Raw genomic sequence first — 56497 nt, 5'->3', positions numbered from 1 at the left:
ATCACCGAGGCGTGCCGCAAGGCGGTGGCCTCGATGGTGCGTTCCGTCACCGGCAGCGATGGCCGCGTCAACCTGCGCGGCAACTTCGGCTGGTTCTTCGATCTGCTGGAGCGTTTCGGAGTGCGGCTGCCCAGCCCCTGGCTGAGCGCCTGCCGGGCGGCGGGTTTTCCCGGGGTGGATGCCGCCGAGCTCGACAACCTGTTCGGCTATCTGCGCTTCTGCCTCGAGCAGATCTGCGCCGACATGGAAATGGAGAGCCTGCTGCGGGCTCTTGATGGCGAATATGTGATCCCAGGCCCCGGCGGTGATCCGATCCGCAATCCCGGCGTGCTGCCCAGTGGCAAGAACATCCACGCCCTTGATCCCCAGGCGATTCCCACCCGCGCCGCGATCGCGGCAGCCAAGGTGGTGGTCGACCGGCTGATCGAACGCCAGCGAGCCGAACAGGGAACCTGGCCGGAGACGATCGCCTGCGTGCTCTGGGGCACCGACAACATCAAGACCTACGGCGAATCGCTGGCGCAGATCCTCTGGTTCATCGGTGTGCGCCCCGTGCCCGATTCCCTCGGCCGCGTGAACAAGCTGGAGCTGATCTCGCTGGAGGAGCTGGGGCGCCCCCGCATCGATGTGGTGGTGAACTGCTCCGGGGTGTTTCGCGATCTCTTCATCAATCAGATGGGGCTGATCGATCAGGGCGTGAAGATGGCCGCCGAGGCCGATGAGCCCATGGAGATGAACTTTGTGCGCAAGCACAGCCAGGAGCAGGCTGCGGCCCAGGGCATCAGCCTGCGCGAGGCGGCCACCCGGGTGTTTTCCAATGCCAGCGGCAGCTACAGCTCCAACGTGAACCTGGCGGTGGAGAACAGCACCTGGGAGGAGGAGGGCGAGCTGCAGGAGATGTACCTCTCGCGCAAAACCTTCGCCTTCAATGCCGACAACCCCGGAGAGATGAACCAGAACCGGGAGGTGTTCGAGTCGGCGATGAAAACCGCCGACGTAACCTTCCAGAACCTGGATTCGGCGGAGATCTCGCTCACCGACGTGAGCCACTACTTCGACTCCGACCCCACCAAGCTGATCGCCGGCCTGCGCGACGACGGCAAGGCCCCCACCAGCTACATCGCCGATACCACCACCGCCAACGCCCAGGTGCGCTCCCTGAGCGAAACCATCCGCCTCGATTCACGCACCAAGCTGCTCAACCCCAAGTGGTATGAGGGCATGCTCAACTCCGGCTACGAGGGTGTGCGTGAGGTGGCCAAGCGGCTCAACTTCACCCTGGGCTGGAGTGCCACCAGCGGCGCTGTCGACAACTTCGTGTACGAGGAGGCCAATGACACCTTCATCAACGATGAGGAGATGCGCAAGCGGCTGATGGAGCTCAACCCCCACAGCTTCCGCCGCATCGTGGGCACGCTGCTGGAAGTCAACGGCCGCGGCTACTGGGAGACCAGCGATGAAAACATCGCCCAACTGCAGGAGATCTACCAGGAAATCGAAGATCGCATTGAAGGGGTCACCACCGCTTAAGGTCAACCCATCGCGGTCCTCTTTTATGTCTCCAGCCCTCAAAGGTGTGGCGTACGTGAGCGTCTGGGTGCTGCTCTGGGGCACGGCGTCTTCCCTGGCCGATTTCGTGCTGCTGGAGCGCGGCGCGTATGACGCCGGCACGGTTGCTCAGGCGATCACGTTCACCTCGTACGGGATCGCGGCGGTGGTGTTGGCTGTGCGCCTCTCCGGCCGCTTCCTCACCCCTCAAGACTGAGTCCCTGCGACCTCATGACGGCGTCCACCATGCGGGCCGTCTGGGCGATCGGGCCCACATCATGCACACGCAGCACATCGGCTCCCTGGCTGATGGCCAAGGCGCTCACCGCCGCTGTTCCCCACAGGCGTGCCCGCGGCCGTGGCTCCTCCAGGACAGCGCCGATGAAGCGTTTGCGTGAAGGGCCCACCAGCAGGGGGAAGCCTGCGGCACGCAACTGGCTCAACTCACGCACCAGGGTGAGGTTGTGTTCGGTGGTCTTGGCGAAGCCCAGGCCCGGATCCCAGATCACCTGCGCGGTGTTCACTCCGGCGGCCACGGCCCGCTCCGTGGCCCGCAGCAGCTCTTCGCCCACCTCTGCCGTCACAGCCTTGTAGGTGGCGAGCTGGTCCATGGTGCGGCTGTCGCCGCGGCTGTGCATCAGCACGTAGGGGCAGCCGGCCGCCGCCACCACCTGTAACAGCTCCGGCTCGCGCCGCCCACCGCTGACGTCGTTGATCCAGTGGGCACCGGCGGCCAGGGCCGCCTCGGCCACCGCAGCGCGAAAGGTGTCGACCGACAGCAACGGCCCTCTGCCGTCCGGAAAGGCGGCACGGATCAGCGCGAGCACCGGCAGCACCCGGGCCATTTCTTCGCTGGCGCTGATCTCGGCGGCGCCGGGGCGTGTGCTCTGACCGCCCAGGTCGAGCAGATCGGCGCCCGCCGCCACCATGCGCTGGGCCTGGCGCAGCGCCGCCTCCGGCGTGGGATAGCGCCCTCCGTCGCTGAAGGAATCGGGGGTGAGGTTGAGCACCCCCATCACATAGGTGCGCGTTCCCCAGGCCAGGGCCGGAGCCGAGGACGTTGCCATTGCCGTGTTCACCGCCGCCACAAGCCCAGCCACTCATGATCGCGTGGTTGCCCGTTGCGGCCACTGGCGGAGCCCACAGCCGCTTCCCAGCAGGCCTTGGTGAAGCCTGCCTGCTCAACCTGCCGAGCCAGGGCGCCGGCCTCGGCGCCGTAGGGCGGCCCGCCCGGGCGCGGGTGACACCAGAACAGACCCAGCAGCCAGCCGCCGGGAGCCAGCAACTCCCGCACCGTGGTGAGGTAGGCGCTCCGCTGTGAAGGATCAATGGCGCAGAAGCAGGTGTGCTCCAGCACCCCTTCAAGGCTGCCGGCCGTGAGCCCTGCAGCGGCAAGCGCCGGAGGATCGAACAGGTCGGCCTGCAGCCATTGCAGCGCGGGGCTGCTGCCGTGCAGCCGCTCGGCCTCTGCCAGCGCCGCTGCGCTGAAATCGAGGCCAACCGCGGCAAAGCCGGAGGCAGCGAGCAGGGCCGCCTCGTGGCCGCGCCCACAGCCCGGCACCAGCACCCTCCCCGGAGCTTCTGGAGCCAGCGCGTGGTGCTGAAGAAACGCCTGCAGCGGTGGCGCCGGCTGACCCAGCTCCCAGGCATCGGTTCCCTCCCGGTAGCGATGGTCCCAGGCAAGGGCACCCTGCGGCGGCTCAGGCGGGCTCATGGTTCCGGCTCCGCCAGCAAGACCTCGATCCGATCGGCGAGCTGCAGGCAGCGATCCATCTCCTCCCACAGCAACTCCCGACGCACGGCATCCACCGCGTAGGAGCGATGGTGCAGGTCGCGGGCCTGGTAGCGGAGAGCCTCACGGATGCGCCGCCATTCATCCGGATGCAAGGGGAAGGAAAGAGTGCTCATCGCGTTGTCATTCATGCCACTGGTTGTAGGAAAGGCCGCTGTTTCCATGTGAATTCTGTGTAGCGAGCCTGCGCGGTTGCTGCCGGAGTCGTGAGCTCCATGTCTGTGGGTTGTGGGTTCCACCGTTGTGGGTCGTGGGTTTGCATGAGTATTTCTGCTGGCCTGCTTCATATGTCGTGATGTAGAGCATGAAGCTTGATGTCGGGCCTCCCTGGCGACCGCAGTGGTGCGTGGGTCGCCGTAGGGTCGTGCAGGGAGCAGAACGTTCGCTTCAGCCATTGCATTGATGTTGGCGTTTCTTTCCCTCCATGTCCGCCACAAACATGCCCCGGGCCCATGGCAGGGTTGAATGAACACAGTGGCCTGCGGAGCACAATGCCGCTGAGGACAATGCCCCTACGGCCCTTGTGGTATGGCCTCCGCAAGGAGTGTTCCCCGCCTGAGTTTTTCATGAGGGATGGCCACGTGGTTGAGAGCGGTTAGTGGAGAGGCCATCCAGCCACAACGCTACGGATGGCAGGCGGTAAGTCTTTTTTCTCATCCACGCCAGTTGGCGTGAATCCCCAGGAGTTCACCACATGACCGAAGCGCGCGCGGCCAATCTCACCGTTGGCGAACTCGAAGCGAATTATCATCTCTATTGCAAGGCCCTCCGCATCCTAGTAAGAGAGGGAAAATCCCTCGTCAAGATCCAACGAACCGTCTGCTGGGATCGCCTCGAAACCATCTTTCACTGCTACCCCTCCCGCTATAAGTCGCCCGATTACCTCTACGTGCTGCTGAAACGTGAATACGGCGACCTGCCAAACAACGGCTCGTTGGGCAACAGCGGCTCCCCCGCTCCCAGCACCTGATTCTGATGTCCAGCTGATCAGCGCCAGATTGCGCGTTGCCGCTCCCGGAATTCAAGCCTGCAGGATGGCGAGCGGATTCCCATAACCAGCCGTGGCTTGCTGAGCCATGGCTTGAACATCCGAGGCCTGGGCCGCGATGGCTTGCACTCCCATGGCTGTTCCGCCGGCAACTGTCGCCGCAACTCGATCTGGCCGAGTGCGGCGCATCCATCCGGATCGGCCCGATCCGATGCTCCAGGCCAGGGCTCAGATGGTGACCGGCACGCGGTACTGGGCGATGCGGGCAAAGCTGATCGGGTCGAGCGAAGCGCCCCCCACCAGCACACCGTCAATGTCGCTCTGAGCCATCAGTTGGTCGATGTTGTCGGCTTTCACCGAGCCGCCGTACTGAATCACCACATCCGGATAACCAACCCAGCTGCGGATCAGGCCACAAATACGGTTGGCCTCAGCGGCGTCGCAGGTCTTGCCGGTGCCGATTGCCCAGATCGGCTCATAGGCCACGACCATTCGGCTGGGATCAAGATCCTCCAGGCTCTGCTCCACCTGGCGGCGGATCACCCGCTCGGTCTCGCGAGCGCTGCGCTGGCTGTCGGTTTCACCCACACACACGATCGGGATCAGGTCGGCCGCCTGGGCGCTGAGGGCGCGGCGATTGATCTGCTCATCGCTCTCGGAGTGGTACTTGCGGGGCTCGCTGTGGCCCACGATCGCGTACGACACCCCGTGCTCCTTGAGCATGTCTGCCGAGATGGAGCCTGTGTAGGCGCCACCGTTGTCCCAATGGACGTTCTGGCTGGAGAGCTTGATGTCGCTCCCTGCCAGGGCTTCGCTCAGCGCGGCGATGGCGGTGAAGGGCGGCGCCAGCACCACCACCCGATCCTCAGGAAGATCGGCCATCAATGGCACGAAGCTTCCGGCGTAGGCCCGCGCCTCTGCGCAGGTCATGTGCATTTTCCAGTTGCCTGCAATCACCGCCTTGCGCACCGCCTTCTCTCGCTGAGGTGCCCAACAACCTAGGCCGAGGGGGGTACCTCCAACGCAATGCCCTGCCACTCCACCCGGTCGCCCGCCACCAGCTGGCGGCCGCGGCGCAGCTCGATAGCGCCGTTCACGCGCACCTCACCGTTCTGCACCCGCAGCTTGGCCTCGCCACCTGTGGCCATCACGCCCTGCCATTTGAGGAACTGGTCAAGCCGCACCCAGGGAGGCGCCGAAAGGGCGCTGATAAGGTTCGCCGATGCTCGCACCCCCACCGGCCGGTTTTCGCGGGCTGCTGCCGCTGCTCGGGCCCCATCGCCGCAATCTGATCGCCGGCGGGGTCTGCATGGTGATCTTCGTGGCCTGCTGGCCCCTGCTCGCCTGGCTGGCCGGTCAGCTGATCCCCTCTATCGGCGCCGGTGATTTCCCGGCGGTGCTGCGGGCGATCGGCCTGGCCCTGGTGGTGTTTCTGGTGCAGAAGCTGGCCCAGTTCGGCCAGGACACCCTGCTGGCCTCCCCGGCCCTGCAGGTAGGCCAGGCGCTGCGCAGCCAGCTGTTCGCGCGCCTGCAGCGCCTGGAATTCGCCTCCCTGGAGAAGCTCTCCGCCGGCGATCTCACCTACCGCCTCACCGAAGACGCCGATCGGGTGGCGGAGGTGATCTACAAGACGATTCAGGACACCACCCCCAGCCTGCTGCAGCTGATCGTGGTGTTCGGCTACATGGTCTTCCTCGATTGGAAGTTGTCGCTCGCCACCCTGTTGCTGGCGCCGCTGGTGGCCGTGCTCGTGAGCGCCTTCGGAGCCAAGGTGATGGGGGCGGCCGAACGCAGTCAGAAGCAGGTGAGCGAACTGGCCGGCCTGCTGGGAGAAGCGATCGGAGGCCTGCCGCTGGTGCGCGCCTTCGCCGCCGAGACCTGGTTGCAGCAGCGCTTTGAGCAGGAGATCGACCTGCACCGCCGCGCCCGCTACCGCACCATGCGACTGCTGGCGCTCCAGCATCCGGTGGTGGGCTTCATCGAAGCGGCTGGGATCCTTTCGGTGCTGCTGATCGGCGCTTCGCGGATTCAGGCGGGCGGCCTCACCAGCCAGGGTTTCAGCAGCTATGTGGCAGCCCTGCTGATGCTGATCGATCCGATCTCCCACCTCACGACCAACTACAACGAACTCCAGCAGGGCCAGGCCTCGCTCAAGCGGCTGCGGGCGATCGAGCAGGAGCCGATTGAACCTCCCGACGATGCAGGCGCCCTGCCCCTGGGCCCCGTGCGTGGGGAGGTGCGTCTGGAGGGCGTCTGGTTCGGCTACGACCCCGAGCGCCCTGTGCTCCAGGGCCTTGAGCTTTGTGCTGAGCCCGGGCAGCTGGTGGCGCTGGTGGGACCGTCCGGCGCGGGCAAGAGCACGCTCTTTTCATTACTGCTGCGCTTCAACACCGCCCAGCGGGGCAGGGTGCTGCTGGACGGCCAGGATCTGGCCCGGCTGCGCTCCGGCGACCTGCGCCGCGCCGTGGCCCTGGTGCCCCAGCAGAGCAGTGTGTTCTCCGGCACGGTGGCCGAGGCGATCCGCTTCGGACGTGTCGCCTCCGATGCACAGGTGCATCAGGCTGCCGCACTGGCCAACGCGGCCGGTTTCATCGAAGCTCTGCCGGGCGGCTACGACGCCCGTATCGAGGAGCGGGGCAGCAATTTCTCCGGTGGTCAGCTGCAGCGCCTGGCCATCGCCCGGGCGGTGCTTGGCGATCCGGCGGTGTTGCTTCTCGATGAAGCCACCAGTGCCCTGGATGCGGAGGCCGAGGAGGCGGTGCAGCAGGGCCTGCGCCAGGCGATGGCCGGCCGCACCGTGCTGGTGATCGCCCACCGCCTGGCAACAGTGCAGGAGGCCGATCAGATCCTGGTGCTCGAGTCCGGCAGCATCGTCGAGTCGGGCAGCCATGATCAGTTGATGGCCCGGGGCGGGCGTTACCGCGAGCTGTGCCAGCGTCAGCTGATTCGCGTGGCGGACTGAGCAGGTCCCGGATCGCCGGGCTCAAGCCCGGCCTGCCGCTTGGCTGGCCTCCCTTCCCGCTTTCTGCTGGTCTGGCTCCCACCCGGCTCTTCTCCCCACGCCGCTCGCTCCCCCTTCGCACCGCCGGCCATGACCGATCTGCCTCTGTGGGAATACCGGGTCATCCACATCAACCTGGAGAGTGGCACCCCTCCCGAACCCCCCAGCGCGGAAGCCGCCAGTGAGCGGCTGCGAGGTGCCTTGAGCCCCGAATTCATCGCCAGCGAGTTTCCGGAGTTCTACGGCGCCCCGCCGCCGCCGCGCCATCCGGCTGGGCAGCTGCAGTTCTTCCTCAATTTGCTGGGCGCGGAAGGGTGGGAGATGGTGGAAGCCTCGCAGGTGGGGCCCCTGCTGATGTTCTTCTTCAAACGGCGGCGCCAGCCGGCCTAAAATGAGCGATCCCCTTTGTGCTGGCTTTGACAGACGCCGCTTCCAACCCACCCGTGCTCACCTTCGAGGGCAAGCGCTACGACCTGAACACGCTGCCCGACGACCTCAAGGAACTGGTGCGCGGCATGCAGGTGGCCGACAACCAGCTCCGCCTGCACGAAGACACCCTGAAGGTGCTGGCGGTGGGGCGCCAGTCGATGGCCCATCAGCTCAACGAGCGCCTCAAAACCGTCCCGCCCCTGCCGGAGCCCTTTTGAGCGCAGTGGGCTCCAGTACCTGGAGTCCCTAATCCCGAGCGTCGCCCCCCGGCCCGTGGCTGCAGACGGGCCGGGGTTTGCGGCTGCGATCAGAACGGCTGGTATCAGACCGGCTGCAGGTCTTCAAAGCGGAAGCGTTGCTCGCCCGCCTCATCCTCTGCTGCTGAGGCGCCGCTCCCTGCGTCGCTGGCGATCACGCGCTCGCTCAGCACCCAGGGGCCGGTGCCGGCCAGGGGCACGAAGGTGTCGGTGAAGTGGCTGGTGCCACCACGGGCGACGCCGGTGGCAGGGTCGCTGTAGGCGCTGCTGTAGCGGCGGCTCAGGTAGCCGGCGCCCGTGTCGGTGGTTTCCAGCGTGAAGATCGTCACCACCGTGCCGTGGATGTGGCGGTGCACCATCGTCACCACGTTGTCCTTGATGCGGTAGCGGTCGCCGCTGCCCTTGCCACCCACGATCACCTCCAGGCCCACCGCATCGGTGTCGCCGGCGGTGAAGGTGTTGGCGCTGTGGGTTTGCTCGAAGGTGCGGCGCACCCGGTGGATGCACACCTCCCAGAGCTGGGAGGCCACGGCCTTGTTGATTTCGGCGTCGTCGATCCCCTCCACGCTGGCCTTGAGGTCAGCGCCCACCACGAAGCGGCCTTCCACCCGACGGTCGCCCTGCTCCCACACGCAGCGGCCCTGGTAACCGGCGAAGCCGGGTTCCCAGGTGTAGCGGTTCTCGTAGGCGGCGCGGAACAGGTCGGTGATGTCGGTGCCGGGAGCCACGACGGAGCTGGGGGGAGCGGTGGTGGTCAATGGTTTCGGGCAGGGGCCCTTCACCGTAGCGATCAGCGGCCGGCCGGGGTGTGGATGTCCTGCAGGGCGGCCACGGTGAGCTCCTGGCTCTGCAGGGTGGTGATCGCCTCCACCGCCGCGCGCGCTCCCGCCAGGGTGGTGACCGTGGGCACCGCGTAGTCGAGGGCGGCGCGGCGCAGGTACTTGTCGTCGTGGGCGGCCTGCCGGCCGATCGGGGTGTTGATGATCAGCTGGATGCGGTCCGAGCGGATGGCGTCCTCCACGTTCGGGCGGCCTTCATGCACCTTGAGGATGGCCTCCACCTCGAGGCCGTGGGCGCGCAGCAGCGAGGCTGTGCCGGTGGTGGCGATCAGCCGGAAGCCCAGCGCGGCCAGGTTGCGGGCCACCGGCACCAGCGCCGCCTTGTCGCGGTCGTGGGTGGAGAGGAACACCATGCCTGCGGTGGGCAATGCTTCGCCGGCGGCCAGTTCCGCCTTGGCGTAGGCCATGCCGAAATCGGCGCCGCTGCCCATGACCTCTCCCGTGGAGCGCATCTCCGGTCCCAGCAGGGTGTCCGCACCGGGGAAGCGCTTGAAGGGCAGCACCGCCTCCTTGACGTTCTGCAGCGGCGGCTGAGGTTCGGCGGTGAGGCCCAGCTCCGCCAGCGTGCGCCCCGCCATCAGGCGGCTGGCGATCTTGGCCAGGGGCACGCCGGTGGCCTTGGCCACGAACGGCACCGTGCGGGAGGCACGCGGGTTGGCTTCGATGATGAACACCTGCTCCCGCTGCACGGCGAACTGCAGGTTGATCAGGCCGCACACATCAAGAGCCAGGGCCAGCGCTTCGGTCCACTGGCGGATCGTGGCCAGCGCGGCGGGCGAGAGCGACACCGCCGGCAGGCAGCAGGCCGAATCACCGGAGTGGATGCCGGCCGGCTCGATGTGCTCCATCAGCCCGCCGATCACCACCCGGCCCTCGCGATCGGCCAGGGCATCAACATCCACCTCGATCGCGTCTTCCAGGTACTGGTCGATCAGCACTGGATGGTCGGGCTCCACCTGCACCGCCTCCACCATGTAGCGGTTGAGTTCTTCTTCGTCGAACACCACCTCCATCGCCCGGCCGCCGAGCACGTAGCTGGGCCGCACCACCACGGGATAGCCCACCCGGGCGGCGACGGCACGGGCCTCCGTCTCGCTGCGGGCCAGGCCGTTGCGCGGCTGGCGGATGTCGAGCCGCCGCAGGATCGCCTCGAACTGCTCGCGGTCTTCGGCGCTGTCGATCGATTCCGGTGACGTGCCCCAGAGGCGGGTGCCGGTGGCCATGCCCTCCGGCGTGGACAGCCAGCGCAGCAGTGGCAGCGCCAGCTTCAGGGGCGTCTGGCCGCCGAACTGCACGATCACCCCGGCGGGCTTCTCGGCCTCGATCACGTTCAGCACGTCTTCGAGCGTGAGCGGCTCGAAGTAGAGGCGGTCGGAGGTGTCGTAGTCGGTGGAGACCGTTTCCGGGTTGCTGTTGACCATCACCGTGGCCAGGCCTTCGTCCTGCAGAGCGAAGGAGGCGTGGCAGCAGCAGTAGTCGAACTCGATGCCCTGCCCGATGCGGTTCGGCCCACCGCCCAGGATCATCACCTTGCGGCGACTTTCGGGTTGCACCTCGTCCTGCGGCGGCAGTGGCGCCAGGCTGCCGTCCGCGTTCAACTGCTCCAGCGGCCGCTCGTAGGTGGCGTAGTGGTACGGCGTGGTGGAGGCGAATTCCGCCGCGCAGGTGTCCACGGTCTTGAACACGGCATTGATCCCCAGGGCCTGGCGATGGCGGCGCACGCTGAGTTCGTCGCTGCCGGTGGCCCAGGCGATCTGGCGATCGGAGAAGCCCAGCTGTTTGAGCGCCAGCAATGTGTCGCTGGTCAGGTCGTTGAGCGCACGCCCCTGCAGCAGGGCCTGCTCGGCGTTGAAGATGCCGCGCAGCTTGGCCAGGAACCAGGGGTCGATCGCACTGAGCGCGTGGATGTCGGTGTCGCTGCGGCCGGCCACCATGGCGGCACGCACCGCAAAGATCCGCTCAGGCGCGGGGGTACGCAGCTGGCGTTCCAGGTCGCTGGGCTCCACCTCGGCATCGGGTCGGTCGCCGCCCCAGCCGGCGTGGCCGGTTTCCAGCGAGCGCAGGGCCTTCTGGAACGATTCCTCGAAGCAGCGGCCGATCGCCATGGCCTCGCCCACCGATTTCATCGAGGTGGTGAGCACCGCCGGGCTGCCGCGGAACTTCTCGAAGGCGAAGCGGGGAATCTTGGTGACCACGTAGTCGATCGTGGGCTCGAAGCAGGCCGGCGTCGCTCCGGTGATGTCGTTGAGGATTTCGTCGAGGGTGTAGCCCACCGCCAGCCGGGCGGCGATCTTGGCGATCGGAAAGCCGGTGGCCTTGGAGGCGAGGGCCGAGCTGCGGCTCACGCGCGGGTTCATCTCGATCACCACCACGTCGCCATTGGCGGGGTTGATCGCGAACTGGATGTTGCTGCCGCCGGTTTCCACGCCGATCTCGCGGATGATCGCGATCGACTGGTCGCGCAGGCGCTGGTACTCGCGGTCGGTGAGGGTTTGGGCAGGGGCCACGGTGATCGAGTCGCCCGTGTGCACCCCCATCGGATCGAGGTTCTCGATGCTGCAGATGATCACCACGTTGTCGGCCAGGTCGCGCATGACCTCCAGCTCGAACTCCTTCCAGCCAATCAGCGACTGCTCGATCAGGATCTGGGAGACGGGACTGGCCTCCAGACCGCTCTTGCAGAAGGCCCGGAACTCCTCGGGGTTGTAGGCGATGCCGCCGCCGGAGCCGCCGAGGGTGAAGGCGGGCCGGATGATGCGCGGATACCCGCCCACCTCCTCTCCCACCCTTTCGGCCTCGGCGAGCGAACTGGCGATGCCGGATGGACACACCGCCACGCCGATCCGTTCCATCGCCTGTTTGAACAGGAGGCGGTCTTCCGCTTTCTTGATCGAGGCCAGGTTGGCGCCGATCAGCTCGACGCCGTAGCGCTCGAGCGTGCCGTCTTCCGCCAGGGCCACCGCCAGGTTGAGGGCGGTCTGACCGCCCATGGTGGGCAGCAGGGCATCCGGGCGCTCGATGGCGATCACCCGCGCCACCACTTCAGGGGTGAGCGGCTCGATATAGGTGCGATCCGCCATTTCCGGATCGGTCATGATCGAGGCCGGATTCGAATTGATCAGCACCACCTCGAAACCCTCGGCCCGTAGGGCCTTGCAGGCCTGGGTGCCTGAGTAATCGAATTCGCAGGCCTGGCCGATCACGATCGGTCCGGAGCCCAGCAGCAGGATGCGGCGCAGATCCGTGCGGCGGGGCATGGGCGGTGTTCGAAGCCAAACGGCCTCAGCCTCTCACGCCCACTGCCCGCCGGCTGGCCTCCGGGGCGTGTGTCCTCGCTAACGTGGCGGTTTCCTATCCATTGCCGGTTCGATGAGCGAACTCCAGCGCCTCAAGGGGCTGCTTCCTCCGGAGATGCAGAGCTGGGTGTTCGTGGAAGCCGCCGCCTCCGCCGACCCGCCCCTGGTCACGATCGAGGAGATCGGCCGTGATGAGGTGGAGATCCAGGTGGATCTCGAAGCCTGGGATCAGCTGGCCCTCGACCACCGCAACCTGCTCTTCTGGCATGAGGTGGGCCGCATCCAAAACGATGCGGTGCCCCGCGACGGCTGGGAGATGGCGGCCTTGGCCATCGGCCTTGGCGGCGCCATCGGCGAGCTGTGGGTGCAGGACGGCCTGCTGCTGATGATGGCGCTGGGGTTGTCGGGCTTCGCCGGCTACCGGCTCTACCTCAAGAACAACTCAGAGAAACGTTTGCAGGATGCGATCGCCGCCGATGAGCGGGCCATTGCCCTGGCCACCCGCTTCGGCTACACCCTGCCCAATGCCTACAAGAGTTTGGGTGGCGCCTTGAAGGAACTGGTCGAGCAGACCCGCAAGAAGAAGAAACGCGCCTTCTACGAAGACCGCCTGGAGGCCCTGCGCAAGAGTGCGGCCACCGCTCGTGCCGAGATGGCCCAGCAACAAGGCAGCCGCCAGTCCGTCACCAGCGAGAACGTCTATGGATAGTGATCGCCTCACCAGGCTTGCCGCCGAGGCCTGCGACGACCGCAAGGCCGTGGACATCCGTCTGATCCGGGTCGATGAGGTGTCCTCCCTGGCCGATTGGTTCGTGATCTGCTCGGGCCTCTCCGATGTGCAGGTGCGGGCCATCGCCCGTTCGGTCGAAGACCGCCTGCTCACTGATGCGGGCCGGCTGCCGCTGCGCAAGGAGGGCCAGAACGAAGGGCGCTGGGTGCTGCTCGATTACGGCGAGCTGATCGTGCATGTGCTCACCCCCAGCGAACGGCGCTACTACGACCTGGAAGCCTTCTGGGGACACGGCGAGCAGGTGCCTTTCCTAGGCTCAGAGGAGTCTGTTTCCCTCTGACCGTCCGGCGTCTTCCATGGCTCAGGTCTCCCCCCTCTCGACCTGTCCGGTGCCCGTCGAACAGCAGCCCCTGGAGGAATACCGCCAGCTGCTCGCCTCCTGGTTCTTCGCCTGGCCGGTGCAGAGCTCACGGCAGTTGCTCAAGCCCCTGGCGATCAGCTGGCTGCTTGCACTGCCGCTGTGTCTGCTGATCGCCTACGGCAGCTGGCCCCTGCGCCACGCGCCGTTGCGGTTGGTGCTGGCGGCGGCGGTGGCGGCAGTGCTGCCCTCGCTGCTGCTGCTGATCCGCCAGTGGCTGGGCTGGAGCTATGTGAGCCGGCGCCTCACCTCCGAGCGGGTGGAATACGAGGAATCCGGCTGGTACGACGGCCAGGTGTGGGAGAAGCCCCTCTCCTGGCGCCAGCAGGACCTGCTGGTGGCCCGCCATGAAGTGCGTCCGGTGCTGGAGCGTCTCCGCCAGGGCCTGCTCCTGGCCGCTGCACTGCTGCTGGGTGGAGCCGGGCTCTGCCAGGCTCTTTGAATCCTGGCCCCGGTCGTTTCCGGGGCGCCGAACCCTCTGCGATGTCCCTGTCCTCCAGTTTCGGCTCCTCCCAGCGGCCCGGCGTGCCCCCCCTGGAGGTGCGGCTGCTGCGCGCCGGTATCACCGAGTCGGTGCACCGCGTTCACGCCGTTGTCTGCGACAAGCGCGGGCGGGTGTTGATGCGCGCCGGTGATCCCCAGCAGCTCAGCTTCATGCGCTCGGCGCTGAAGCCCTTCCAGGCCCAGGCCTATGTGAGCAGCGGTGCCGCCGACCTGGCCGGTGCCGACAGCCGCAGCCTGGCGATCGCCTGTGCATCCCATGCCGGCACGCCGGCCCATGCCCGCGAAGCGTTCAAGATCCTCTGGAGCGCCGATCTGGAAGCCGAACGGCTGCAGTGCCCGCCGCCGCAGCCCGACGCCAGCCCGCTGCAGCACAACTGTTCGGGCAAGCACGCCGCGTTTCTTGCCACCTGCCGCCGCATGAACTGGGCACTGGACACCTACCTCCAGCCCGACCACCCGCTGCAGCAGCAGGTGTTCAAGGGGGTGGGGGAACTGCTGGGCCTGCCCGGAGCGGAGCTGCTCACGGCGCGCGACGACTGCGGCGCTCCCACCGTGCAGATCCAGCTGGCCCAGATGGCGCTGCTGTTCGCCCACCTGGGCGGTTCGGAGCAGCCCGATCTTGAGCGGCTGAGTCGGGCCATGCTGGCCCACCCTGAGCTTGTGGCTGGCGAGGGACGCTTCGACACTGAGCTGATGCGGCGGGGTCATGGCCTGGTGCTGAGCAAGGGGGGCGCCGAAGGGATCCAGTGCCTGGCCCGCATGGGCGAGGGGCTGGGAGTGGCGATCAAGGTGGAGGACGGCGCCAGCCGTGCCAAGCACGCGGTGACGCTGCACCTGCTGCGGCAGCTCGACTGGCTCACGGCGCTCACCCTCGAAGAGCTCGAGGATCAGTTCCTCGCGCCAGGCCTTGGCCTGCGGCTGGAGGTGAGCGGCGAGCTGCGCTTTGACGCCATGGCGCGCTGAAGCCGGCGCCCAGGGCCCCGCCCATTGCCGGAAGGCACCCCCGGCTTGTAGTGTGTCTGAGGCGACGCGGGGTAGAGCAGTCTGGTAGCTCGTCGGGCTCATAACCCGAAGGTCAGGAGTTCAAATCTCCTCCCCGCCACCACTTTTCATCCCCCGGTTGCGGATCTGCAGCCGGTTGTTTTATGGGCAGCTGTCTGGGCAGAGGCCGGGCCCTGCGTCGCTGGTTCGACGCCCGGCTGTCGCCGCCTAAGGTCGCCACGCCACGCCCGTTGCTGGCCAGCCGATGCCTCTCGCTGATCCCGGACCCCTGTTTGATGCGGTGGTGGTGGGGTCCGGCGCCACCGGCGGAGTTGCCGCCATGGTGCTGGCGAGCGCTGGCCTGCGGGTGCTGGTGCTGGACGCCGGCCCCGCGCTCAGCGCCCGCCAGGCTTTCGGCAGCGAGCCCCTGAACAGCCTCAGGCGGGTGGCCAACATCAGCAGCGGCCGGCAGTGGCGGCAGGTGCAGCATCCGGGCTACTGGAAGGCCAACCCGGAGCTGTATGTGGATGAGCGAGAGAACCCTTACAGCACGCCTCCCGACCGCCCCTTCCTCTGGAGCCGGGGGCGTCAGGTGGGCGGCAAGAGTCTCACCTGGGGCGGCATCACCCTGCGCCTCTCCGACCACGAGTTCAAGGCGGGCGAGCGGGATGGCCACGGCCCGTCCTGGCCGCTTTCCCACGCCGACCTGGCCCCTTACTACGCCCGACTCGAGCGCTTCCACGGCGTGCACGGCCACCGCGATGGCCTGCCCCAGCTGCCGGATGGGGAGTTTCAGCCGCCGCTGCCGTTCACGCCAGCGGAGCGCCACCTTCAGCAGGCGATCGCCCGGGAGCTGAATCTGCCGCTGATCCACTCCCGTGGCTTCGCGCTGCACCGCCCCGGCAGCGGCCCCTGGCCCCGCTCCTGCTCCCAGGGCGGGGCGCTGGCCCAGGCCCTGGCCACGGGCCGGGTGACGCTGCGTCCGGGGGCGGTGGTGAGCCATGTGGAGGTTGATCGCACCCGCCGCCGCGCCGAAGCGGTGGTGTACGTGGAGCGGGCCAGCGGTGCACGGCAGCGGGTGCAGGCCCAGCTGGTGGTGCTCTGCGCCTCCACGCTGGAATCGGTGCGGATCCTGCTCCACTCCACAGAGGCGCATCAGCCCAATGGGCTGGCGGACCCCTCCGGCAGCCTCGGGTGCCACCTGATGGATCACATCTCCAGCTGCCGGTTCTTCGCGCTGCCCGATCAGCCGGCCCCGACCGGCCCCAGTGAACTGTCGGGAGCGGGCAGTGCCTTCATCCCCAACACCGTGAACCTCGGCGCCGATGACCAGCCTCTGCCCTTCCGCCGCGGCTACGGCATCTGGGCCGGCGTGCAGCGCTTCGATCCGCCGGCTCTGCTCAAGCGGCGCCAGCGGGAGGCGGTGGGCTTCCTGATCGGCCAGGGGGAAGTGCTGCCCCAGGCCCACAACCGGCTCACCCTTTCAGCCACTGCCACCGATGCCTGGGGCCTGCCGGCCCCCCACATCGACGTGCATTGGGGCGAGAACGAAACGCGGATGGTGGCCCACATGCAGGCGCGCATGGCGGCGGTGGTGGCTGCCGCCGGTGGGTGCATCCGGCCGCTGGAGGATCTGTTCCTGTTTCCGCTGGCCGAGCCGCTGCTGCGCCTTGGAGTGGCTTTGTCACCGGAGGCGGCCCCGCCGGGCTACTTCATCCATGAACTGGGCGGTGCCCGCATGGCGGCTGGCCCGGACGCCGGGGTGGTGGACCCCTTGAACCGCTGCTGGCAGGCCCCCAATCTGCTGGTCACCGATGGGGCCTGCTGGCCCAGTGCCGGCTGGCAGAGCCCCACGCTCACGGAGATGGCAATCACCTGGCGGGCCTGCGCCCATGCCGCCCACAGGTTGCGCACTGGCGCGATCGATGAGGCTGTGAGCGCGTCCTGACCGGACCACGCGGGCGGTGTCAACGACCACAAAAGCGATCTGGACCCTCCTGCACAATTTGCAGGCGACCTTTAACCGGGTCGGGCAAGGGAGATTCCAAAGCGGGGGCCTTAAGGTTTCCGCTTTTTTATTGCTGGCGCCACAGGCAGCGGGCCTGTGATTTGGTGGTGTTCCGCTGCGCAGGACCTCTCCTTCACCCGGTTGTTTGCTGTTCGGCGGCCGACAAACCCTTAGCGAGTGAAGCCGCGACGCGTAAAGCTTCAACCTGCCAATCAGCAGCTTGAGCAGCCACTGCGAGTCAGCAACGTGTGACGCAGCAACCTTCGAGTCAGCAGGTTTCGAGTCAGCAGGATTCGAGACAACAACGCGCGAGACAGCGGCTTGGGAACGACAACGGCTGGAACAGCAAGGTGAGATCCGGTGAAACCATCAAGGTGGGATCCAGTGATCAGCGGCCTGTGAATCGGCAGCCAGCCATCGAGCAGGACTTGATGCTGCGTTGCTTGGCGCCCACGTGCTTGCAGCTTGCGTGCTCGCTGGCGTTGTTCAGAGCAATGGGCCTGGAGGACACGTGCTCACGGAACCACCGAGTGGCTGAATCGCGGGTGCAATAAACGACGCGTGGATCAGAAGGCGCGTGGATCAACAGCCGAAGCGGCTGCGAGGAGGACCTTGGGTGGATCAGGAGCGCGAGCTTTACAGGCCGTTCTTCAGCATGGGCGGCCTGTCTCCATTCACGCGTGCCTGTCTCCGGCTTCACTGGCGCCCATCGGCCATGGCTGCTGGTCTCGGGCGATGACGGCTGATCTCGCGTCAGGCCCGCTGGACTCCGGGCAAGCTGCTGTCAGACGAGGCGGCCTTCGGGCGGCTGGTTGCGCATGAACAGACCGTTGAGGTAATGCTGGGTGACGCAGCCGTCGGTGCAGCCGTTCTGGAACAGGAAGCTGGCCAGGGCTGAACTGACCAGCTGGTACTGGTCCCAGTGGGGATGGCTGCGGATGAAGTCGCGCATGCCGTCGAACAGCAGCTCAGGGATCTCCGCCTCAAGACTCACGCGGCTTTCTGCAGCCACCCCGGCTTCGCCTGGATAGGCCTCACTCCGTCCTGAGCCACTGGCGGCCTCGCTGCTGCGCATGCCGTTGCGTCCTTGGCCTGTGGTCCTGTTCAGCGCGTCGCTCAATGCCGTGGCTCCCTGGTCCTGCCTAGATAGCCACAGCGACGGCAGGCCCGTCAAAGCGGGGGGCCTGGGTGAAACCCATGCCGGCTCGCCTTGAGAAAGTCAGCTGCGGTGGCTCTTCGTCGCTGGCCATCGGCAATCGGTCTGGCGGGTGATGCCACTGAGAACGTTTGTCAAGAAGGCTGCCTGGAAACCCGCGTAATCCCCAGATTCAAGGGCTTGAAAGGCCATTCTCCGATCTCGCCTGTGGAAAAACCCCTCCCGTTCTGGGGAAAACCATGGGTGCCTGGGGAAATCGGTGACACATCAGTAGGGCTTATGCTCCGTGGATCTCTTGAGTCCCGGGGGTCGGCGAGACGGCTGGGTCTCCCTTGGCTGGGGGTGCTGCCGTCAGGCTGCGAGGCCCGAGCGGGTGGTCAGCGTGGGGGTAACGGGTGTGGCTGTGGTCGTGGGGCTGACCCTGGTGATGCGCGTGGTCGTGGACGGGGCCATGCTCCGTCTGCTCCGGGCCGTGCACGTGGCTGTGGGCCGGCCCGGGGGCCTCTGCGGGTCCTTCTCCTTGGCTGTGGCTGTAGCTATGGCTGTGGCCCTGCCCGCTGCCTAGGGGAATCGGCACCCCATCGGGCTGGCAGGCGCCGGTGCATTCGCGTTCGCACAATGTGCAGGATTCGATCAACCCCTCGACATGGTGGTGGTGACTCCGCTGCGGATCACCCACCTCCGCTTCGAAGCCCAGCACCTGCGCCCGGTACTTACAGAGCGAACAGTTCATCTGGGTGTCCCCGCGCACCACTTCTTCCACACGTTCATGGAAGGTGTCGATCACCAGTGGATGGTCACCGAGATAAGGAGCCTGCACGAAGTCCACGGCGGGATGATCTGCCGCCACACGCTCACTGTGCAGCCGGATGCGGCTCACCAGTACGCCGGAGAAAAGAAAGTAGGGAAACACCACGATGCGGCGAAAGCCCAGCTTCACCACATGGCGCAGCCCCGGTTCCACCAGCGGAAACGTGACACCGGAGTAGAGCGTTTCGCCCCAGCCGAACCCGAACCCCTCCACCAGCATGCGGGTCACCTTGCTGACGTTGGAGTTGGCATCGGGATCGGAAGAGCCGCGTCCCACCACCACCAAGAGGGTGTCGTGCAGCGGCACCGCTGGCTCACCGGCGGCGGCAGCGGCGGCATCCGCCTGCTGCAGCGCGCCACGGATGCGGGCACCCGCCGCCTCGATCATCTTGCGGTCGACACCCAGCTCGCGGCCGTAATCAATGCGCAGACCGGATTCGGCCGCATATGTGTTCAGAACCGAGGGAATGTCGTTCTTGGCGTGGCCGGCGGCGAACAGCATTCCCGGCACCGCCAGCACATGCTCCACGCCCTGCTGGCGCAGCTGGTCGAGGCCGTCGCGCAGGATTGGCCGGGCGAATTCCAGGTAGCCGTAGGCCACCGGCAGATGGGGCAGGCGTTGTTGCAGCCCGATCGCAAGCTGGGCGAATTCCTCGACGGCCAGACGGTTGCGGCTGCCATGGCCGCACACCATCACGCCGAGCTTGCCGTTGGCAGAGGCTCCCGCCAGAAGTTGCGCTGGAAGAGGAGCCATCACAAGACCTGTCTCGGGGGACCCTATCGCTCCTCCCACCCTGCGGCGCCTCCGCCATGCTGAGGTCAACGCGCCCGGCCCGATGACTGCCACCTCCACCACCTTGCTGGGGTATGGCGCGGCGGCGCTCACCACCTTGAGCTTTTTCCCCCAGGCGATCAAAACCCTGCGCAGTGGCGATACCAGTGGCATCTCCCTGCGCATGTACACGCTCTTCACCGCAGGCATCTGCTGCTGGCTGCTCTATGGCCTGATCACCCGCGACGGGCCCCTGATCGCCGCCAACGCCATCACCCTGCTGCCGGCCTCGGTGGTGCTCGAGCGCAAGCTGCAGGGGCTCAGGCGCTGTAGGCCTTCCGGGCGGGGATCGGGTAAGGGATCCGCCGATGACGCATCCGCTTCCACACCCGCACGAACGCCCTGATCACCAGTTCCAGTTCGCCCCGACTCAGGCCGCTGTCCTTGAGCTGGCCATCGCTGAGGCGTGCTTCGATGATCCGGCGCACCATGGCGCAGGCCTCCTGCTCCGAGGTGCCGGGCGGCAGCGAGCGCAGCGCGGCCTCGCAACCATCGGCCAGCATCAGGATTCCCGTTTCGCGGCTCTGGGGCGTGGGCCCGCGGTAGCGGAAGCGCTGCTCGGGCACATCGGGATCCTGCTCCCGGGCTTGATGGAAGAAGTAGCCCATTCTCAGAGTCCCCTGGTGCTCGGGGATGAAATCGGCCAGCGGCCGCGGCAGGCGGTATTTGCGGGCCAGCTTGAGCCCCTCGTCCACGTGGGCCTGCAGGATCGCGGCGCTGGCGAAGGGGTCGTTGAGCGTTTCGTGGGGGTTGGCGCCCTCCGATTGATTTTCGATAAACCATTGCGGCGCGTGCAACTTGCCGACGTCGTGATACAGGGCGCCGGTGCGGATCATGTCGACGTCCGCCTGGATCGCCCGGGCGCCCTCCTCGGCCAGCCCGCAGATCATCAAGGTGTGCTCGAAGGTGCCCGGCGCTTCCATCGACAGCCGCCGCAACAGGGGGCGCTCCAGGTCGGCCAGCTCCAGCAGCCGCGCGCGCGTGAGCAGCCCGAAGAAACTCTCGACGAGCGGTCCCAGCAGCAGGCCGCCCATCAGCAGGCCACCCATCAGCAGCGCCTCTCCCACCAGCTCTGCGCCGCTGGGCGTCACCCGTGCGCTGTTGGGCAACCGATACGACACCTGCAGCACCAGCCATTGCAGGGCCAGGGCCCCAACCGGCAGCACAAGCGCCAGCTGCACCAGCTGGGCGCGGCTGCGCTGCCGGCCTGCCAGCACCGCCGCCACCACTGCCACCAGGGCGGCCACCAGCAGGCGCTGCTCGTTGAAGCCATCGAGGGGTTGGGGCCACAGCAGGCTGGCCACCGCCAGCCAGGCCAGGCCAGCGCCAGTGCCCAGAGCCTGGGCCAGCAGCAGGGTGGGGGGCACCAGCAGCGCCAGCGGGCTGGCGGTGTTGCCGAGCCACAATTTGCAGCCCTGCACCACCAGCAGGGTCCCCAGGGCCAGCAGCGCATGGCGGGGCTCCAGGCTCGCGCGCCAGCGCCGCAGCAGCAGCACCATCACCGCACTGCCGGCGAAGGCTTCGAAGGCATGGCCCAGCCAGGCCCGTAGCAGGGGCCTCCGGTTCACCATGCCGAAGTAATCGAGCACGTCGTAGGCCTGGGGGCTGATCGGTTCCCCCTGGCGGGTGATCAGTTCTCCTTTCTCCACGGTGATGCGCGGAATGCCCTGCTGGGTGAGCAGCTCTTCGATCAAGCCCTGGGTGAGGCCGGCATCGGTGCGCAGGTTGGTGCGGCCCTGCAGGTTCACCGCCAGCAGCCGGCTGCCCAGGCCCAGGCCCGGCTCCGCCAGCGGCGCCAGCTGCAGGGCGGCGGCCGCCTGTAGCTGGCTCTTGGCGATGCTGCTCACGATGCCCTGGCTGAGCATGCGCCGCTGGGCCAGCCGCAGCGCCTGCTGCCATTGCGCCAGTTGCTGCGGCGTGAGGCTGATCAGCCACGCCTGCTCCACCGGGTTCAGATTGAGCGGCCCCACCCGGTTCTGGGGGGAGGCCGCCACCAACTCCAGCTCCCGCAGTTGCCGCTCCAGGCGCTGCTGCAGCTCCCGATCGGCCTGGGGATCTACCACCTGCACGTGGGTGCGGCTGCCCAGCTGAAAACGCCGCTGCTCCAGGGCGTCGCTGTCCACGACTGTGGCGGCTTCCGGTGCCCGGGTGCTCTGCGGGGCCGGGATTCCCGGCCTCAGGCTCGGTTCCACCAGCCAGGGCCAGCTCGACACCCCCGCCACCAGCACGCACACCAGAGCCACGGCCAGCCAGTCGCGTCGGCGCCATGGACAGAGCGCCTGGCATGGCGATTCCTGCCGGAGCCATCGCTGCCAGAGCCTCTGGATGCGCCGACGCAGCAGCACACTTTCCACCTCCGAAGTGGTCAAGCTAGCGAGGACGTCAATCGTGGTCTGGCTGCATGCTGGGCCTTGAACCGTTTGTGGTGGGCATGGCGAAGCTCCTCGATGGGCGGCAACTGGCGAAGGACGTGGAGCAGCGCCTGCAGCAGGTGGTGACGGCGGGCCTGGAGCGGGCCGGTAGGCCGCCGGGGCTGGCCGTGCTGCGTGTCGGTGATGATCCGGCCAGCGGCGTCTATGTGGCCAACAAGGAGAAGGCCTCGGCCCGGGTCGGCATCGCCAGCCACGGCGCCCACCTGCCTGCCGACAGCAGCGCCGCCACGGTGCTCGCCGAGATTCAACGTCTTAACTCCGATCCCGCTGTGGACGGCATCCTGCTGCAGTTGCCCCTGCCGCCGGGGCTGGCGGAGGGGCCGCTCCTCAATGCGATCGACCCGGCCAAGGATGCCGATGGCCTGCACCCGTGCAACCTGGGTCGCCTGCTCAAGGGGGAACCCGGTCCGCGCAGCTGTACCCCCGCCGGCGTGATGGCCCTGCTGGCGCGCGCCCAGGTGCCGTTGGAGGGGGCCCGCGCCGTGGTGGTGGGGCGCAGCATCCTGGTGGGCCAGCCGATGGCGCTGATGCTGCAGGCCGCCAATGCCACGGTCACCGTGGCTCACTCGCGGAGCCGCGATCTGGCGGCGTTGTGCCGCGAGGCGGATGTGCTGGTGGTGGCGGCCGGTCGGCCGCGGCTGATCGGTGCCGAGCACGTGAAACCCGGAGCGGTGGTGGTGGATGTGGGCATCCACCGGCTGCCGCCGTCAGCGGCTGAGGGGCCCGGCGGCCGCGGCGGGCTCTGCGGCGATGTGCGCTTCGAGGAGGTGGAGCCGCTGGCGGCGGCGATCACGCCGGTGCCCGGTGGTGTGGGGCCCATGACCGTGACGATGCTCCTGGTCAACACGGTGGCCAGCTGGCGGGCGACCTTCGCCCCAGCGCTCGCTGTGGATGGGGCTGGAGCTCCGGCGGACGATCCGCTCGCCGATCTGTTGCCATAGGCGCTCAGCGGCGCCGTGGCCTGAGAGAATCCGCCGCAGTGCGCTGGTACCCATGGCCGTGGCGGTGAGCACGGATTTCGATTTCGCGGCCTACCTGGAGGCGTCCCGCCAGCGCGTGGAGCAGGCCCTCGATGCCGCCCTCGGCCCGGAGCGGCCCGAGTCATTGCGGGAGGCGATGCGCTACTCGCTGCTGGCGGGGGGCAAGCGGCTGCGGCCGATCCTCTGCCTGGCGAGCTGCGAACTGGCGGGAGGCACCAGTGCCCTGGCGCTTCCCACCGCGGTGGCACTGGAGATGATCCACACCATGTCGCTGATCCATGACGACCTGCCCGCCATGGACAACGACGACCTGCGCCGCGGACGCCCCACCAACCACAAGGTGTTCGGAGAAGCCAATGCCATCCTTGCCGGCGACGCCCTGCTGACCCGTGCCTTCGAGATGGTGGCGCTGCGCAGCCCCGGCGTGGCCCCCGAACGGCTGCTGCGGGTGCTGGGTGAGCTGTCGCTGGCGGCCGGCGCCCCCGGGCTGGTGGGCGGCCAGGTGGTGGATCTGGAATCCGAGGGCCGCCAGGTGGATCTCGACACGCTCGAATACATCCACCTGCACAAGACCGGTGCCCTGCTGCAGGCCAGTGTGCTCACCGGCGCCCTGATCGCCGGCGCCGAGGACGATCTGCTGGACGCCCTGCGCACCTATTCCCGCGGCATCGGCCTGGCCTTCCAGATCATCGACGACATCCTGGACCTCACCGCCAGCAGTGCCGTGCTGGGCAAGACGGCCGGCAAAGATCTGGCCGCCGACAAGACCACCTACCCGAAGCTGCTGGGGCTGGAGGAGTCGCGTCGCCGTGCCGATGCCCTGGTGCGGGAGTCCAAGGAGGCACTTCAGCCCTGGTTGGCCCAGGCCGGCCCGCTGGTGGCCCTGGCTGACTACATCACCAGCCGCGATCGATGATCGCTGTCCCCTCCGGAACCCCTCCCCTGTTTCAACTGCTTGGCAATGGTGTGCTGGCCTGGGCGCTGATCGCCTGCGGTCTGGCGCAATGCTCGAAGTTGCTCATCGAGCTGGTGGAGCACCGCCGCTGGCGCCCGGCGGTGCTGTTCGAAACCGGCGGCATGCCGTCCAGTCACGCCGCCCTGGTCACAGGCGCGGCGGCGGGCATCGGCTGGCAGCAGGGCTTCGATGATCCGTTGTTCGCCTTTGCCGCCACCGTGGCGTTCGTGGTGATGTACGACGCCAGCGGCGTGCGCCGGGCCGCCGGGCTACAGGCTGGTGCGATCAATGCCCTGCCGCCTGCCACCTGGCAGGACGCCGCACCAGCCAAGCCGCTGAAGGAAAACCTGGGCCATACGCGCCTGGAGGTGCTGGCCGGCAGCCTGATGGGCCCCGCCATCGCCCTCACCGGTCTGGCCCTGGTGGGTTCGCCGCTGCAGATCGCCCAGAGCTGGGGCTGGTTGCCGATGGCTTGAGCCTTCCTGCCGCTGATGCCCAAGCCTTCACGCCAGGTCAGCGCCAGGCGGTCAAGGCCTTCGTGGCCTGGCTGGACGCTCCTGCTGATGGTCGGCCTTTCGTGCTGAGCGGCTACGCCGGAACCGGCAAGACGTACCTCTCGATGGCCTTTCTGGCGGAGGTGGAGCGTCGGGATCTCTGCTGGACCGTGGTGGCTCCCACCCACAAAGCGGTGGGCGTGCTGCGCCAGTACCTCGAGCTCAGCGGCCTGCGGCCCACCTGGTTTCCCTCCACCCTGCACCGGCTGCTGCGCCTGAAGCTGCGCCGTGACGGCGGCCGCGAGATCTGTGAGGAAACCGAGCAGACGGCGGTGGCCTTGGAGCCGCTGGCCCTGGTGCTGATCGATGAGGCCTCGATGGTGGACAGCACCCTGCTGCAGATCGCCCTGCGCTGCGCCCATCCCTACGGCACCCGGCTGGTGTTCGTGGGCGATCCCGCCCAGCTGCCGCCCGTGGGGGAACCGCTCAGCCCCGTGTTCGATCTGCAGCGGGCCGAGCTGGCCCGGCTCGAGCAGGTGGTGCGCCACCAGGGTCCGGTGCTGCGCCTGGCCACCGGCCTGCGGGAGGAGCGGCTGCCCTGCCGGTTGCCGCCTCAGCTGCCGGCCATCCGGCAGCCGGAGGGCATGGTGGCCCTGCTGGAGCGCTCCGCCTGGCTGGCGGCGGCTCAGCAGGCCCTGCGCCGCGCCGCCGAGGGGGACAACCCCGACCAGGCCCGCATCCTCTGTTATACGAACCGCAGCCTTGAGCAGCTGGTGCCCCTCGCCCGGCGCGCCATCCACGGCGAGATGGCCGACCAGCTGCCGGTGTTGCCGGGTGAAGTGCTGATCACGCGCATGGCGGTGATGGCGCCCGCCTGCCGGGAGGGGGCGGAGGGGGGCGAGGAACCGGACATGGTGTTGGCGTCGAACCGGGAGCTGGTGGTGCGCGACGTGAAGCCCGAGCGTTGCGATCTGGCGGAGTTCGGCCTGGCAGGCCGGGAGGTGCTGGAGCTGTTGGACGGGCTGACCGCGCCGGTGATCGACACCCAACTGGTGACCGTGCAGCAGCCCGACGGGGAGCTGTCGCTGCGGTTGCTGCCGGCGGCGGGCTCCCCGGCCCGGCGGCAGCTGGAAGGGGTGCTGGCGCAGCTGCGGCAGCAGGCCAGGGCGCTGGGCAAGAAGGAAGCCCGCGGTCTCTGGCGTCGCTACTTCCTGGTGCGGGATGCCTTCGCCTCCCTGGCGCCGGCGGCCGTGCTCACGGTGCACCGCAGCCAGGGCAGCAGCTTTGGTGAGGTGTTCATCGCCGACGATGTGTTCTGGCCCTCCGATCTGCAGCTGCGCCGGCAGCTGGTGTACGTGGCGGTGAGCCGGGCCCGCACGGCGGTATGGATGGTGGCGGGAGCGGGCTCCAGCGCCGATCGCGACTGCTGGAGCCGCTGGCTGGCAGACCCCGAGGCCTGAGCCCGGCGGCTCAGACCATGCGCAGGCCTTCGATGCCCTGCCAGGCCAGGTAGGCCGCCAGCGCCAGGCTGAGGCCGCCCACCACCAGATCCCCCCGGGCGAACAGCAGCTTCTTGGCGCTCTCGAGCCGCGGCAGCATGCGCTCGCGGGCCAGGGCCACCGCCAGGAACGGCACCAGCAGCAGCAGGCTGGACGCCAGGGTGAAGACTGCGGCCATCAGCAGCTCCTGCCCGCGGCCCAGTTGAGCCGCCAGCAGCGCCGATGCCCCCTTGGCCATCAGGAACAGGTCGTCCGGGCTGACCACCTCCAGCGCCGCCCCGGCGCCGATCAGCAGCGGCAGGGGCAGGCGGCAGAAACGGTCGAGCTGGCGCGTCCAGCCTGGAGCTTCCTCCGGACCAGCACCGCGGCTGGTCGGCAGCAGCTCCCGCACCCCCAGGGTGAGCAGGGCCCCGGCCCCCATCAGATCCAGCCCCGTGCGGTGGCTGCTGCCCTGCTCCATGGTGAGCAGCAGGCCGTGGCCCAGGGTGAGCAGCACGGTCACCATCACGGCGATCGTGACGACCCAGCTGAGCACGAACAGGCCACCCCGCCGCAGGGGGTGCTCACCGAGAAGCAACAGCAGCAGCAGGCCCACATGGATCGGGCTGAGGCTGATGCCGCTGCCGTAGGCAATCAGTTCGGTCCAGAGCGAGGGGTCGTGCATCGGGGCGCCAGGGCGCGTTGGCGGTCCCGGCCAGGATGACGCACACGCCGCGCTCAGCGGCGGATCTCGAACCAGTCGTCGCCAGCGATCGGCATCAGGCTGGGGATCACCTCACTCACCAGTGCCCCGGGCGGCCCCGACTCACACCAGAGCCGCAGATCCAGCAGCTGCTGGTTCGGGCCTTCCGCCTGCACCTCCACCGAACCATCGCTGCGGTTGCGCACCCAGCCCGCCACGCCGAGCGCGGCAGCGGCGCGGCAGCAGGCCTGGCGGTAGCCCACACCCTGCACATGGCCGCGCACGATCAGCTGCCAGCGCTCCCGGGAGGCCAGGGAGCCGGCGCTGCGGCGGCTGCCGCCGCCACGGCGAACGGAGCTGTCCGCCGGGCTGCGTCGTGGAGGCGCCGGCAGATCGCCGAACACCCAGCCCAGTGGAGGTGAAGCCAGCTGGCGTGAAGCGTGCGCGTCGTCCATCCTTCACTCCGCGGTGGGCAACCCCATCCCTCAAGCTGCCACAGCGGCTTGATTCCGTCCATCACACCGTTGCCGCCCGACACAGAGGCTGCCGTGGGAGTGGGGTGCAGCTCCCAGCGGTGGAATTCGTGGCCGCAGACGGATTCTCCGCAGCGTGCCACCAGCCCGTCGTGGCTGGGGGTGGCCTGTCGGTAGCCGAGCTGGAGAGCCCCGCGTCGGGCCGTGAACGGCAGCAGGCCAGCCATCGGGTAGGGCTGGCCCTCTGGATCCTCCAACGCCTGCCCCAGCAGCAGCAGGCCACCGCATTCGGCGAAGATCGGCAGGCCGGCGGCTGCGGCACGCCGCAGGTCAGCCAGGCTGCGCCGGGCGGCAGCCAGTTCCGGCGCGTGCAGCTCCGGGTAGCCGCCCGGCAGGATTACCCCCTGACAATCCGGCGGCAGCGGCGCATCGGCCAGGGGCTGCCAAAGCCGCGGCTCCACCCCCACCGCTTCGAGCAGTTCGGTGGCTTCCGGGTAGCGGAAGTGGAAGGCGGCATCGGCGGCAATGGCCACACGCACGGGCTCGGGTGCTGGGGTTTCGTGTTCGAGCCCGAGCGCCCATTGGATCGGATCGCCGCCGGAGGCGGTCTCTGGTGAACTGGCGGGGGGTGCCAGCAGGGGCAGCAGCTGCGCGAGATCAAGGTGCTGCTCGGCCAGCGCTGCCCATTCTCCGCAGGTGCGCGTGAGGTCGTGGAGCTCATGGGCGGGCAGCAGCCCCAGGTGCCGTGACGGCAGGCTCAGGCTGGGGTGGCGCGGCAGCAGGCCCAGCACCGGCATGCCGATGGCGGCGAGCGCTTCGCTCAGCAGCGCCTGGTGCCGGGCGGTGCTTACGCCGTTGAGCACCACCCCGGCCATGGTGAGGTCGCGGCGATGGTGCCGGAAACCGTTGACCAGCGCCGCGACCGATCCGGCCTGGCGGCTGGCTTCCACCACCAGCACCACCGGCAGCTGCAGCGCGACGGCCAGCTCGGCGGAGCTGCCCTCGTCGCCGGGCCCGCGGCCGTCGAACAGGCCCATGACCCCCTCCACCAGGCAGTGGTCGGCCTGACGGCCCCACCAGTGGAAACTGCGCTCCACCCATTCGGGGCCGCAGAGCAGGTGGTCGAGGTTGCGGCACGGCCGGCCGCTCACCCGGGCCAGCAACTGGGGATCGAGGTAGTCGGGCCCCACCTTGAAGGTCTGGACGCTGCGGCCGCGCTGGCGCAGCAGGGCCGTGAGCGCCAGGCTGAGCAGCGTTTTGCCGCTGCCGCTGCAGGGGGCCGCAATCAGGCAGGCCATCAGTGCCGGCCCCCCGCCGCTGGGTTCAGGACAGCCTCAGTTCGGCAGCAGCTTGGCTGCCAGCGGAGCAGCGGCGGCGAGCAGCGGCGTGGTGGAGTCGTGGCCGCCACCCAGCAGCCGCCCCATTTCCATCTCATCGGACCCGGGCACCTTCGGCACCACATCTTCCGCCAGCTCCATCCGCGCCACGCCGCCGGCCTCCAGCCGCATGCAGCCGCCGGTTTCCGAGCAGAGGATCACGCAGAGCGGCTTGCGATCGTCGGGTTCGCAGATCAGCCGCAACCCCACGATCGTGCCCGGGTGGCTGCTGGGGATCCCCACCGGCACCGGCATGAGCTTGAGGCGCACTTCCTTGCCGTCGCTGCGCTCGAAGTCGGCGCCGATGGAGTCACCGTCCATTTTGTAACTGGTCACAAAGTGCCAGCCGAGTCGGTCGGCGATCCAGGCGGCCAGCAGCAGCCCCTGCACCGGATGGCTGCCCTCCACATCGATGTCGAGGTGCACCACGTGGCTGAGCGATTCGCGCCGACCGGGCGGGTCGAACACCATCGCCAGCGACTCCCGCCAGCCGCGCAACCGCAGCCAGTTGAGGTCGTTGACGGCGGTGCTGCTGTTGACGCGCTCCTCCAGCAGATCAAGGCAGCGGCGCGGCGGGCCGAGGGCGCTGTCGATCACCAGCCGGCGCCCCGGGCTGCTGAGGGCCGCCAGCAGATCGGGCGCTTCCTCCAGCGAACCGTTCCACCACACCCAGCAGGGCAGGTCGTCGGGCACCAGGGGCTGCAGCAGGCTCAGGCCCTGCCGCAGGGCGTCGAAGTCGCCGCGCAGCACCACCACATCTCCGCAGGTGGCGCCGTTGTTGCCTTCCTCGCTGAGCGGGCAGTAGGCCGCCACAAGCGTTTCCAGGCCGGCGCTATTGCTGAGCGTGGGCGCCAGGGTGATCAGCCGGCGCGGCTGGTAGGCGCTGATCGCCGATTCCACGTGTTGGCCGCGCAGGTCTTCGCCGACGTGGTCGACCCCCGCGTGCTCGCCCAGCGCCCAGGCCAGTTCTGGTGCCAGCGGCGAGGTGCTGGGGGGAAGGCCGCAGAAGTCGACCGCTTCACGGGCCGCCTCCAGCACTTCCGGACGCACCACCCCGGTCACCGGGCCTTCCAGCCGGCCCAGCCGCACCAGGTGCTGTTCCACCCAGGCCGGTTGCCACACCAGCAGGGTGAAGGTGCTGGCCCCGCTGCTGTGCCCCAGGTCGTGCTGCCAGAGCTTCTCCAGGTAGCCGGTGAGCTCGGGGGGCGGCAGTTCCACCGGGGCCTGAAGGGTCAGTTGGGGGCTCATGGAGAGAGGGGGAGGGAGGGGGGACGGGACGGATGTGGATGGTGGAGGCCGAGGCGTTCAGGGGCGGCGCCAGACCAGGTCGTCGCTGGCGAGCAGGCTGTCGGCAGCGGCGGGGCCCCAGGTGCGGGCCTCATAGGGCTGGACCGGCAGCTGCCAGGGACTGTCCTCGATCAGCTCCAGCAGGGGGGTGTAGAGGCGCCACGCCGCTTCCACCTCATCGCCGCGGGTAAACAGGGTGGGATCTCCCAGCATGGCGTCGGCGAGCAGGCGCACGTAGCCCTCATCGGAGGGTTCCCCGAACGATTCGTCGTAGGAGAACTGCATGTCGACTGGCCGGCTGCGCATGCCCGATCCCGGAGCCTTCACCTCGAAGCGGAATTCGGCGCCCTCGTTGGGCTGGATGCGCAGGATCAGCTGGTTGGCGGTTGGGCTGCCGCCGGCGGCGTCGAAGAGGTGCACCGGCGCCTCACGGAAGGTGAGCACCACCTCGCTGAGCCGCTTGGGCAGTTGCTTGCCGGTGCGCAGATAGAAGGGCACCCCCTGCCAGCGCCAGTTGTCGATGAACAGCTTCATCGCCACATAGGTTTCGGTGGTGCTGTTCGGGTTGACCCCTGGCTCCTCCCGGTAGCCCTTGATCGGCCGGCTGCGGGAGCCGCCGGGTCCGTACTGGCCGCGTACGCAGCAGTTCCAGGGCTCGGCCTCATCGGCGAGGCGAGCGGCCTGCAGCACCTTGGCCTTCTCGTTGCGGATCGCTTCCGGGTCGAAGCGGCCCGGCGCTTCCATGGTGGTGAGCGCCAGCATCTGGGTGAGGTGGTTCTGCACCATGTCCCGCAGGGCGCCGGAGCTTTCGTAGTAGCCGGCCCGCTCCTCCACCCCCACGGTTTCAGCGGCGGTGATCTGCACGCTGGAGATGAAGTTGCGGTTCCAGATCGGCTCGAAGATGGTGTTGGCGAAGCGCAGCACCAGGATGTTCTGGACCGTTTCCTTGCCCAGGTAGTGGTCGATCCGGAAGACCTGGTTTTCCTGGGCGCAGGCCTGCACGATTCGGTTGAGCTTCTCGGCGCTCCCGTAGTCACGACCGAAGGGCTTCTCGATCACCACCCGGCTGCGCTGCGGGTCGCTCAGCAGGCCGGCATCGGCGAGGGCGCGGCAGCCGCTGCCATAGAAGGTGGGCGACACCGACAGGTAGAAGGTGCGGTTGGAGCGGGTGGCCCGTAGCCGGTCGATGGCCTCGAGCCGCTGGCCCAGGCGCACCAGATGCTCAGGCACCTGCAGGTCCACCGGCTCGTAGAAGAGGCCGCTGCTGAACTGTTCCCAGGCGCTGGCGTGGTCGGCCACCTCCTCCGCCAGGGCCTCGGTCATGCGGGCGCGGAACTCTTCATCGCTCCAGGGGCGGCGGGCACAGCCCAGCACGGCGAACTCGCTGGGCAGGCGCCGCTGGCGAAACAGCTCGAACAGCGCCGGAATCAGCTTGCGGTGGGTGAGGTCGCCGCTGGCGCCGAAGATCACCAGACACTGGGGCGAGATCACCCGCTCCTGGCGCAACCCGACCCTGAGCGGATTGGTGAGGACGGCGGTCATGGGGGAAGGGCGGGCCTGATTCATCCACGAAAGCCGGGAACCGGCCACCCACGGAGTGCCCAGGCGGCTATGTGGGGGTTTCGGCAAAAAAAAGCCCGCCCAGAGGGCGGGCCAAGCCTGCAGGAAGCAGCCGGCTCAGTAGGTTTCCACGTGCCAGCGCTCGGCTTTCTTGAGCTGGGGGCGCAGCTCCGACCAGGTCAGCCCTTTGGCTTCGGCGGCCTTGGTCATGGCTTCGTCGATGCCGGGCTCCATGCCCCGCAGACCGCACATGTAGACGTGGGTCTTGGGGTCTTCGATCATGTTGAAGATCTCTTCGCCGTGTTCGGCCACCCGGTCCTGGATGTACATACGGCCGCCCGAGGGGTTCTGCTGCTCGCGGCTGATGGCCTTGGTGTAGCGGAAGTTGTCGGGGAAGTGGCTCAGGTAGCTCTGGAAGTCGTCTTCGTAGAGCAGGTTGGCGGTGGTGGGCACGCCCATGATCAGCCAGGCCTTGCCTTTGAACTGGTAGAGGGGGTTCTTCTCACGCTCGCCGGGATCGAACATGCGGCGCAGATAGGCTCGCATCGGTGCGATGCCGGTGCCGGTGGCCAGCATGATCACGTTGGCGTCTTCGTCGGGCGGCAGGAGCATTTCCTTGCCCACGGGCCCCGTGATCCGCACCTTGGCGCCGGGCTCGATGTCACAGAGGAACGTGGAGCAGACACCGTTGATGGTCTCGCCGTCTTTCTCGTATTGCAGCTGGCGGACGCAGAGCGACACGGTTTTGTCTTCGAGGTTGTCGCCGTGGCGGGTGCTGGCGATCGAATACAGACGCAGCTTGTGCGGTTTGCCGTTGGTGTCGGTGCCATCGGGAATGATGCCGATGCTCTGGCCTTCCACGTAGTGGAGCTTGCCCTCGGAGAGGTCGAAAGTGATGTGGTTCACCCGGCCGATCGCCCCCTCGGCGAGCAGGGAATAGTTTCCGAGCACGGTGCCCACATAGGGGTCCTTCGGCTTGTAGAGGTTCACGGGCACGGCCTCGTGCTTGCCCGGTTCTTTGGCGGCGGTGGTGGTCACAGGAGCGATGGCGGGGGGGGCGACCGGGTCGGAGGGGCCGGGGTCAGGAGATGGGGTGGGGGCCTGGTCGGATTGGGTGACCGAGATCAGTCGTCCTCCCTGCTGGTTGATCAGGCGCAGCGTGGCCTGCATCCGGGACAGCGGCACCATGAAGCGACGTTCGGCCGCTCGCTCTCCGGGACCCTGCAGCCCTTCCACCACCAGGGTGAACATGCGGGCATCGGACTGGCGAAGCGCGGCGGTCGAGGTGCGCATGAAGCGACTCACTGCGGAAAAAGGCTGTCAGATCTTAGGCAACGCTCCGAAGCCACAACCGGCTCCCCAGCAGGTGCGCGGTTCCTGACGCCGACATCCGGGCATCAGGGCTAAGTTTGGTGCGCGACAACAGGTTGTCCTCTCCCCTACGTTCCCCGGCACTGGGGTGTTTCTACGTGGTGTCTTCCGCCGGTTCGCTCATCACTGCGTCAAGCCCGGCCACAGGGCAACACTCCTGCCCCCTCGACACCATCCAACAGGAGATGGAGCGCCTGCCCCAGGGGGCCCGCCGTCTGGCCGTTCAGCTGCGCATCGACCTCAAGGACGACCTGATCTGGTCGGTGCTCACGGATTACGAGAACCTCAGTCGCTTCATCCCGAACCTCTCCACCTCGCGGTTGCTGTGGCGCCGTGACGACCGGGTGGGTCTGGAGCAGGTGGGCTGTCAACAGTTCTGCGGTCTGCGCTTCTCGGCGCGGGTGGAACTGGAGCTCCAGGAAGTGCGGGAACACGGCATGCTCCGCTTCGCCATGATCCAGGGCGATTTCCGCCGTTTTGAAGGGGCGTGGCAGGTGAGCCCGGATCCGATCGGCTCCCGGCTCCTTTACGACCTCACCGTGCAGGGCCGCCCGGGCATGCCGATCGCGCTGATTGAGCAGCGCCTGCGCGAAGACCTGGCTGCCAACCTGCGGGCAGTGCAACAGGAAGCACTGCGCCGCTCGGGCCGCCTCTGAGACCACCAGGCGGTGCCTGGCTGGGCTTACAGCCGCTGATCTTGTGGCGGAAACTCACAGAAAACGGAATGCCGACTTGTTGAGCCTCAGACCCCCAGAGGATCAAGCCTTGATGCCGTCACGGAGAGAGTGTGCTCCCTACAAAGCTTGGCTTCCGGTAGTTAATGATGGCTGGCGTTGAGCAGGACGGCCCCAGCCCAAAGGCTGATGCCCTGCACTGAGCTGGATGGACTGTGCTGAGGATGTTGCCCCGAACTGAACGATTGACCGAATAAATCAGACGCTTGAAAAGGGAAACAAATCGGATTTGGCTGTATGAAAACAAAAACAGATAGAATCTAATCTTGAATGTAATAAATAAAGATCGTATTCTGACTTAAGATATACCCCCAAGGGGATTCGAACCCCTGTCGCCTCCGTGAAAGGGAGGTGTCCTAGGCCTCTAGACGATGGGGGCGAGGCCACGGGTGAAGGGCGTTCGAAGCCTCTCCATCCGACGTGTTGGACGCTACGGGTCGGAGTGGCCCTTCGTCAAGGAGGAGAAGCGACTGCCGCGTTCTGACCGTTCCACACCGGCACGGTGAAATGGAAGCAGGCCCCTTCTCCCGGCTCCGAAACCACCCAGATCCGACCGCCATGCACTTCCACGATCCGCCTGCACACGGACAGGCCCACCCCGAAGCCTGAGGTGGTGCCCGAGGTCTGGGGCAGGCGCACCCGCTCCAGGAACACCCGCTGCTGTTCGTTTCTGGGAATGCCCGGGCCGGTGTCGCAGACACTCACCTGCAGCCACTGGTTGGTGCGGTGGAGCAGCGTGAGGTGCACCTGGCCCCCGTCAGGGGTGAATTTCAAGGCGTTCTCGATCAGGTTGAGCAGCACCTGCCGCATGCGCCGCTGATCGGCAAACACGGCCGGGAGGTCGGCGGGAATGTCGGTAATCAGCTGGATGTCGCGGCCCACCCATAGCTTTTCAAGCTCCAGAATCGCCTCCGCCGCCACCGAGGCCAAGCCAAGCTGCTGGGGATTGAAGAGGGCCTCCCAGCGGGTGGTCCCCACTTCCAGCAGGTCCTTGGAGAGGTGCTCGATGTCGTCCAGCCGCCGGTCGAGCACGTCGCGGCAACGCGTGGTGTCGATGTGGCCGAGCTGCAGGCTCTGCAGCGCCAGCTTGGCCGCGGTGAGCGGCGTACGCAGTTCATGGGCCACCATGCGCAGCAGGCGTTCCTGCACCCCCAGCCGCTCAATCAGGGTTTCGTTCTCCTGGCGCAGCACCAGCAATTGATCTTCCAGCTGCAGTTCCCGCTGCGTGCGGCTGCCATCCATTTCTGCGGGGCGCAGGCTCATGCCAAGGCCGCTCACCACTTCCCGCTGCTGCCAGCGGGGTAGCCAGCCCTTGAGCTGCTGCAGCACGGTGTTTCCGGCAAACACCTGGCGGGGCTTCGGTTCAAGTTTCACCAAGGCCGGGGTGGCCACGAGGCGGTGGAGCTCCAAAAGCTCCGGGCGCTCGGCCGGGTGGGCCACTTCAAGTTTTACATCGAAACCGCTGTCGCTGCTCTGGAGCAGGTGCATGACGCCGCGCAGGTCGGCGGTGGCGAGATGGTACGGCGCCGCCACCAGCAGCAGTTTCAGCGGGCGACGCGGCGGCGGTGAGGCCTCAGGGGGATGGGTGGTGGGGTTAGGCCCCCCCGCAGCAGGCACCGTCTGGCTGGTCCAATACGTAATCGCCACATTATGAGTTCACCCGCAGTCCATGGCAGGGCGCTGGGCCGGTTTGGTGGACTGCGGGCGGGCGCAGGCGGTTTCGGGCGCGGGGGGCCGGCCGGAGAACCAGGCGGGTTGCGCGGGACGGCGTGGAGAGTGGGCGAGGCACGGCTGCTGCACGATTGAAGTTCATCGGCTGGTGCAGCACCATGGAGGTTCACGCGTCCTCCCCTTTGCGTCTTCTGCCCCGCTGGAGCCGGTCCCTCGTGGCGGTCCCCCTCCTGCTGCTCCCCTTCGCGTCTCTGCCCGCCGCCGCTCAAACCGCACCGGCCACGGAAGCGCAGATGCAGCTCTATACGCGGATCGCGGCTGTCAACGTTTGCATCGCCCGCGGCGGCGGCGTGGACTTCGACAAAGCCGTGGCCATCGCCGGTGAAACCATCGCGCAAGTGCTCCAGGGGCTGCACGGCGGCAAGATCCAGCAGGTGGGCACCCAGACCCTCACCATTGAGGATTTGCGGCGCGGTGCCGTGAACTCCGCCGTGATCGGTGCGGTGGATCTCTGTCCGAAACAGGTGCCGCCGGATGTAGTGAAGCGGGTGGAGGCGGCTATCAAGCAGCAGGGATCTGGCGCAAGGCCGGCAGCTGGCCCGCTCGCACCTGCACCAGCTGCGCCTGCAAAGGCACCCCCGAAGTAGGTGGCTGAGACGTTGGCTTTTTGATAGAGGCCAACCTCACAACTGGCGGTCGCATCCGGATGCGATTGACCCCCTGGTCAGTTGCAGTTCATTCAGGGCTTCTGGCTTTGCTGAAGGCATCCCTCCGGGGTGTTTTTCACCAACGTCGTCATGACCTTCTCGTCATCTTCTGCCCTGATGGCCGCCGGCCTGCTCAGCATTGGTTCCTTGGCTCCGCTCGCGGTCCAGGCTCAGTCGTTTGGGTTTCCTGGCCAGGCCTACCAGCAGGTGCCGGTGTATCAGCAGCAGCCGGTGTACCGCCAGGTTCCCGTCTATCGCCAGGTCCCCGTGGCCCAGACACTCCCACAGTCGGGAGTGATTCCGGTGCGGAACTTCCCCGCCCCTTATCAGGATTATCAGGGGCAGGTGAACGGCTTCAATGCACCGCAGACCTTTGAAGAAGCGCAAGCGCTGCAACAGCGCTGCTCGATCGGCCGGCTCGTGGGCGGCGTGATCGGCGGTGGCATCGGCTATGCCGCCTCCCGCGACCAGGGCCGGACCTGGGCAGTGCCGCTTGGCGCGCTGCTGGGCTCCCAGGTGGGTTGCAATGCCGGTCAGGGACGCAGTCCGCTGCCTTGGTGATCGCGGCGCTGCCTGGCACCCTTCAGGATCAGAGGGTTGTTCTTCCCTGGGTCGATGCCTGATGTGCGCCTGGCCGATTACCGGCCTTATCCCTACGCGCTGGAGCGCACGGACCTGACCGTGCGCCTCTTCCCCGACCACGGCCTGGTGGAAGCGACCCTTTCGTTCCTTCCCGCGGCGGGGGCGTCTGCAGCTGTTCAAGCGGCTTCACCGTTGGAGCTGCGGGGGGTGGGGCTGGAGCTGGAGGCTCTGGCCATCGACGGGGAACCACTTCCGCCTGCCGCCACCCACCAGGAGGAGGGGCTTCTGGTGGTGCTCCAGCCGCCGCAGCGGCCGTTCGTACTCACCAGTCGGGTGCGGATCGACCCCTACACGAACACCACCCTGGAAGGCCTCTATGCCAGCGGCGGCATGGTGACAAGCCAGTGCGAGGCCGAAGGCTTCCGCCGCATCACCTTCCACCCCGACCGACCGGATGTGCTCAGCCGCTTCCAGGTGCGGATCGAAGCGGAGCAGGAGCGCTACCCGGTGCTGCTCTCCAACGGCAATTGCCAGGCTGCCGGTGCCCTGGCCGATGGCCGCCACTTCGCGGTCTGGGACGACCCCTTCCCCAAGCCCTCCTATCTGTTCGCGCTGGTGGCCGGACGGCTTGAGGAGGTGCGCGGCAGCTTCACCACCGCCAGTGGCCGGATGGTGCAACTGCGCCTGCATGTGGAGCCGGGCGATTCCCCCTACACCGCTCATGCGATGGCCTCGCTGCAGCGGTCGATGGCCTGGGATGAGCAGGTCTATGGGCTCGAATACGACCTCGATGAATACAACATCGTGGCTGTGCGCCATTTCAACATGGGCGCCATGGAGAACAAGAGCCTGAACATCTTCAACTCCAAGCTGGTGCTCGCCGATGCCGAAACCGCCACTGATGGTGAGCTCGAACGCATCGAAAGCGTGATTGCCCACGAATACTTCCACAATTGGACGGGGAATCGCATCACCTGCCGTGACTGGTTCCAGCTTTCCCTTAAGGAAGGACTCACGGTGTTTCGCGACCAATGCTTCACCGCCGATCTGCACGGTGCCGATCTCAAGCGCATCGAGGATGTGGCGATGCTGCGCAATACCCAATTCCGGGAAGATGCAGGACCCACTGCCCACCCGATTCAGCCGGATCACTATCAGGCGATCGACAATTTCTACACCACTACCATCTATGAGAAAGGTGCGGAAGTGATCCGTATGCTGCACACATTGCTGGGTCCTGCCACCTTCATGCGCGGCATGGCGCTCTATGTGCAGCGCCACGACGGCACCGCCGCCACCACTGCCGATTTCCTGCAGGCCATGCAGGACGCCGCAACGGAAGCCTCTGCGGCCACCGCCGATGGCCAGGGCGACGATCCCTCGCCGCTGCGCTTCAGTTTCGAGCAGTTCAGCCGCTGGTATCACCAGGCCGGCACCCCCGTGGTGTCGATCGATCGCCATTGGGACGGCGCCAGTGGCGCACTCGCCCTGGTGCTGCGCCAGCACACCCCCGCCACCCCGGGCCAGCCGCGCAAGCAGCCGTTGGTGATTCCCCTGGCCCTGGCCCTTGTGGGTGAGGACGGCCAGGCCCTGCCCCAGACCGGCGGATCGCCCGTCGTGCTGGAGGCCGCGGAGACCCAGCTGCGCTACGAGGGGTTGCCCCCGGGACCGACGCCGCCCGCCCTCTCGGTGCTGCGGGGCTTCTCGGCGCCCGTGCGGCTCGAGCTTGCCCGGCCGAATGCCGAACTGCTGCACCTGTTCGCCTGCGACAGCGACCCCTTCGCCCGCTGGGATGCGGGCCAGACCTTGCTGCGGCAGGCCGTGCTGGCCCGGGCCGCCGGTCGCAGCGACCCGGAACTGGAATGTGGGCTCACCGCTGCCTTTGCCGCGATCCTCACCGACAGCAGCTTGCCGCCCGCCAGCCGCAGCGCCCTGCTGGCCCTTCCCGGCATGGCCGAACTGGAGGATCTGGCCCTGGAGCCGGATCCTCCGGCGCTGTTTGCGGCCCTGCTGGACCTGGAGCGGGTCTTCGGCGCTGCCCTGGAAGAGCCGTTGCTGGACGCGCTTGCCGCCTGCCGGCTGCAGTGGGAGCAGCCCTGGCCTCAGGGGCAGGGTGAGCGGCGCCTGACCGCCACGATCTGGAGCTGGCGAGCGGCGGCCGGGGATGAGGCCGTGCGCGAGGCCGCTGCCGCTGCGGTGCAGGGACCGTCGATGACGCTCGCCAGGGCCGGGCTGCGGGCCCTGCAGGTTCACCCCTGCGAGCAACGTCGCCGTGCGCTGGAGGCCTTCTACCAACGCTGGCAGGAGAAGCCGGTGATCCTCGATGCCTGGTTCGCGCTGGAGGCCAGCGCCCCCTTCGCCGATGGGCTGGAGCGGGCGTCAGCTCTGCTGGCCCATCCGCGCTTCGACCCGGCAGCCCCGAACGCGATCCGCGCGGTGCTGGGGGGCTTTTCTGCCAACACGCCGGTGTTCCACGCGGCCGATGGCACGGGCTATCGGTTCATGGCCGAGCAGATCGTGGCGCTCGATCGGCGCAACCCGATCACGGCGTCGCGGCTCGCGAAGCTGTTCAGCCGCTGGCAGAGCTATGCGCCGGAGCGGGCCGGGCACATGCGCGCGGCGGTGGAGCAGCTGGCTGCGGCGGATCTCTCTGCCAACACCCGCGAAGTGGTGGAGCAGTGCCGTTCGCTCGGCGCCGGCGAAGGGGTGGCGGCCTGAAGGCGATCAGCGGGGCGCCGCTCCGGCGCTGGAGGCCTGTCCCTTGGCGGGGCTCTGCCCGCGACCGAAGGCCTGGCGGTGCAATCGGGTGAACGCGTCGCGCCGGAGGGAAGCTCCCTCGGGCCCGGCGTAGGTGCCCCACAGGCCTTCCCAATAGAAATAGATCACGCCATGACCACGCTGGGCCGCCAGCTCCACCTTCTGATTGAGCGTGGCCATGTCGGGAGTGCGGCCACCGAAGCCCGCCAGGATGCCGATTTCCACGGGCAGGCCCCACTGGCGGGCCTTCACCAGCGCCGGCTGATCGAGATCACGGGCGAAACCGCGCACCGAAAAGGCGTAGTTCTGAACCACCAGGTCATCCACCAGTTTGCCCAGGGCCCAGATTTCCCAGTCCTGGAGCCAGTGGTTGTAGGCGAAGCGGAACGGTCCAGGGGACAGGCTGATCACCGCCTTGTCGTTGCTGCGGCGCAGTTCCCTTCGCAGCTCCCGCAGCAGGCCGGTGAGCTGCTGGCGCCGCCAGCTCATCCATTCGCGGTTGTTGAAATCCGTGGGAGGTTCACGCCCCTTCTCCTTGCTGAACAGGGCCCGGGTGTAGGGGTCGTAGCCCAGTTCCACCGGCCAGGCGAAGTGGTCGTCGAGCTGGATGCCGTCGACACCACAGCGCTGCACGATCTCCTGGATCAGGCCGATGAAGCGGGCGCGCACGCCGGGGTGGGCCGGGTTGAGCCACACCCGCAGATCCCGGAGCGGTGAGGTTTTCAGGTTGGCGCCGTGCATGGCATAGAGGGTGGAGCCATCGCTGCGCTGCAGCACCCACTCGGGATGACGCCGCACCACCTCCGCGTCGGCGGGCTCCATCATTCCGTATTCGAACCAGGGGATCACCTGCATGCCGCGCCGCTGGGCGGAGCGGGTGATCTGGCAGATCGGATCGAGTCCCGGCGCAGCCTTCAGCAGGGCCGGTTCGGTGGGAGCAAAGCGGCTGCGGTGGAAGGTGGTGCCCCGGCTCCACACATTCGGGTAGAGGGTGTTGAACCCGGCAGCTGCCAGTTCCTTGACGGCCTGCTCGATCCGGTTGCGGTCGTAGTAGAGGGGGCTGGGGCTGTTGGTGAGCCACACTCCCACGCGCTGGCTGGAGGCGGCAGCGGGCAGCAGGCCGACGCCATGCAGTCCTGTGGTGAGCAGGGCCGTGACCAGCACCGGCAGGGCCTTCTTCAGCCGCACCCGCAGGGGAAAGGGCGCCTCGGAGCGGTGGCGTTCGGGTGGTTTCAGCGGAACATCGAGCTCACAGAGCTTTCCTCGTGGATGCGCCAGATGGCTTCGCCCAGCATGTTGGCCACCGAAAGCACCTGCAGCTGCGGGAAGCGGCGGTCGTCGCTGATCGGGATGCTGTTGGTGACCAGCACCTCTTCGAACAGGCCGGGCTCGGAGAGCCGCTCGATCGCGGGAGGGGAGAACACCGCATGGGTGGCGCAGGCCAGCACCCGGGTGGCGCCCCGCTGGCGCAGCAGTCGCGCGCCCGCGCAGATGGTGCCGCCGGTGTCGATCATGTCGTCGATCAGGATGGCCGTCTTGCCGGCCACGTCGCCGATCACTGTGAGGCTCTCAGCCACGTTGTGGCCGGAGCGGCGCTTGTCGATGATCGCGAGCGGGGCATCGCTCATCTGCTTGGCGAAGGCCCGGGCCCGGGCCACGCCGCCCACATCCGGTGACACCACCACCACCTCGCCGAGGTCGCGGGTGCGCAGGTAATCCACCAACACGGGCGAGCCGTAGATGTGATCGCAGGGGATGTCGAAGTACCCCTGAATCTGGGAGGAGTGCAGGTCCATCGCCAGCACCCGGTCGACGCCGGATTTCACCAGCAGATTGGCCACCAGCTTGGCAGTGATCGATTCGCGGCCCGCCGTCTTGCGGTCGGCGCGGGCGTAGCCGTAGTAGGGCACCACGGCGGTGATCTGCCGGGCCGAGGCACGCCGGCAGGCATCCACCATGATCAGCAGCTCCATCAGGTGATCGTTCACCGGAGCGCAGGTGGGTTGGATCAGGAAGACATCGCAGCCGCGGATCGATTCCTGAATCTGGATGTAAAGCTCACCATCGGCGAAGCGCTTGATCGCGCGCGGCCCATCGGGAACACCGAGATAGGCGCCGATCTCGCGGGCCAAGGCCTGGTTTGACGTGCCGCTGAACAGCCGCAACCGCCGGGTGTCGTGAGGGGGCTGGTCCTGCTCGACCCGATCGGCTGTCAGGAAACGGGTCACGGCGGGCGTGAGCGAGGTCGGCATGGAGCTGATGGTAGAAGCCTTCCGGTCGGATGCCGGCGAAACCTGGTGGTATGAAGAATGATGAACCACTGCCTGCCGGTCTTGTCCGAACAGCGGTCCTTGCTCACCTCTCCCCTGGTGCTGGCCGGAGCCGGCCCGGGCGGGCTGGCGGCCCTGCCCCAGGCGGCCCCGCGCCTGCAGTCGCTGCTGGCCCTGCCCGCCACAACCGAGCTCAGCCAGCTGGCCGCTCAATCGGTTGAGCCCGATCAGCTGATGGCGGCCCTCCAGGGCCACCGGGGCGGCGCTCTGGTGGCGCTCGAGCAAGACCCAGGCCGCTGGCTGCCGGCGGGCACCCGCTGGGCGGAGGTGCTCGGCGCCTGGCGGCAGCCCACCCTGCTGCTGGTGACGGCTGACGACGCCACCAGCGGGCTGGCGGCGGCCTACACCGCCCTGCTCGATCGCTCCACCGTGCCCCTGCTTGGCCTGGTGCAGTGGGGCGGCAGCTGGGACGGGCCGGCCCGCGCCTGCGAGGGTCTGCCCTGGCTCGGTGCGCTGCAGCCAGGCGACCACGGCGCTGCCGGTGCGGAGGTGTTGCTGGAGGCCCTGAAGCTGCGCTGGCAGCGCCTCACCACCCTCTGAGCGGCCTGCGCTGATCCATCGCGATGGCCGGAGTGGGGCTACCCCGCCGGCCACAGCGGCTGCTCTGCTCCCGGCGCCACCTGCCGCAGCGTCTGGCCAGGCTCGGTGGTGGATGCCAGCGGGAGTTTGTCGTAGCGCACGGTGTGGGCCTGCTGGATCGCCACGTTGAGCAGGCTCAGCATCTCGGTTTCCGTCAGGTTGGTGCCCACCAACGGCTGGAGCTGCCTCACCTGCTGCGCCAGTTTCGCCATGCCGTCAGGGCGCCCCAGCTGCTCCAGCAGGCCGGCGATCACCTCCTGCTGGCGGCTGCGCCGTCCGCTGAGGCCGTCGTCCTTGCCCTTGAAGCGCACCAGCTGCTCCACCTGCGGGCCCTTCAGCACCTGCAGCCCGCCCTGAAGATCGACCCGGTAGTTCTGGGTTTTGTCGTGGTAACGGATGGCCTGATCCAGGTTCAGCTCCAGCCCGCCCAGGCCGTCCACCAGGCTGCGCAGCACCTGACGCGGCATCACCACATAGCGCTCAGGCTGGCCAGGGTCGAGGCCTACCAGCTCCCCCACCCCGCCGGCCGTGAGGGCAGGGCCGCCGAGCCGGTAAAGGGCCCCCAGGCTCTGCACCTTCTTCTGACCCGGCACCTGCACAGCCAGTTCGGTGGGCACATTCAGCACCCGCATCGCCCCGCCCGGATCGGCCCGGATCAGCAGCAGCGTGTCGGCGTTGGCGGGGCCGGGGGGTGCGGCGCCGTTGGTGCTGGCATCGAGCCGGTCGGCGTCGGTGCCGATCAGCAGCACCGTGATGGGACGGATCGGCGGATCGGCCAGATCCTTGATGAGGCCCGCTTGATCGCTGCTGACCAGGCCGGGGTCGGGCCGCGACCACACACGCTCGAACAGCACCACCGTGCCCACGGCAGCCAGAAGGGCCAGGCTCAGCTTCCACAACCGCGACCCCAACCGGGCGCGGGGGCGGCCGCCAGGCTCCGCCTGGGCAGGACCCGCAGGTGACACGTCCGAACCCCCTGCCGATCGCGCCGCACCCCGTGGGCGTGCCTTGCTCCCGCCTGCCATCGGCGCTCATGCTTGCGAAGGCTCAACTTTGCCGTAGCTCCGGCACGGAAGCCGGGCCTGCCGATAGGTTGAAGCTCCCTTGCCCCGTCAGGCTGGACGCCGCTTTGACCGCCGCCCCTCCCCTCCCTCACGAACGGGCCCGGCCCCTGCCCAAGGGCAGCACAAAACCGGCCAAGGACCTCTGCAGCGACTGCGGTCTGTGCGACAGCCGCTGGGTGGCTTACGTACGCCAGGCCTGCGCCTTCCTCCAGCAGCGCTTCGAGGCGATGGAGCAAGCCGCCCACGGCCGCAGCCGTGACCTCAGCAACGAGGACGAGCTCTACTTCGGCGTCAGCCAGCGCATGGTCACGGCCCGCCTGCAGCCCCCGATCGATGGGGCGCAGTGGACCGGCATCGTGTCGCGCATCGGCGTGCGGGCGCTGGAAACGGGCCTGGTGGATGCGGTGCTGTGCGTGCAGCAGAGCCCCGACGACCGCTTCACGCCGGTGCCGGTGCTGGCGCGCACCCCCGAGCAGGTGCTGGCGGCACGGGTGAACAAGCCCACCCTCTCCCCCAACCTGGAGGTGCTGGAGCAGTTACCCGGCAGCGGCATCCGCCGCCTGCTGGCCATCGGTGTGGGCTGCCAGGTGCAGGCGCTGCGGGCCGTGCAGGACACCCTGCCGCTGGATCAGCTCTACGTGCTCGGTCTGCCGTGCGTGGACAACGTGAGCCGCCAGGGGCTGCAGACCTTTCTGGAAAGCGCCAGCGATTCGCCCGCCACGGTGGTGCACTACGAGTTCATGCAGGACTTCCGCATCCACTTCCGCCACAGCGACGGCCGCGAGGAGACGGTGCCCTTCTTCGGTCTCGACACCCCCCGGCTCAAGGATGTGTTCGCCCCCAGCTGCCTCAGCTGCTTCGACTACGTGAACGGCGGCGCCGACCTGGTGGTGGGCTACATGGGCGCCACCTTCGGCCGTCAGTGGCTCACGGTGCGCAACGCCCGCGGCCAGGAGCTGCTCGATCTGGTGGAGGCGGAACTGGATCTGGCGCCGGTGAGCAGCCGCGGGGATCGCCGCGCCGCGGTGCAGCAGGGCATCGACGCCTACGACAAGGCGGTGCGCCTGCCCCGCTGGCTGGCTGAGGTGGTGGGCTTCCTCGTGCAGCGCGTCGGGCCTCAGGGGCTGGAGTATGGCCGCTTCTCGATCGATTCCCACTTCACCCGCAATGCCCTGTGGCTGCGGCGCCACCATCCTGAGATGGCCGAGCGCCACATCCCGGCCTTCGCCAAGGCGATCGTGGCGCGTTACCGCCTGCCGCGCACGTGAGCGACGCCGACCTTCCCCCAGGCCCCGGGACAGCGGGCCGCTGTGGTGTGCTGCTCCACCCCACGGCCCTGCCGGGCACGCCCGGCTGCGGCAGCTTCGGCGCCGCGGCCCACGCCTGGATCGACCTGCTGGCCGACCACGGCATCGACGCCTGGCAGTTGTTGCCACTGGCCCCCGCCGATGGCACCGGCTCTCCCTACAGCTCCCCCAGCGGCTTTGCGCTGAACGCCTGGTTTCTCGACGCTGACGCGCTGGTGGCCGATGGCTTTCTGGAAGCCGCCGATCTAGCCGCGCTGCCCCCCGGCCGCACCGATCGCCTCGACCTGGAGGCCTGCCCGCTCCGCTCGGCGGCCCTGGCCCAGGCGCTCGAGCGGCGCTGGCTCCAGCAGTCGGCTGAACGCCAGGCCGACTTCCAGCGCTGGTGCCAGGCGGCAGCTCCCTGGCTGGTGGAGCACTGCCGCTTCATGGTGCTGCGGGAGCTGCAGGGAGGCCTGCCCTGGTGGCAATGGCCTGTCCCGCTGGCGCAACGGCAGTGGCGGGCCCTGCGCCGCTTCGACCGGGAGCAGGCGGCGGCCCTGCGGCAGGAGGCCCTGGTGCAGTGGCACCTGGAGCGCCAGTGGCAGCAGCTGCATGACCATGCGCGCCATCGCGGCGTGCAGCTGATCGGCGATCTTCCTTTCTATGTGGCCCACGACAGTGCCGATGTCTGGGCTCGGCGCCGCCTCTTCTCGCTGCGCCGGGATGGTTCCCTCACCCAGCAGAGCGGTGTGCCGCCCGATTACTTCTCCGACACCGGCCAGCTGTGGGGGACACCCGTCTATCGCTGGTCGCTGCATCGCTTCACCGGCTTCCGCTGGTGGCTCCGGCGGCTGCAGGGGCAGCTGGAACGGCTCGATTTGCTGCGTCTGGATCACTTCCGCGCGCTGGAGTCGTACTGGGCGGTGCCCGGTGAGGCACTCACGGCCCAGCTGGGTGAATGGCGCGCTTCGCCAGGGGTGGCGCTGCTGAGGGCGTTGCGTCAACGGCTGGGCGGCCAACTGCCCCTGATCGCCGAAGACCTGGGCGTGATCACGCCTGCGGTGGAGGCTCTGCGCGACCGCTTTCGCCTGCCGGGTATGAAGATCCTGCAGTTTGCCTTCGACGGCAACGACGGCAACGCCTACCTGCCCGAGAACTACGTGGGCCGCCACTGGGTGGTGTATACAGGCACCCACGACAACGCCACCTGTATCGGCTGGTGGGACTCCCTGCCCGAGAATCAGCGCCGTCAGGTGGGTGAACGGATCGGCGAGATGATCGAGGCCCCAGGCTGGCAACTGCTGGAGCTGGCGCTCGCCTCGCGCGCCGAACTGGCGGTGGTGCCCCTGCAGGATCTGCTCAGCCTGGGCGATCAGGCCCGCTTCAACACCCCTGGCACGGCGGGGGAGGCCAACTGGAGCTGGCGGCTGGAGCAACCTGTGCAGCAGCTCAGTGAGCCGATCGCTGCCCTGGCCGCCCTGGCGGCCCGTTACGGCAGATCGGCGGGCGGCGCAACCGACGGGAGCGCTGCTGGCGCTGCCGCTGAGCCCCGCGCTGCTGCCGGCGGCACGCGGTAAACCCCCGGCCGCCCGGCTTCGGCCTCCAGCGGCTGCTCGTTCCAACGCACGGCCCCGCTGCCCGCCGCCGGTGGGGGAGTGAGCTGCACCTGCAGCGGTGGCTGCATCTGCAGCACGAGGGAGCCCCGCGCCCCTTGCAGCCGGGTGCCTTCTCCCGATTCGCTGCTCAACTGGAGGCTTGTGGGCTGATCCAGCCGCAGGCGCAGCACGCCAGGACCACCCCCCGCCTGGCGCGCTTCCCGGCTCCATTGCTTCTGCGCCACCCCACGGGCCGCCTGCTGGAGGGGCCGCAGGTCGGGGTGGACCTGCAGCAGCAGGGCATTGCTGTCGGGCGGTTTCACCCGCTCCGCTTCCGTGAGCGGCGGCACGGGCCGCAGCGTGAGCTGGTTGGCCGCCGCCAGCTGCTGCTGCTGCAGATTCACGGCGTAGATCAGGCCGGCGGTCAGCAGGCCATAGAGCACCGTGCCTTGCCAGCTGGTGAATACATCGATTGAGCCCGGCGTGAAGCGCCGCAGCAGCGAGGGCTGCTTGCTGTGGTCGTCGAGTGGGTGGGCTTGCAGCGGCAGGGCGGCGTTGAGCGCACCGGGTTCCAGGCCGAGGTGCTGCTCAAGCAGCGCCAGCATCGTGCGCAGGTAAGCGGGCTCCGGCAGGCGGTCACGCCAGCCCCTCTCCAGCGCCTCGATCACCGGGGTGCTGATGCGGGTTTCGGTGGCGAGCTGGCGCAGGCTCAGCCCCTGCTCCTCCCGCTTCTGGCGCAGCAGCCGGCCGAGCTGCAGCAGGGGATCTTCGGGCGCCGGTGGGGCCGAGGCCGCCGCCGACGGCTCCAGACGCAGGCGCCGCCGCAGGGCCTGGGGAAGCAGGGAGGTGATCCGGGGGCGCGGCATCGGGGGCGGCGAAGGGTCAGTGCTGGTGTCCAGCACCGGAAGCAGGTTCGTCCCATTGTCGAGCGTCGATGGGGCGCCACTGGCCTGACGCCAGGGTGCCCAGCTGCAGATCCCCGATCGCCACCCGCAGCAAATCCAGCACCGGATGGCCCAGCAGGGCAGCGGTGCGGCGGATCTGCCGGTTTCGTCCTTCCCGCATTTTCACCTCCAGCAGCGTGCTGGCGGCCGATTGGCGCAGCCGGCGCAGCTGCACCGGCAGGGCGGCCTCACCATCGAGCGCCACGCCCCGGCGCCATTGGGCCAGCGCGGCCTCGCTCGGGTGGCCCTGCACCAGCACTCGATAGGTCTTGCCGTGGCCATGGCGGGGATGGGTCAGCCGCAGGGTGAGGGCACCGTCGTTGGTGAGCAGCAGGGCGCCGCGGCTGTCGATGTCGAGCCGGCCCACCGGGTGCAGGCCGGTGCCCTCGGTGAGGGCCGCTGGCAGCAGATCCAGCACCGTGGGCCTGCCCTGCGGGTCATGGCAACTGCTCACCACACCAGGGGGTTTGTGCAGCAACAGCGTCTGACGGGTTACGGCAGGACGCAGTGGCTGACCGTCGAGCTCCACCAGATCGGTGCTGGCATCGGCCTGATCGCCCAGACCGGCCACCCTGCCGTTCACCCGCACGCGCCCCTGCAGCAGCAGATCCTCGGCCCGCCGCCGGGAGCAGACGCCGGCGGCGGCCAGCAGCTTTTGGAGTCGCTCCCTTGGCATGGCATCCGGCAGCGGAGGGCCCGGCGGCAGGCGCCGTCCGGGGCGGGCACAGCCGCATTCTCTCCCGCGTCGGCGGCCGCTCGCCGCCCCGCCAACTGAGGCCGGGCTGGCACGCCGCCAGCAGGCGTTGGGCTGGTGCGTAGCTAGCAGGTGCGGGGATGGTGTGCGACCGATCCATGGTGGTAAATTACGAAACACAAACGTTTCCTAACCCTGCGAAACGCCACCATGCCTTCCCCGCCCTTGGCCACGGTTGATGCTTCCAGTGCCTCCATGGCGAGCGGCGACCTGGTGCGCTCGTATCTGCGGGACATCGGCCGCGTGCCGTTGCTGAGCCATGAGCAGGAGATCACGCTGGGCCGCCAGGTGCAGGAGCTGATGCGTCTGGAGGAAACGGAGCTGGAGCTGGAGATGCGCGCCGGCGGGGTGAAACCCACGATGGAGGTGCTGGCGGCGGCGCTGGAGCTGCCGGTGCCGGTGCTGCGCCGCAAGCTGGCGAGCGGGCGGCGGGCGAAGGAGCGGATGGTGGCGGCGAACCTGCGGCTGGTGGTGAGCGTGGCGAAGAAGTACACCAAGCGGAACATGGAGCTGCTGGATCTGATCCAGGAGGGAACGATCGGCCTGGTGCGGGGTGTGGAGAAGTTCGACCCGACGCGGGGCTACAAGTTTTCGACGTATGCGTACTGGTGGATCCGGCAGGGGATCACCCGGGCGATTGCGGAGAAGAGCCGGACGATCCGTCTGCCGATCCACATCACCGAAACGCTGAACAAGCTGAAGAAGGGTCAGCGGGAGCTGAGCCAGGAGCTGGGCCGCACGCCCACGCTGAGTGAGCTGGCGGTGGCGGTGGAGCTGCCGGAGGAGGAGGTGAAGGATCTGCTGTGCCGAGCACGGCAGCCGGTGAGCCTGGAAACGAAGGTGGGCGACGGGGAAGATACGGAGCTGCTGGATCTACTGCAGGGGGACGGGACGCTGCCGGAGGAGAGCGTGGACAGCGAATGCCTGAGGGGGGATATGCGGGCACTGCTGGAGCAACTGCCGGAGTTGCAGCGCGATGTGCTGAAGATGCGCTTCGGGCTTGATGGCGAAGAACCGATGAGCCTCACCGGCATCGCCCGCTCCCTCGGCATGAGCCGCGACAAGACCCGCAACCTCGAACGCCGCGCCCTCGACGGCATCCGCTCCCATTCCCGCCGCCTGGAGGGCTACCTGGTGGCCTGAGCCCTCACCGGCCGGAGTTGAATCGGGCCCGGAAGCGGTTGTAGATGGCGTTCATCGCCAGCATCAGCAGCCCCACGCCGATGAACACCACGCCACGGAGTCCCAAATCCGCCTGGGCCATGTCGATCGCCACCAGCCGCACCAGGCAGGCCCCCAACCCCAGCAGGGCCAGCCAGCGGAACTGCTGATCGCGCAGCACGGCGCTCAGCAGGTAGATCACGAACGCCTGCAGGGCCCACAGCAGCGTGAGCAGCGACCGGTCGTAGCGGGCCGCCAGGCTCCAGGCCACGGCCACGAACATCGGGTAGTACAGCCAGCGGTTGGGAGCGGCGGCGACGCGCCGGGCGATCCAGCTCAGTAACGGCAACCCCTGCGAGGCCGCCTGCAGCGGAGTCTCCAGTTTCTTGTGCGCCAGCAGGATGAACAGCACCTCCAGTGCGATCGCCAGCACCCCCACCGTCTGCGGCTGCCCCAGCCAGCGCTCTGGAGCCGGCGGCAGTGTGTCCAGCATCGCCAGCAGGCCGAGGATGCCGCGCCAGTACACCAGCACCGCATACACGGCCAGCCGCGGCGCAAACAGGCGTTGCAGCTTCGGGATCACCAGCAGCACCGCCAGCAGCGACCAGGCCACTGGCCGCCACAGCGGACCGACCTCCACCGCGATGCCCAGAACCGAAACCAGCACGGCCGCTTCCAGCGCCAGAGGCTGAACGCCACGCCAGAGCGGCAGCGCCGTCAGGCCTGCGCCGGGGCGGAGGAACCAGACCCGCAGCGCCACCACCAGGGCGAACAGCTGGATCGGCAGGCGGGCGCTGAAGCTCACGCGGCCCAGGCTGAGCAGCTCCGGGCTGGGCAGGATCACCAGCAGGTAGGCCGTGAGGAACAGCACCAGGTAGCCCAAGGCCATCACCAGCAGCTGCAGGGCGGGCCCCCGCGACCGGCGGCGGGCGAGCTCCAGCGCACCCGCAGCCAGGGCCAGCCAGGCGGTCCCGGGCAACAGCTCCGAGATCGGTGCCAGGGCCAGATACACCCCCAGGGCGGCGGTGACTCCGAACAGATGCAGTCCGGTGGCCCTCAGCGCGGGCCGGCCACCGGCACCGGCTAGCAGCAAGGAGAGTGCGGCCAGGGGCAGGAGCCGGATCAGCAGGGGCGCAAGCGACCAGGGCGCCTGCACCACCAGCACGAGCCAGCTGGTCAGGTGTGCCATGACGATTGCCAGCCCGCAGCCGCCGAGCAGGCCCGGCGGCCGTTGCCGGCGGGCGAGCAGCAGCAGGGCGCCCACCACCACCAGCGCCAGCGTTTCCCGCCAGGGAGCGGGCGCGCTGATCGATGTGCCCACCGCCACCAGCAACCCGCTGATCCAACCCAACGCGGCTGGCCACGGCAGCGGCACGGCGCGGCGCTGAAGCAGCAGTTGCAGCAGAGCTGCCAGCAGGCCGGCACCGATCAGCACAGCGGCGTTCTGGCCCTGCTCCAGAGCCGTGGGTGCGGTGGTCAGTGCATCGACGGCGGCGGTGATCAGCCCCGTGAACACCAGGGCAACGGCCACCAGATTCACCGCTCCCCACCCCCAGCGCCGCAGCACCGGATCGTGCTCGCTCACGGCCAGGCCGAGGAACAGCACGGTCTCCAGCCAGAGGCCGGCCACCAGTAGCGGCCCATTCACCACCAGCGGCTGCAGGCTCAGCACCGCTGCCATCGCCAGAACCTGGGCCACCAGCAGATCGCAGCGGACCAGCCAGCGCACCCCCGCCCGGCCGGCCCCCTTACCCAGCGTGTAGGCGAGGGCAGCGGCCAGGGCCAGGCTCACGATGCGCTCCGCCGCATGGGTTGGTGTCACCAGCAGGGCCAGACCTACCCCGCCCCAGCGGCTGAGCAGCAGCAACAGGGGGAAGGGGCGAAGTTCTGGCGCTCTGCCGCGCGGATGGTGCTGCCACAGCGCCCCTCCGCCGAACACCACCAGGGCACCGACCAAGGCGAAGCCACGCTCCGGCTGCATGGCCTCCAGCAGCGCTCCATTGCCCGCAAGCCACCAGAGCTGGAAGCCGGCATACGCCCAGGTGACCACCAGTTGATGACGTTCCTGCCGCTGGGGCAACGGCATCGCCAGGCCCGCCACCGTCACCAGCGTGGCAAGGGCGAGGGTGATTGGGTTCTGGCTGGCGATCAGCAGGGGCACCAGGTTCACCACCACGTGCAGGGAGGCCACCGACTGGCTGGAGGCCACCCGGGCCAGCAGCAGATTCACGGCCATGCCCACCGCCAGCAGCAGCACAGCCGGACCAGGCGCTTCGATCCAGCGCAGCCCCAGTTCCGGCAGGGAGCCGGCGGCGGCGCAGGCGAACAGCAAGAGAGCGCCACCGCCGCTGCGCATCCACAGGCTCAGTTCGCGCCAGGGGCTTGGGCGACCCAGCAGCAGCGAAGGGGCCGCCAAAGCGGCAGCGGTGGCCACGGTGATCAGGAAGCGCTCGAAGCCCCCGAGCCGCAGGCCCACGTTCACCACGACGAAGGTGACCCCGGCCACCACCACCATCACGCCCAGGATCCCGGTCCAGTTCTCGACCAGGAGCCGCTCCAGCTTCCCGGGCGTTCTGGGTCCGCGAGGCGACGGCGTGCGCGGCGACAGATGCGGCGGGGGTGGGAACGCGGGCCCTGTCGGCGAGGAAGTCCCGACGTCGGCATCCATCGGCGGAACAACGACCACCGCCACATCCCCCTCCACCACATCCGCCACCACCGCGGATTCCGCCGCCGCTTGCCTCAGGCGGCTTGGACCCAGGGGCGGCGCTGACGGAACCGGTGCGCTGGGTTCCGTCTCGAGCCGCTTGCCCGCTGCCTGCCCGACTGGAGCTGGAGGCAGCGCGCCCAGCCGGGCTTCCAGCTGCTGCAGCCGGCGCTCCAGTGTGTTCAGCTGCCCCCGCTGCAGCGAATGGCTGTGCAGCCACAGCCCGATCAGCAGGATCGCCAGCACCAGGAGGGGAACGCCCACGATGGACCCGGCGACTGCCCTGGTTTCTAACCCTGCCATCACAGGTTGTCCCATGCCGGGCTGATTCCGGTGGGGCGGAACAGCCAGGCCTGCGGCGCTTGGTTGGTCGCAGCAGCGACGCCATTCGACCGGCGGCAGTGGGCTGGCTGCAGGCGCGTTGCTACAGATCCATGACCGCCCGCCTTTCTGCCCCTGCTTTTGGTGTTCGGCTGCAGCTGGCCAAGCACGACCTGGATCGCCTCGACACGCTCACCTGCTCAAGCAGCGGTGGCCTGTGGGCAGGCCTCGGGACAGTGCGGCGGATGGTGCTCGGTCCTCCCTGCGGCCAGGTGGGCCCCACTCTGGATGCCGCTCTGCTGCTGAAGTTGCCGGTGGATTTCGAGTGACTGGTACTTGCCGTTCTGCGACACCTTCAGGGCCTACAAACGCTGGTGCATCGACAGCCTGCGCGACCTGCGCGACCGCCTCGCTCTGGCGATAGGCACGTCCCATCAGCACCTGGATGCCTACCGCTCCCTGGAGGCCGAAGTGGAGCGGCGGCTGAGGCTGTATCGCCTGATCGACCATCTGCGCGGCCGGCGCGCGGATGTGATCCTCACCAATGCTGAAAGCAATCCAAGGGCGGTGGCGGAGCTGAAGCGGCTGCACTGGGGTGTGGCCCTCGGCGATGACTACTCCGCCACCAAGTCCTTCGTGTCGATGACGTTGCTCAAGGGCCGGCGCGTGACCCTGTTGCCCGATCTTGAAGTGGCGCAGATCTTTGGTCTGGTGGTGCGCGACGGCAAGGCCGATGTGGGGGTGGTGGCGCGCAGCTTTGTGGAAAGTCAACCCTGCGATGAGCTCAACCCCACCCGTGCCGAGGAGGGAGGCCGGGTGATCGCCCGCGGCCTTCCCCAGCCGGCTTTGGTGGTGGCCCTGTCGCCCAAGCTCGACGATGGCGAGCGGCGGGTTCTGGCCAGGCTGCTGATGGACCTGCCCGCGCAGGTGCGCACGCGCATCAGGCCAGCTAACACCCGGGTGTGATTTCGGATGATCGAACTGCTCAACTGATCCGGCAAGCCTGTTCGAGCCTGCCTGGAAACTTCAGGAACGGCCGAACCGAGGGCTGTTTCGATCAGAACGCCGGATCAGCTTTCCCGCTCCCGTCACCCGTTTCTGTCGCTGGGTCCGATCAGAAGAACTGGTCGAAGTTATCGAAATCAACCGCCTTGAAGCTGCCGTTCTCCACCTGCTCCATCAACCGCACCAGTTGGGCCCACAGCGCCCCCGCGGTGAGCAGCGAGAGCAGCAGCGCCACCAGCAGGGCGGTGCCGCTGCCGAAGCCGAACACCTGCAGCGCCCCGCCGATGAACAGGGTGACGCCGATCACCAGACCGCTGTAGGACGCCACCACCTCGCCCGAGCCCAGCGGCAGCAGCGCCAGACGGTCCTGCTTCCAGCCCTCCAGCTTGTCCTGCACCTGGCGGGAGAAGGTGAGCCCGCACAGGACGCTGATCGCCAGCCCGACGCCTGCCAGGAAGAACGGCGGCTGGCCGTAGGCGGCGTACTGGAGCAGCAGGCCCTGCGCCTCCAGGTCGTTGAAGGGGCCACCGCTGTAAGCATCGGCGTCGAGCAGGGCGCTGCCCAGGGCCAGTGCCGCTTCGCTCGGATCAGTGGGCACGAGGGTCACGGCGACGGGCCAGCGGAAGAAGGCCCGACCCTAGCGATTGGTGCGGGCGTCCCCGCCCCAGGCTCAGGCGGCTGCCGCCAGCGGGTTGAGCCGCTGCAGCATGCCCTCGGCCAGCTTGCGCGGCGAGAAGGTGCGCCGCAGGAGGCCCAGCAATGCCTGCAGATCTTCGGTGTGCAGGCGGTTGTCACGCACCAGCATCAGCAGCAGGCGCTGGCGCAGGCTGCTGCCCCGCGGGCCGAGCAGCAGGCGCAGACCGGCGCCGGCCACAGGCAGCAGGTCGGGGTTGGCGTCGTCCTGCTCCACCACCGCCAGCAGGCTTTCCAGCCGCTCCAACTGCAGGCGGCCGCTGGCATCGAACAGCACCTCCAGCAGCTTTTCGCGCAGTTCACTGGTGTCCCCGGCCAGCAGGCGCCGCGCCACATAGGGATAGGCCACGCGGATGATCTTGAAATCGGGGTTCAACCGCAACGCCAGACCCTCCTGGCTCACCACCGCACGGATGATCAGGGCGAAGCGGGCCGGCACTCGGAACGGGTAATCGAACATCAGCTCCGAGAAGCGATCGGTGATCGCCTTGAAGTTGAAGGAGCCCACGTTCTCGCCCAGCTGGCCGCCCAGCACCGCCTCCAGTGCCGGCACGATCGGCGTGAGATCAGCATCGGGCCGCAGGAAGCCGAGCGCCTGGAAATCGCGGGCCAGCGCCTGGAAATCGCGGTTGATCAGGTGCACCACTGCGGCGGTGAGGGTGAGCCGGTCGGCATCGCTGATCGAATCCATCATGCCGAAATCGACATAGGCCACATGGCCCATGGCGCCCGTTTTGCCGGTGAGCGCGAACAGGTTGCCGGGATGGGGATCGGCGTGGAAATAGCCGAATTCGAGCAGTTGCTGCAAGCCCGCCGTGACACCGGTGCGGATCAGGGCGGTGGGATCAAGGTGGTGGGCTTCCAGTTCCAGCCGGTTCTGCAGCTTGATGCCGTTGATCCAGCTCGTGGTGAGCACACGCCGGCTGGAGAGCTGCCGCTCCACCTTCGGCACGGTCACGGCCGGATTGGAGGCGAACAGGTCGGCGAAACGCTCGGCATTGTCGGCCTCGCAGCGATAGTCGATCTCCTCGAACAGGCTGCGGCCGAATTCATCGATGATGTCGCCGAGGCCGAAGCCGAGGTTCAACGGCAGGAACGGGGCCGCCAGCACGCCGAGGCTGCGGATGATCACCAGGTCGCGGCGCAGCTGATAGGCGAGGTTTGGGCGTTGCACCTTCACGGCCACCCAGTGCCCGCCTGGCAGCTCGGCCTTGTAGACCTGGCCCAGGCTGGCGGCCGCCACCGGATAGGACGGAAAGGTGGTGAAAAGCTGATCGGCAGGGGCGCCCAGTTCCTGCTCGATCAGGGCGAGGGCCACGGCGTGGGAGAAGGGGGGCAGGTTGTCCTGCAGCTGGGTCAGTTGATCGAGCCAGTCGCGTCGCACCAGGTCGGGCCGGGTGGAGAGGGCCTGGCCCACCTTGATGAAGCAGGGGCCGAGTGAGGTGAGGGTGGTGAGAATGCGGCGGCCCAGGCGCTTCTGCACCTCCCGGTCGTTGCTGTTGCCCTGCACGGTGAGCACCACCGCCAGACCCAGCAGTTGCCAGAGCACCCCCACCAGCCGCGCGATCAGGATCCAGGGCCGGCGCAGCAACCAGCGGCGGTCACTCCGGGGGTCGTAGCGGAGCGGTGGCCCGGGGTCCTGCGGGCGGCCGGGAACGGCGGCTGCGGTGGTCCCGTTGGCCGCTGGCGCAGCGGTGCCGGTTGGGGCCGCAGCAGTGGCGGGCGCGAGCGAAGTGGAAGTGATAGCCGGTGCCCCTGCGCGGCAGGGGAGTGTCGACGGCCCACTCTAGGAACAGTTTTCTGCCCTTCATGTCTCTGATCGGCGCTCTGCGCGGGCAGCCCTCCGCTCTGGCACTGCACCTGCCGGCCCATGGGCGCGGCCGCGGCCTGGCCGCCGATCTGGCACGCCTGTTGCGCGATCGCCCCGGCCGCTGGGACCTGCCCGAACTGCCGGCCATCGGCGGACCGCTCGAAGCGGAAGGGGCGGTGGCCGCCGCCCAGGTCCGCACTGCCGCGCTGTGCGGCGCCGACCGCTGCTGGTTCGGCGTCAACGGCGCCAGTGGCCTGCTGCAGGCCGCCCTGCTGGCGTTGGCCCCGCCCGGCGGGCGGGTGCTGCTGCCGCGCAACCTGCACCGCAGCCTGCTGCACGGCTGCGTGCTCGGCCAGTTGCAGCCGGTACTGTTCGATCTGCCCTTCGAGGCCGCCACCGGCCTCTGGCAGGCCCCAACCCCCGCCGGCCTGGAGCAGGTGCTGCAGCAGGCGGGCCCGCTGGCGGCGGTGGTGCTGGTGCACCCCACGTATCAGGGGCTGGAGGGGGATCTGGCCGGTCTGATCGCCGTGGCCCATCGCCGGGGGCTGCCGGTGCTGGTGGATGAATGCCATGGGGCCGATCGCGCCGCTGCCCTTGGCGCCGGCGCCGACCTGGTGGTGCAGTCGTTGCACAAGGGCGCGGCAGGACTGGCCCAGAGCGCCGTGATCCTGCTGCAGGGCGAGCGGGTGTCTGCTGTGGCGCTGGAGCGCTCCCTGGGCTGGTTGCAGACCTCCAGCCCCAGTGCCCTGCTGCTGGCCTCGGCGGAGGTGGCCTTGTGCCAGCTGCACGCGCCCAGCCCGGCCGAGCGCCGCTGCCGGCAGCGGGCGCTGGCGGTGGCGGCGCGCCTGCGCCAGCGGCTGCAGGCGGAGGGGTTGCCGTTGGTGGCCAACCAGGATCCGCTGCGGCTGGTGCTCCACACCGCCGCCATGGGGATCAATGGGCTCGACGCCGACCAATGGTTGATGGCCCGCGGCGTGATCGCCGAGTTGCCCGAGCCGGGCGCACTCACCTTCTGCCTCGGCCTGGTGCCGCCGCCGGCTCTGGTGTGGCGCTTGCGCCGCCACCTGCTCGCCCTGCGGGCGGCGCTCGGGGCGGAGCC

General features: G+C 68.4%; 52 protein-coding genes and 2 tRNA genes (1 of these 54 cut by a window edge). 28 read left to right on the top strand and 26 right to left on the bottom strand.

Features of this window, described 5'->3' with window-relative positions; translation table 11 throughout:
* A protein-coding gene (locus KBY86_RS06005; protein WP_255140579.1) for a magnesium chelatase subunit H crosses the window boundary here: on the top strand, window positions 1-1530 show its 3' end. It extends 2493 nt beyond the left edge of the window; 1530 of the gene's 4023 nt are visible here — the last part of the coding sequence; its start codon lies off the left edge, out of view; the stop codon is at window positions 1528-1530.
* A 25-nt stretch (window positions 1531-1555) separates the two neighbouring features.
* Window positions 1556-1765 (top strand): hypothetical protein, encoded by a 210-nt coding sequence (locus KBY86_RS06000; RefSeq protein ID WP_255099728.1) that lies wholly within the window; start codon window positions 1556-1558, stop codon window positions 1763-1765.
* Here KBY86_RS06000 and folP read toward each other — a convergent pair.
* Genes folP through KBY86_RS05985 form a run of 3 tightly spaced genes read right to left on the bottom strand, consistent with a single transcriptional unit; the run spans window position 1749 to window position 3456 of the window.
* Window positions 1749-2615 (bottom strand): dihydropteroate synthase, encoded by an 867-nt coding sequence (gene folP, locus KBY86_RS05995; protein ID WP_255140618.1) that lies wholly within the window; start codon window positions 2613-2615, stop codon window positions 1749-1751. The genes KBY86_RS06000 and folP overlap by 17 nt on opposite strands.
* 8 nt (window positions 2616-2623) lie before the next feature.
* The gene (locus KBY86_RS05990) at window positions 2624-3262 is read right to left on the bottom strand and encodes a methyltransferase domain-containing protein (protein ID WP_255140578.1); all 639 of its coding nucleotides are present in this window, start codon (window positions 3260-3262) and stop codon (window positions 2624-2626) included.
* Window positions 3259-3456 carry a hypothetical protein gene (locus KBY86_RS05985; protein ID WP_144036871.1) on the bottom strand — a complete coding sequence of 66 codons (198 nt, stop codon included), beginning with the start codon at window positions 3454-3456 and terminating at the stop codon, window positions 3259-3261. The genes KBY86_RS05990 and KBY86_RS05985 overlap by 4 nt, the downstream gene beginning before the upstream one ends.
* Window positions 3457-4034: 578 nt before the next feature.
* Here KBY86_RS05985 and KBY86_RS05980 point away from each other — a divergent pair.
* Window positions 4035-4310, top strand: a complete 276-nt coding sequence (locus KBY86_RS05980; protein WP_255140577.1) for a DUF3136 domain-containing protein — start codon at window positions 4035-4037, stop codon at window positions 4308-4310.
* Between the two features lie 246 nt (window positions 4311-4556).
* On the opposite strand, the gene tpiA is transcribed toward KBY86_RS05980, so the two are convergent.
* A complete protein-coding gene (gene tpiA, locus KBY86_RS05975) occupies window positions 4557-5297 on the bottom strand; it encodes a triose-phosphate isomerase (protein ID WP_094510374.1) in 741 nt (246 codons plus the stop codon).
* A gap of 29 nt (window positions 5298-5326) precedes the next feature.
* Window positions 5327-5512 carry an RNA-binding S4 domain-containing protein gene (locus KBY86_RS05970; RefSeq protein ID WP_094510375.1) on the bottom strand — a complete coding sequence of 62 codons (186 nt, stop codon included), beginning with the start codon at window positions 5510-5512 and terminating at the stop codon, window positions 5327-5329.
* A gap of 38 nt (window positions 5513-5550) precedes the next feature.
* Here KBY86_RS05970 and KBY86_RS05965 point away from each other — a divergent pair, with 38 nt between their 5' ends.
* From KBY86_RS05965 to KBY86_RS05955, 3 genes are all read left to right on the top strand, one after another.
* Window positions 5551-7290 carry an ABC transporter ATP-binding protein gene (locus KBY86_RS05965; RefSeq protein WP_255140576.1) on the top strand — a complete coding sequence of 580 codons (1740 nt, stop codon included), beginning with the start codon at window positions 5551-5553 and terminating at the stop codon, window positions 7288-7290.
* A gap of 129 nt (window positions 7291-7419) precedes the next feature.
* Window positions 7420-7719: a hypothetical protein gene (locus KBY86_RS05960; RefSeq protein WP_094510377.1), complete on the top strand. Its 300-nt coding sequence runs from the start codon at window positions 7420-7422 to the stop codon at window positions 7717-7719.
* Between the two features lie 26 nt (window positions 7720-7745).
* A complete protein-coding gene (locus KBY86_RS05955) occupies window positions 7746-7976 on the top strand; it encodes a DUF6447 family protein (RefSeq protein WP_094510378.1) in 231 nt (76 codons plus the stop codon).
* A 104-nt stretch (window positions 7977-8080) separates the two neighbouring features.
* On the opposite strand, the gene KBY86_RS05950 is transcribed toward KBY86_RS05955, so the two are convergent.
* A complete protein-coding gene (locus tag KBY86_RS05950; RefSeq protein ID WP_255140575.1) occupies window positions 8081-8773 on the bottom strand; it encodes a DUF3386 domain-containing protein in 693 nt (230 codons plus the stop codon).
* Between the two features lie 32 nt (window positions 8774-8805).
* Complete coding sequence (carB, locus tag KBY86_RS05945; protein WP_255140574.1) at window positions 8806-12111, bottom strand: carbamoyl-phosphate synthase large subunit; 3306 nt, start codon at window positions 12109-12111, stop codon at window positions 8806-8808.
* A 112-nt stretch (window positions 12112-12223) separates the two neighbouring features.
* On the opposite strand from carB, the gene KBY86_RS05940 reads away from it, so the two are divergent.
* From KBY86_RS05940 to KBY86_RS05915, 6 genes are all read left to right on the top strand, one after another.
* A complete protein-coding gene (locus KBY86_RS05940) occupies window positions 12224-12859 on the top strand; it encodes a DUF3318 domain-containing protein (RefSeq protein WP_094510381.1) in 636 nt (211 codons plus the stop codon).
* A complete protein-coding gene (gene rsfS, locus KBY86_RS05935) occupies window positions 12852-13220 on the top strand; it encodes a ribosome silencing factor (RefSeq protein ID WP_094510382.1) in 369 nt (122 codons plus the stop codon). The genes KBY86_RS05940 and rsfS overlap by 8 nt, the downstream gene beginning before the upstream one ends.
* Window positions 13221-13236: 16 nt before the next feature.
* The gene (locus KBY86_RS05930; RefSeq protein ID WP_094510383.1) at window positions 13237-13740 is read left to right on the top strand and encodes a CGLD27 family protein; all 504 of its coding nucleotides are present in this window, start codon (window positions 13237-13239) and stop codon (window positions 13738-13740) included.
* A gap of 41 nt (window positions 13741-13781) precedes the next feature.
* Window positions 13782-14765, top strand: coding sequence for an asparaginase (locus KBY86_RS05925; RefSeq protein ID WP_094510384.1), 984 nt, complete (start codon window positions 13782-13784; stop codon window positions 14763-14765).
* Between the two features lie 65 nt (window positions 14766-14830).
* Window positions 14831-14907, top strand: a tRNA-Met gene (locus tag KBY86_RS05920).
* Between the two features lie 141 nt (window positions 14908-15048).
* Window positions 15049-16731 carry a GMC oxidoreductase gene (locus tag KBY86_RS05915; protein WP_255140573.1) on the top strand — a complete coding sequence of 561 codons (1683 nt, stop codon included), beginning with the start codon at window positions 15049-15051 and terminating at the stop codon, window positions 16729-16731.
* An 844-nt stretch (window positions 16732-17575) separates the two neighbouring features.
* Here the strand turns inward: KBY86_RS05915 and KBY86_RS05910 are convergent.
* Window positions 17576-17866 (bottom strand): DUF2811 domain-containing protein, encoded by a 291-nt coding sequence (locus KBY86_RS05910; RefSeq protein WP_094510386.1) that lies wholly within the window; start codon window positions 17864-17866, stop codon window positions 17576-17578.
* Window positions 17867-18224: 358 nt separating this feature from the next.
* On the bottom strand, window positions 18225-19511 hold the full coding sequence (locus KBY86_RS05905) for a CbiX/SirB N-terminal domain-containing protein (RefSeq protein WP_255140572.1): 1287 nt from the start codon (window positions 19509-19511) through the stop codon (window positions 18225-18227).
* Between the two features lie 82 nt (window positions 19512-19593).
* On the opposite strand from KBY86_RS05905, the gene KBY86_RS05900 reads away from it, so the two are divergent.
* Window positions 19594-19935, top strand: a complete 342-nt coding sequence (locus KBY86_RS05900) for a SemiSWEET family sugar transporter (RefSeq protein ID WP_094510388.1) — start codon at window positions 19594-19596, stop codon at window positions 19933-19935.
* Here the strand turns inward: KBY86_RS05900 and KBY86_RS05895 are convergent.
* Window positions 19850-21958, bottom strand: a complete 2109-nt coding sequence (locus KBY86_RS05895) for an HDIG domain-containing metalloprotein (protein ID WP_233132725.1) — start codon at window positions 21956-21958, stop codon at window positions 19850-19852. The two genes, KBY86_RS05900 and KBY86_RS05895, sit on opposite strands and share 86 nt — an antisense overlap.
* Window positions 21959-22020: 62 nt before the next feature.
* Here KBY86_RS05895 and folD point away from each other — a divergent pair, with 62 nt between their 5' ends.
* From folD to KBY86_RS05875, 4 genes are read left to right on the top strand one after another with little or no spacing between them, the layout of a single operon-like run.
* Window positions 22021-22962 carry a bifunctional methylenetetrahydrofolate dehydrogenase/methenyltetrahydrofolate cyclohydrolase FolD gene (folD, locus tag KBY86_RS05890; RefSeq protein WP_255140571.1) on the top strand — a complete coding sequence of 314 codons (942 nt, stop codon included), beginning with the start codon at window positions 22021-22023 and terminating at the stop codon, window positions 22960-22962.
* Window positions 22963-23014: 52 nt separating this feature from the next.
* On the top strand, window positions 23015-23917 hold the full coding sequence (gene crtE, locus KBY86_RS05885) for a geranylgeranyl diphosphate synthase CrtE (protein ID WP_255099715.1): 903 nt from the start codon (window positions 23015-23017) through the stop codon (window positions 23915-23917).
* A complete protein-coding gene (locus KBY86_RS05880; protein WP_255140570.1) occupies window positions 23914-24432 on the top strand; it encodes a divergent PAP2 family protein in 519 nt (172 codons plus the stop codon). The genes crtE and KBY86_RS05880 overlap by 4 nt, the downstream gene beginning before the upstream one ends.
* On the top strand, window positions 24429-25910 hold the full coding sequence (locus KBY86_RS05875; protein ID WP_255140569.1) for an AAA family ATPase: 1482 nt from the start codon (window positions 24429-24431) through the stop codon (window positions 25908-25910). The genes KBY86_RS05880 and KBY86_RS05875 overlap by 4 nt, the downstream gene beginning before the upstream one ends.
* A gap of 10 nt (window positions 25911-25920) precedes the next feature.
* On the opposite strand, the gene KBY86_RS05870 is transcribed toward KBY86_RS05875, so the two are convergent.
* The 6 genes from KBY86_RS05870 to petH all read right to left on the bottom strand — a co-directional run bounded on the left by KBY86_RS05870 (window position 25921) and on the right by petH (window position 32620).
* A complete protein-coding gene (locus tag KBY86_RS05870) occupies window positions 25921-26613 on the bottom strand; it encodes a GAP family protein (RefSeq protein ID WP_255099712.1) in 693 nt (230 codons plus the stop codon).
* 53 nt (window positions 26614-26666) lie between these two features.
* Window positions 26667-26915, bottom strand: a complete 249-nt coding sequence (locus tag KBY86_RS05865; RefSeq protein ID WP_233132726.1) for an acylphosphatase — start codon at window positions 26913-26915, stop codon at window positions 26667-26669.
* A 2-nt stretch (window positions 26916-26917) separates the two neighbouring features.
* Complete coding sequence (locus KBY86_RS05860; protein WP_255140568.1) at window positions 26918-28402, bottom strand: cobyrinate a,c-diamide synthase; 1485 nt, start codon at window positions 28400-28402, stop codon at window positions 26918-26920.
* A 36-nt stretch (window positions 28403-28438) separates the two neighbouring features.
* On the bottom strand, window positions 28439-29728 hold the full coding sequence (locus KBY86_RS05855) for a glucose-6-phosphate dehydrogenase assembly protein OpcA (RefSeq protein WP_094510393.1): 1290 nt from the start codon (window positions 29726-29728) through the stop codon (window positions 28439-28441).
* A 57-nt stretch (window positions 29729-29785) separates the two neighbouring features.
* Window positions 29786-31309, bottom strand: a complete 1524-nt coding sequence (gene zwf, locus KBY86_RS05850) for a glucose-6-phosphate dehydrogenase (RefSeq protein ID WP_094510394.1) — start codon at window positions 31307-31309, stop codon at window positions 29786-29788.
* Between the two features lie 135 nt (window positions 31310-31444).
* Entirely contained in the window at window positions 31445-32620 is a 1176-nt protein-coding gene (gene petH / locus KBY86_RS05845) for a ferredoxin--NADP reductase (RefSeq protein ID WP_255099710.1), read from the bottom strand.
* Window positions 32621-32883: 263 nt separating this feature from the next.
* Here petH and KBY86_RS05840 point away from each other — a divergent pair, with 263 nt between their 5' ends.
* The gene (locus KBY86_RS05840; protein ID WP_255099709.1) at window positions 32884-33354 is read left to right on the top strand and encodes an SRPBCC family protein; all 471 of its coding nucleotides are present in this window, start codon (window positions 32884-32886) and stop codon (window positions 33352-33354) included.
* A 384-nt stretch (window positions 33355-33738) separates the two neighbouring features.
* On the opposite strand, the gene KBY86_RS05835 is transcribed toward KBY86_RS05840, so the two are convergent.
* Window positions 33739-33811 (bottom strand) — tRNA-Glu (locus KBY86_RS05835).
* A gap of 74 nt (window positions 33812-33885) precedes the next feature.
* Window positions 33886-35079, bottom strand: a complete 1194-nt coding sequence (locus tag KBY86_RS05830) for a histidine kinase (RefSeq protein ID WP_369802970.1) — start codon at window positions 35077-35079, stop codon at window positions 33886-33888.
* A gap of 239 nt (window positions 35080-35318) precedes the next feature.
* Here KBY86_RS05830 and KBY86_RS05825 point away from each other — a divergent pair, with 239 nt between their 5' ends.
* The 3 genes from KBY86_RS05825 to pepN all read left to right on the top strand — a co-directional run bounded on the left by KBY86_RS05825 (window position 35319) and on the right by pepN (window position 39110).
* Window positions 35319-35750: a cAMP phosphodiesterase gene (locus KBY86_RS05825; RefSeq protein ID WP_233132727.1), complete on the top strand. Its 432-nt coding sequence runs from the start codon at window positions 35319-35321 to the stop codon at window positions 35748-35750.
* 150 nt (window positions 35751-35900) lie between these two features.
* Window positions 35901-36371: a hypothetical protein gene (locus KBY86_RS05820; protein WP_255140567.1), complete on the top strand. Its 471-nt coding sequence runs from the start codon at window positions 35901-35903 to the stop codon at window positions 36369-36371.
* 54 nt (window positions 36372-36425) lie between these two features.
* Window positions 36426-39110 carry an aminopeptidase N gene (gene pepN, locus KBY86_RS05815; RefSeq protein WP_255140566.1) on the top strand — a complete coding sequence of 895 codons (2685 nt, stop codon included), beginning with the start codon at window positions 36426-36428 and terminating at the stop codon, window positions 39108-39110.
* A gap of 6 nt (window positions 39111-39116) precedes the next feature.
* Here the strand turns inward: pepN and KBY86_RS05810 are convergent, their stop codons facing one another.
* Both KBY86_RS05810 and KBY86_RS05805 read right to left on the bottom strand, forming a co-directional pair.
* Window positions 39117-40331 carry a glycoside hydrolase family 10 protein gene (locus KBY86_RS05810; RefSeq protein ID WP_399221198.1) on the bottom strand — a complete coding sequence of 405 codons (1215 nt, stop codon included), beginning with the start codon at window positions 40329-40331 and terminating at the stop codon, window positions 39117-39119.
* Between the two features lie 50 nt (window positions 40332-40381).
* Complete coding sequence (locus tag KBY86_RS05805) at window positions 40382-41377, bottom strand: ribose-phosphate pyrophosphokinase (RefSeq protein WP_094510475.1); 996 nt, start codon at window positions 41375-41377, stop codon at window positions 40382-40384.
* Between the two features lie 123 nt (window positions 41378-41500).
* Here KBY86_RS05805 and KBY86_RS05800 point away from each other — a divergent pair, with 123 nt between their 5' ends.
* Complete coding sequence (locus KBY86_RS05800; RefSeq protein WP_255140565.1) at window positions 41501-42019, top strand: hypothetical protein; 519 nt, start codon at window positions 41501-41503, stop codon at window positions 42017-42019.
* Between the two features lie 38 nt (window positions 42020-42057).
* Here the strand turns inward: KBY86_RS05800 and KBY86_RS05795 are convergent, their stop codons facing one another.
* Complete coding sequence (locus KBY86_RS05795; protein ID WP_255140564.1) at window positions 42058-42969, bottom strand: LCP family protein; 912 nt, start codon at window positions 42967-42969, stop codon at window positions 42058-42060.
* A gap of 218 nt (window positions 42970-43187) precedes the next feature.
* On the opposite strand from KBY86_RS05795, the gene KBY86_RS05790 reads away from it, so the two are divergent.
* Window positions 43188-44390, top strand: coding sequence for a Coenzyme F420 hydrogenase/dehydrogenase, beta subunit C-terminal domain (locus tag KBY86_RS05790; protein WP_094510403.1), 1203 nt, complete (start codon window positions 43188-43190; stop codon window positions 44388-44390).
* The gene (malQ, locus tag KBY86_RS05785; RefSeq protein ID WP_233132728.1) at window positions 44387-45985 is read left to right on the top strand and encodes a 4-alpha-glucanotransferase; all 1599 of its coding nucleotides are present in this window, start codon (window positions 44387-44389) and stop codon (window positions 45983-45985) included. The genes KBY86_RS05790 and malQ overlap by 4 nt, the downstream gene beginning before the upstream one ends.
* On the opposite strand, the gene KBY86_RS05780 is transcribed toward malQ, so the two are convergent.
* Both KBY86_RS05780 and KBY86_RS05775 read right to left on the bottom strand, forming a co-directional pair.
* Window positions 45898-46869 carry a helix-turn-helix transcriptional regulator gene (locus KBY86_RS05780; RefSeq protein WP_094510476.1) on the bottom strand — a complete coding sequence of 324 codons (972 nt, stop codon included), beginning with the start codon at window positions 46867-46869 and terminating at the stop codon, window positions 45898-45900. The genes malQ and KBY86_RS05780 overlap by 88 nt on opposite strands.
* 16 nt (window positions 46870-46885) lie before the next feature.
* On the bottom strand, window positions 46886-47623 hold the full coding sequence (locus KBY86_RS05775; RefSeq protein WP_094510405.1) for a pseudouridine synthase: 738 nt from the start codon (window positions 47621-47623) through the stop codon (window positions 46886-46888).
* Window positions 47624-47851: 228 nt separating this feature from the next.
* Here KBY86_RS05775 and KBY86_RS05770 point away from each other — a divergent pair, with 228 nt between their 5' ends.
* On the top strand, window positions 47852-48844 hold the full coding sequence (locus KBY86_RS05770) for an RpoD/SigA family RNA polymerase sigma factor (protein WP_255099702.1): 993 nt from the start codon (window positions 47852-47854) through the stop codon (window positions 48842-48844).
* A gap of 4 nt (window positions 48845-48848) precedes the next feature.
* Here the strand turns inward: KBY86_RS05770 and KBY86_RS05765 are convergent, their stop codons facing one another.
* Window positions 48849-51833 carry a hypothetical protein gene (locus KBY86_RS05765; protein ID WP_255140563.1) on the bottom strand — a complete coding sequence of 995 codons (2985 nt, stop codon included), beginning with the start codon at window positions 51831-51833 and terminating at the stop codon, window positions 48849-48851.
* A 170-nt stretch (window positions 51834-52003) separates the two neighbouring features.
* On the opposite strand from KBY86_RS05765, the gene KBY86_RS05760 reads away from it, so the two are divergent.
* Both KBY86_RS05760 and KBY86_RS05755 read left to right on the top strand, forming a co-directional pair.
* A complete protein-coding gene (locus KBY86_RS05760) occupies window positions 52004-52219 on the top strand; it encodes a hypothetical protein (protein WP_255140562.1) in 216 nt (71 codons plus the stop codon).
* Between the two features lie 7 nt (window positions 52220-52226).
* Window positions 52227-52856 (top strand): hypothetical protein, encoded by a 630-nt coding sequence (locus tag KBY86_RS05755; RefSeq protein ID WP_255140561.1) that lies wholly within the window; start codon window positions 52227-52229, stop codon window positions 52854-52856.
* A gap of 148 nt (window positions 52857-53004) precedes the next feature.
* Here the strand turns inward: KBY86_RS05755 and KBY86_RS05750 are convergent, their stop codons facing one another.
* On the bottom strand, window positions 53005-53502 hold the full coding sequence (locus KBY86_RS05750; RefSeq protein WP_369802994.1) for a hypothetical protein: 498 nt from the start codon (window positions 53500-53502) through the stop codon (window positions 53005-53007).
* Window positions 53503-53565: 63 nt separating this feature from the next.
* A complete protein-coding gene (locus tag KBY86_RS05745) occupies window positions 53566-55179 on the bottom strand; it encodes an AarF/ABC1/UbiB kinase family protein (protein WP_233132834.1) in 1614 nt (537 codons plus the stop codon).
* Window positions 55180-55397: 218 nt separating this feature from the next.
* Between KBY86_RS05745 and KBY86_RS05740 the strand changes: the two genes are divergently transcribed.
* A partial coding sequence (locus tag KBY86_RS05740) for a lysine decarboxylase (protein WP_255140560.1) occupies window positions 55398-56497 on the top strand: 1100 nt, incomplete at its 3' end.

Source organism: Synechococcus sp. Lug-A (genome assembly GCF_024345655.1).
In the GTDB taxonomy this organism is placed as follows: domain Bacteria; phylum Cyanobacteriota; class Cyanobacteriia; order PCC-6307; family Cyanobiaceae; genus MW101C3.
Note: the sequence above shows the minus strand (reverse complement) of the source record. Positions and strands in the feature narration are given on the sequence as shown.

What these genes read in the sequence shown, in the direction of transcription:
- KBY86_RS05925 (WP_094510384.1), top strand. Translation starts at nt 13,782, where the DNA reads ATGTCCCTGTCCTCCAGTTTCGGCTCCTCCCAGCGGCCCGGCGTGCCC.
- KBY86_RS05870 (WP_255099712.1), bottom strand. Translation starts at nt 26,613, where the DNA reads ATGCACGACCCCTCGCTCTGGACCGAACTGATTGCCTACGGCAGCGGC.
- KBY86_RS05820 (WP_255140567.1), top strand. Translation starts at nt 35,901, where the DNA reads ATGACCTTCTCGTCATCTTCTGCCCTGATGGCCGCCGGCCTGCTCAGC.
- KBY86_RS05855 (WP_094510393.1), bottom strand. Translation starts at nt 29,728, where the DNA reads ATGAGCCCCCAACTGACCCTTCAGGCCCCGGTGGAACTGCCGCCCCCC.
- KBY86_RS05980 (WP_255140577.1), top strand. Translation starts at nt 4,035, where the DNA reads ATGACCGAAGCGCGCGCGGCCAATCTCACCGTTGGCGAACTCGAAGCG.
- KBY86_RS05930 (WP_094510383.1), top strand. Translation starts at nt 13,237, where the DNA reads ATGGCTCAGGTCTCCCCCCTCTCGACCTGTCCGGTGCCCGTCGAACAG.
- KBY86_RS05960 (WP_094510377.1), top strand. Translation starts at nt 7,420, where the DNA reads ATGACCGATCTGCCTCTGTGGGAATACCGGGTCATCCACATCAACCTG.
- pepN (WP_255140566.1), top strand. Translation starts at nt 36,426, where the DNA reads ATGCCTGATGTGCGCCTGGCCGATTACCGGCCTTATCCCTACGCGCTG.
- KBY86_RS06000 (WP_255099728.1), top strand. Translation starts at nt 1,556, where the DNA reads ATGTCTCCAGCCCTCAAAGGTGTGGCGTACGTGAGCGTCTGGGTGCTG.
- rsfS (WP_094510382.1), top strand. Translation starts at nt 12,852, where the DNA reads ATGGATAGTGATCGCCTCACCAGGCTTGCCGCCGAGGCCTGCGACGAC.
- folD (WP_255140571.1), top strand. Translation starts at nt 22,021, where the DNA reads ATGGCGAAGCTCCTCGATGGGCGGCAACTGGCGAAGGACGTGGAGCAG.
- petH (WP_255099710.1), bottom strand. Translation starts at nt 32,620, where the DNA reads ATGCGCACCTCGACCGCCGCGCTTCGCCAGTCCGATGCCCGCATGTTC.
- KBY86_RS05880 (WP_255140570.1), top strand. Translation starts at nt 23,914, where the DNA reads ATGATCGCTGTCCCCTCCGGAACCCCTCCCCTGTTTCAACTGCTTGGC.
- crtE (WP_255099715.1), top strand. Translation starts at nt 23,015, where the DNA reads ATGGCCGTGGCGGTGAGCACGGATTTCGATTTCGCGGCCTACCTGGAG.
- KBY86_RS05900 (WP_094510388.1), top strand. Translation starts at nt 19,594, where the DNA reads ATGACTGCCACCTCCACCACCTTGCTGGGGTATGGCGCGGCGGCGCTC.
- KBY86_RS05910 (WP_094510386.1), bottom strand. Translation starts at nt 17,866, where the DNA reads ATGCGCAGCAGCGAGGCCGCCAGTGGCTCAGGACGGAGTGAGGCCTAT.
- folP (WP_255140618.1), bottom strand. Translation starts at nt 2,615, where the DNA reads ATGGCAACGTCCTCGGCTCCGGCCCTGGCCTGGGGAACGCGCACCTAT.
- KBY86_RS05965 (WP_255140576.1), top strand. Translation starts at nt 5,551, where the DNA reads ATGCTCGCACCCCCACCGGCCGGTTTTCGCGGGCTGCTGCCGCTGCTC.
- KBY86_RS05915 (WP_255140573.1), top strand. Translation starts at nt 15,049, where the DNA reads ATGCCTCTCGCTGATCCCGGACCCCTGTTTGATGCGGTGGTGGTGGGG.
- KBY86_RS05775 (WP_094510405.1), bottom strand. Translation starts at nt 47,623, where the DNA reads ATGCCAAGGGAGCGACTCCAAAAGCTGCTGGCCGCCGCCGGCGTCTGC.
- KBY86_RS05770 (WP_255099702.1), top strand. Translation starts at nt 47,852, where the DNA reads ATGCCTTCCCCGCCCTTGGCCACGGTTGATGCTTCCAGTGCCTCCATG.
- KBY86_RS05990 (WP_255140578.1), bottom strand. Translation starts at nt 3,262, where the DNA reads ATGAGCCCGCCTGAGCCGCCGCAGGGTGCCCTTGCCTGGGACCATCGC.
- KBY86_RS05940 (WP_094510381.1), top strand. Translation starts at nt 12,224, where the DNA reads ATGAGCGAACTCCAGCGCCTCAAGGGGCTGCTTCCTCCGGAGATGCAG.
- KBY86_RS05905 (WP_255140572.1), bottom strand. Translation starts at nt 19,511, where the DNA reads ATGGCTCCTCTTCCAGCGCAACTTCTGGCGGGAGCCTCTGCCAACGGC.
- zwf (WP_094510394.1), bottom strand. Translation starts at nt 31,309, where the DNA reads ATGACCGCCGTCCTCACCAATCCGCTCAGGGTCGGGTTGCGCCAGGAG.
- KBY86_RS05760 (WP_255140562.1), top strand. Translation starts at nt 52,004, where the DNA reads ATGACCGCCCGCCTTTCTGCCCCTGCTTTTGGTGTTCGGCTGCAGCTG.
- KBY86_RS05780 (WP_094510476.1), bottom strand. Translation starts at nt 46,869, where the DNA reads ATGCCGCGCCCCCGGATCACCTCCCTGCTTCCCCAGGCCCTGCGGCGG.
- KBY86_RS05840 (WP_255099709.1), top strand. Translation starts at nt 32,884, where the DNA reads ATGGAGCGCCTGCCCCAGGGGGCCCGCCGTCTGGCCGTTCAGCTGCGC.
- KBY86_RS05985 (WP_144036871.1), bottom strand. Translation starts at nt 3,456, where the DNA reads ATGAGCACTCTTTCCTTCCCCTTGCATCCGGATGAATGGCGGCGCATC.
- carB (WP_255140574.1), bottom strand. Translation starts at nt 12,111, where the DNA reads ATGCCCCGCCGCACGGATCTGCGCCGCATCCTGCTGCTGGGCTCCGGA.
- KBY86_RS05860 (WP_255140568.1), bottom strand. Translation starts at nt 28,402, where the DNA reads ATGGCCTGCCTGATTGCGGCCCCCTGCAGCGGCAGCGGCAAAACGCTG.